Source organism: Rugosimonospora acidiphila (assembly GCF_039543385.1).
GTDB classification, from domain to species: Bacteria; Actinomycetota; Actinomycetes; order Mycobacteriales; family Micromonosporaceae; genus Rugosimonospora; species Rugosimonospora acidiphila.
This window is the reverse complement of sequence record NZ_BAABJQ010000024.1, coordinates 1-55881: the sequence shown is the minus strand read 5'-3', so window position 1 is coordinate 55881 and position 55881 is coordinate 1. Positions and strand designations below refer to the sequence as shown.

Annotated in this window: 52 protein-coding genes, 1 pseudogene and 2 riboswitches (1 of these 55 only partly in view); of the genes and pseudogenes, 35 read left to right on the top strand and 18 right to left on the bottom strand. The window is 73.1% G+C overall.

The window, feature by feature from the left end:
• From ABEA87_RS31115 to ABEA87_RS31105, 3 genes are all read right to left on the bottom strand, one after another.
• Window positions 1-513: the 5' portion of an acetamidase/formamidase family protein gene (locus ABEA87_RS31115; protein ID WP_345635674.1), read on the bottom strand. 507 nt of this gene lie to the left of the window's left edge; 513 of the gene's 1020 nt are visible here — the first part of the coding sequence; its start codon is at window positions 511-513; its stop codon lies beyond the left edge, outside the window.
• The gene (locus ABEA87_RS31110) at window positions 510-2009 is read right to left on the bottom strand and encodes an APC family permease (RefSeq protein ID WP_345635672.1); all 1500 of its coding nucleotides are present in this window, start codon (window positions 2007-2009) and stop codon (window positions 510-512) included. Before ABEA87_RS31110 ends, ABEA87_RS31115 begins: the two co-directional genes overlap by 4 nt.
• An 82-nt stretch (window positions 2010-2091) precedes the next feature.
• Window positions 2092-2514 carry an amidase family protein gene (locus ABEA87_RS31105; RefSeq protein ID WP_345635671.1) on the bottom strand — a complete coding sequence of 141 codons (423 nt, stop codon included), beginning with the start codon at window positions 2512-2514 and terminating at the stop codon, window positions 2092-2094.
• A gap of 59 nt (window positions 2515-2573) precedes the next feature.
• On the opposite strand from ABEA87_RS31105, the gene ABEA87_RS31100 reads away from it, so the two are divergent.
• The 3 genes from ABEA87_RS31100 to ABEA87_RS31090 are packed head-to-tail and all read left to right on the top strand — an operon-like array spanning window position 2574 to window position 5193.
• Window positions 2574-4205: a glycoside hydrolase family 3 protein gene (locus tag ABEA87_RS31100; RefSeq protein ID WP_345635669.1), complete on the top strand. Its 1632-nt coding sequence runs from the start codon at window positions 2574-2576 to the stop codon at window positions 4203-4205.
• A 54-nt stretch (window positions 4206-4259) separates the two neighbouring features.
• Window positions 4260-4760 (top strand): hypothetical protein, encoded by a 501-nt coding sequence (locus ABEA87_RS31095; protein ID WP_345635668.1) that lies wholly within the window; start codon window positions 4260-4262, stop codon window positions 4758-4760.
• Between the two features lie 49 nt (window positions 4761-4809).
• Window positions 4810-5193: a DnaJ family domain-containing protein gene (locus tag ABEA87_RS31090; RefSeq protein WP_345635666.1), complete on the top strand. Its 384-nt coding sequence runs from the start codon at window positions 4810-4812 to the stop codon at window positions 5191-5193.
• A 156-nt stretch (window positions 5194-5349) separates the two neighbouring features.
• Here the strand turns inward: ABEA87_RS31090 and ABEA87_RS31085 are convergent, their stop codons facing one another.
• Entirely contained in the window at window positions 5350-6789 is a 1440-nt protein-coding gene (locus tag ABEA87_RS31085) for a C40 family peptidase (RefSeq protein WP_345635664.1), read from the bottom strand.
• A gap of 487 nt (window positions 6790-7276) precedes the next feature.
• On the opposite strand from ABEA87_RS31085, the gene ABEA87_RS31080 reads away from it, so the two are divergent.
• A complete protein-coding gene (locus ABEA87_RS31080) occupies window positions 7277-8476 on the top strand; it encodes an ROK family transcriptional regulator (protein ID WP_345635662.1) in 1200 nt (399 codons plus the stop codon).
• A 4-nt stretch (window positions 8477-8480) separates the two neighbouring features.
• Here ABEA87_RS31080 and ABEA87_RS31075 read toward each other — a convergent pair whose 3' ends face one another.
• Window positions 8481-9671, bottom strand: a complete 1191-nt coding sequence (locus ABEA87_RS31075; RefSeq protein WP_345635660.1) for an FAD-dependent monooxygenase — start codon at window positions 9669-9671, stop codon at window positions 8481-8483.
• A 130-nt stretch (window positions 9672-9801) separates the two neighbouring features.
• Between ABEA87_RS31075 and ABEA87_RS31070 the strand changes: the two genes are divergently transcribed.
• Together ABEA87_RS31070 and ABEA87_RS31065 are read left to right on the top strand one after the other, a co-directional pair.
• Window positions 9802-10407 carry a TetR/AcrR family transcriptional regulator gene (locus ABEA87_RS31070; RefSeq protein ID WP_345635659.1) on the top strand — a complete coding sequence of 202 codons (606 nt, stop codon included), beginning with the start codon at window positions 9802-9804 and terminating at the stop codon, window positions 10405-10407.
• A gap of 132 nt (window positions 10408-10539) precedes the next feature.
• Window positions 10540-11754, top strand: coding sequence for a cysteine desulfurase-like protein (locus ABEA87_RS31065; protein WP_345635657.1), 1215 nt, complete (start codon window positions 10540-10542; stop codon window positions 11752-11754).
• Here the strand turns inward: ABEA87_RS31065 and ABEA87_RS31060 are convergent.
• Window positions 11751-12356: a TetR/AcrR family transcriptional regulator gene (locus tag ABEA87_RS31060; protein WP_345635656.1), complete on the bottom strand. Its 606-nt coding sequence runs from the start codon at window positions 12354-12356 to the stop codon at window positions 11751-11753. The two genes, ABEA87_RS31065 and ABEA87_RS31060, sit on opposite strands and share 4 nt — an antisense overlap.
• 52 nt (window positions 12357-12408) lie before the next feature.
• Between ABEA87_RS31060 and ABEA87_RS31055 the strand changes: the two genes are divergently transcribed.
• The 5 genes from ABEA87_RS31055 to ABEA87_RS31035 all read left to right on the top strand — a co-directional run bounded on the left by ABEA87_RS31055 (window position 12409) and on the right by ABEA87_RS31035 (window position 16672).
• Window positions 12409-13722, top strand: a complete 1314-nt coding sequence (locus ABEA87_RS31055) for an MFS transporter (RefSeq protein WP_345635655.1) — start codon at window positions 12409-12411, stop codon at window positions 13720-13722.
• A 59-nt stretch (window positions 13723-13781) separates the two neighbouring features.
• The gene (locus ABEA87_RS31050) at window positions 13782-14234 is read left to right on the top strand and encodes a MarR family winged helix-turn-helix transcriptional regulator (protein ID WP_345635653.1); all 453 of its coding nucleotides are present in this window, start codon (window positions 13782-13784) and stop codon (window positions 14232-14234) included.
• A gap of 157 nt (window positions 14235-14391) precedes the next feature.
• Entirely contained in the window at window positions 14392-15384 is a 993-nt protein-coding gene (locus ABEA87_RS31045) for an ATP-binding cassette domain-containing protein (protein WP_345635651.1), read from the top strand.
• Window positions 15381-16154, top strand: a complete 774-nt coding sequence (locus ABEA87_RS31040; RefSeq protein WP_345635649.1) for an ABC transporter permease — start codon at window positions 15381-15383, stop codon at window positions 16152-16154. The genes ABEA87_RS31045 and ABEA87_RS31040 overlap by 4 nt, the downstream gene beginning before the upstream one ends.
• Before the next feature lie 89 nt (window positions 16155-16243).
• Window positions 16244-16672 (top strand): DUF2267 domain-containing protein, encoded by a 429-nt coding sequence (locus ABEA87_RS31035; RefSeq protein ID WP_345635648.1) that lies wholly within the window; start codon window positions 16244-16246, stop codon window positions 16670-16672.
• 188 nt (window positions 16673-16860) lie between these two features.
• Here the strand turns inward: ABEA87_RS31035 and ABEA87_RS31030 are convergent, their stop codons facing one another.
• A complete protein-coding gene (locus ABEA87_RS31030) occupies window positions 16861-17985 on the bottom strand; it encodes a serine hydrolase domain-containing protein (protein ID WP_345635647.1) in 1125 nt (374 codons plus the stop codon).
• A 130-nt stretch (window positions 17986-18115) separates the two neighbouring features.
• On the opposite strand from ABEA87_RS31030, the gene ABEA87_RS31025 reads away from it, so the two are divergent.
• Window positions 18116-18901 (top strand): RNA ligase family protein, encoded by a 786-nt coding sequence (locus tag ABEA87_RS31025; protein WP_345635646.1) that lies wholly within the window; start codon window positions 18116-18118, stop codon window positions 18899-18901.
• Window positions 18888-20027, top strand: coding sequence for an AAA family ATPase (locus ABEA87_RS31020; RefSeq protein WP_345635644.1), 1140 nt, complete (start codon window positions 18888-18890; stop codon window positions 20025-20027). The genes ABEA87_RS31025 and ABEA87_RS31020 overlap by 14 nt, the downstream gene beginning before the upstream one ends.
• 43 nt (window positions 20028-20070) lie before the next feature.
• Here the strand turns inward: ABEA87_RS31020 and ABEA87_RS31015 are convergent, their stop codons facing one another.
• Together ABEA87_RS31015 and ABEA87_RS31010 are read right to left on the bottom strand one after the other, a co-directional pair.
• The gene (locus ABEA87_RS31015) at window positions 20071-20883 is read right to left on the bottom strand and encodes an aminoglycoside 3'-phosphotransferase (protein ID WP_345635642.1); all 813 of its coding nucleotides are present in this window, start codon (window positions 20881-20883) and stop codon (window positions 20071-20073) included.
• The gene (locus ABEA87_RS31010; protein ID WP_345635823.1) at window positions 20880-23300 is read right to left on the bottom strand and encodes a HelD family protein; all 2421 of its coding nucleotides are present in this window, start codon (window positions 23298-23300) and stop codon (window positions 20880-20882) included. Before ABEA87_RS31010 ends, ABEA87_RS31015 begins: the two co-directional genes overlap by 4 nt.
• A gap of 386 nt (window positions 23301-23686) precedes the next feature.
• Window positions 23687-23809, top strand: a riboswitch (cobalamin riboswitch).
• 77 nt (window positions 23810-23886) lie between these two features.
• Between ABEA87_RS31010 and cobN the strand changes: the two genes are divergently transcribed.
• Both cobN and ABEA87_RS31000 read left to right on the top strand, forming a co-directional pair.
• Entirely contained in the window at window positions 23887-27519 is a 3633-nt protein-coding gene (gene cobN, locus ABEA87_RS31005; protein ID WP_345635640.1) for a cobaltochelatase subunit CobN, read from the top strand.
• A gap of 50 nt (window positions 27520-27569) precedes the next feature.
• Window positions 27570-28412, top strand: coding sequence for an alpha/beta fold hydrolase (locus ABEA87_RS31000; protein ID WP_345635638.1), 843 nt, complete (start codon window positions 27570-27572; stop codon window positions 28410-28412).
• Window positions 28413-28485: 73 nt separating this feature from the next.
• Here the strand turns inward: ABEA87_RS31000 and ABEA87_RS30995 are convergent, their stop codons facing one another.
• Window positions 28486-29121 (bottom strand): class I SAM-dependent methyltransferase, encoded by a 636-nt coding sequence (locus ABEA87_RS30995; RefSeq protein WP_345635636.1) that lies wholly within the window; start codon window positions 29119-29121, stop codon window positions 28486-28488.
• Between the two features lie 83 nt (window positions 29122-29204).
• Between ABEA87_RS30995 and ABEA87_RS30990 the strand changes: the two genes are divergently transcribed.
• Window positions 29205-29663 (top strand): SRPBCC family protein, encoded by a 459-nt coding sequence (locus ABEA87_RS30990; RefSeq protein ID WP_345635634.1) that lies wholly within the window; start codon window positions 29205-29207, stop codon window positions 29661-29663.
• A 79-nt stretch (window positions 29664-29742) separates the two neighbouring features.
• Here ABEA87_RS30990 and ABEA87_RS30985 read toward each other — a convergent pair whose 3' ends face one another.
• On the bottom strand, window positions 29743-30396 hold the full coding sequence (locus tag ABEA87_RS30985) for a TetR/AcrR family transcriptional regulator (protein ID WP_345635632.1): 654 nt from the start codon (window positions 30394-30396) through the stop codon (window positions 29743-29745).
• A gap of 159 nt (window positions 30397-30555) precedes the next feature.
• Between ABEA87_RS30985 and ABEA87_RS30980 the strand changes: the two genes are divergently transcribed.
• From ABEA87_RS30980 to ABEA87_RS30935, 10 genes and pseudogenes are all read left to right on the top strand, one after another.
• Window positions 30556-31389, top strand: coding sequence for an alpha/beta fold hydrolase (locus ABEA87_RS30980; protein WP_345635631.1), 834 nt, complete (start codon window positions 30556-30558; stop codon window positions 31387-31389).
• Between the two features lie 288 nt (window positions 31390-31677).
• A riboswitch (cobalamin riboswitch) is annotated at window positions 31678-31852 on the top strand.
• A 61-nt stretch (window positions 31853-31913) separates the two neighbouring features.
• Window positions 31914-33950, top strand: a complete 2037-nt coding sequence (locus ABEA87_RS30975) for a putative cobaltochelatase (RefSeq protein ID WP_345635629.1) — start codon at window positions 31914-31916, stop codon at window positions 33948-33950.
• Window positions 33950-34564, top strand: coding sequence for a cob(I)yrinic acid a,c-diamide adenosyltransferase (gene cobO, locus ABEA87_RS30970; protein ID WP_345635627.1), 615 nt, complete (start codon window positions 33950-33952; stop codon window positions 34562-34564). Before ABEA87_RS30975 ends, cobO begins: the two co-directional genes overlap by 1 nt.
• Window positions 34558-35955, top strand: a complete 1398-nt coding sequence (locus tag ABEA87_RS30965) for a cobyrinate a,c-diamide synthase (RefSeq protein WP_345635625.1) — start codon at window positions 34558-34560, stop codon at window positions 35953-35955. The genes cobO and ABEA87_RS30965 overlap by 7 nt, the downstream gene beginning before the upstream one ends.
• On the top strand, window positions 35946-36707 hold the full coding sequence (gene cobI, locus ABEA87_RS30960) for a precorrin-2 C(20)-methyltransferase (protein ID WP_345635623.1): 762 nt from the start codon (window positions 35946-35948) through the stop codon (window positions 36705-36707). The genes ABEA87_RS30965 and cobI overlap by 10 nt, the downstream gene beginning before the upstream one ends.
• Entirely contained in the window at window positions 36707-37501 is a 795-nt protein-coding gene (cobM, locus tag ABEA87_RS30955; RefSeq protein ID WP_345635622.1) for a precorrin-4 C(11)-methyltransferase, read from the top strand. Before cobI ends, cobM begins: the two co-directional genes overlap by 1 nt.
• Before the next feature lie 48 nt (window positions 37502-37549).
• Window positions 37550-38734 (top strand): precorrin-6y C5,15-methyltransferase (decarboxylating) subunit CbiE, encoded by a 1185-nt coding sequence (gene cbiE / locus ABEA87_RS30950; protein ID WP_345635620.1) that lies wholly within the window; start codon window positions 37550-37552, stop codon window positions 38732-38734.
• 35 nt (window positions 38735-38769) lie between these two features.
• Complete coding sequence (cobJ, locus tag ABEA87_RS30945) at window positions 38770-40431, top strand: precorrin-3B C(17)-methyltransferase (RefSeq protein WP_345635821.1); 1662 nt, start codon at window positions 38770-38772, stop codon at window positions 40429-40431.
• Window positions 40428-41027 carry a precorrin-8X methylmutase gene (locus tag ABEA87_RS30940; protein WP_425570990.1) on the top strand — a complete coding sequence of 200 codons (600 nt, stop codon included), beginning with the start codon at window positions 40428-40430 and terminating at the stop codon, window positions 41025-41027. The genes cobJ and ABEA87_RS30940 overlap by 4 nt, the downstream gene beginning before the upstream one ends.
• Window positions 41024-41869 (top strand): annotated as a pseudogene (locus tag ABEA87_RS30935) (sirohydrochlorin chelatase); the annotation flags it as partial. The gene ABEA87_RS30940 and the pseudogene ABEA87_RS30935, both read left to right, overlap by 4 nt.
• 155 nt (window positions 41870-42024) lie before the next feature.
• Here the strand turns inward: ABEA87_RS30935 and ABEA87_RS30930 are convergent.
• The gene (locus tag ABEA87_RS30930) at window positions 42025-42609 is read right to left on the bottom strand and encodes a TetR/AcrR family transcriptional regulator (protein ID WP_345635617.1); all 585 of its coding nucleotides are present in this window, start codon (window positions 42607-42609) and stop codon (window positions 42025-42027) included.
• Window positions 42610-42678: 69 nt separating this feature from the next.
• Here ABEA87_RS30930 and ABEA87_RS30925 point away from each other — a divergent pair, with 69 nt between their 5' ends.
• The 7 genes from ABEA87_RS30925 to ABEA87_RS30895 all read left to right on the top strand — a co-directional run bounded on the left by ABEA87_RS30925 (window position 42679) and on the right by ABEA87_RS30895 (window position 48136).
• On the top strand, window positions 42679-43215 hold the full coding sequence (locus ABEA87_RS30925) for a VOC family protein (RefSeq protein WP_345635616.1): 537 nt from the start codon (window positions 42679-42681) through the stop codon (window positions 43213-43215).
• On the top strand, window positions 43212-43640 hold the full coding sequence (locus tag ABEA87_RS30920) for an NADPH-dependent F420 reductase (RefSeq protein ID WP_345635614.1): 429 nt from the start codon (window positions 43212-43214) through the stop codon (window positions 43638-43640). The genes ABEA87_RS30925 and ABEA87_RS30920 overlap by 4 nt, the downstream gene beginning before the upstream one ends.
• Before the next feature lie 126 nt (window positions 43641-43766).
• Window positions 43767-44120, top strand: a complete 354-nt coding sequence (locus ABEA87_RS30915; protein ID WP_345635612.1) for a YciI family protein — start codon at window positions 43767-43769, stop codon at window positions 44118-44120.
• Entirely contained in the window at window positions 44117-45373 is a 1257-nt protein-coding gene (locus tag ABEA87_RS30910) for an RNA polymerase sigma factor (RefSeq protein ID WP_345635610.1), read from the top strand. The genes ABEA87_RS30915 and ABEA87_RS30910 overlap by 4 nt, the downstream gene beginning before the upstream one ends.
• 117 nt (window positions 45374-45490) lie before the next feature.
• Window positions 45491-46375 (top strand): DUF3152 domain-containing protein, encoded by an 885-nt coding sequence (locus ABEA87_RS30905; RefSeq protein WP_345635608.1) that lies wholly within the window; start codon window positions 45491-45493, stop codon window positions 46373-46375.
• Window positions 46376-46443: 68 nt separating this feature from the next.
• Entirely contained in the window at window positions 46444-46947 is a 504-nt protein-coding gene (locus ABEA87_RS30900) for a SigE family RNA polymerase sigma factor (protein ID WP_345635606.1), read from the top strand.
• Entirely contained in the window at window positions 46934-48136 is a 1203-nt protein-coding gene (locus ABEA87_RS30895; RefSeq protein ID WP_345635605.1) for a hypothetical protein, read from the top strand. The genes ABEA87_RS30900 and ABEA87_RS30895 overlap by 14 nt, the downstream gene beginning before the upstream one ends.
• Window positions 48137-48226: 90 nt before the next feature.
• On the opposite strand, the gene ABEA87_RS30890 is transcribed toward ABEA87_RS30895, so the two are convergent.
• The 3 genes from ABEA87_RS30890 to ABEA87_RS30880 form a co-directional block, all read right to left on the bottom strand.
• Window positions 48227-50725 (bottom strand): DEAD/DEAH box helicase, encoded by a 2499-nt coding sequence (locus ABEA87_RS30890; RefSeq protein ID WP_425570987.1) that lies wholly within the window; start codon window positions 50723-50725, stop codon window positions 48227-48229.
• A 225-nt stretch (window positions 50726-50950) separates the two neighbouring features.
• Window positions 50951-51169 carry a hypothetical protein gene (locus ABEA87_RS30885; RefSeq protein WP_345635602.1) on the bottom strand — a complete coding sequence of 73 codons (219 nt, stop codon included), beginning with the start codon at window positions 51167-51169 and terminating at the stop codon, window positions 50951-50953.
• Window positions 51170-51315: 146 nt separating this feature from the next.
• On the bottom strand, window positions 51316-51609 hold the full coding sequence (locus ABEA87_RS30880; RefSeq protein ID WP_345635600.1) for a hypothetical protein: 294 nt from the start codon (window positions 51607-51609) through the stop codon (window positions 51316-51318).
• 528 nt (window positions 51610-52137) lie between these two features.
• Between ABEA87_RS30880 and ABEA87_RS30875 the strand changes: the two genes are divergently transcribed.
• Entirely contained in the window at window positions 52138-52344 is a 207-nt protein-coding gene (locus ABEA87_RS30875; protein WP_345635599.1) for a DUF397 domain-containing protein, read from the top strand.
• A gap of 93 nt (window positions 52345-52437) precedes the next feature.
• On the opposite strand, the gene ABEA87_RS30870 is transcribed toward ABEA87_RS30875, so the two are convergent.
• The 3 genes from ABEA87_RS30870 to ABEA87_RS30860 form a co-directional block, all read right to left on the bottom strand.
• A complete protein-coding gene (locus tag ABEA87_RS30870) occupies window positions 52438-53253 on the bottom strand; it encodes an SAM-dependent methyltransferase (RefSeq protein WP_425570989.1) in 816 nt (271 codons plus the stop codon).
• Window positions 53254-53417: 164 nt separating this feature from the next.
• On the bottom strand, window positions 53418-54248 hold the full coding sequence (locus tag ABEA87_RS30865; RefSeq protein WP_345635594.1) for a helix-turn-helix domain-containing protein: 831 nt from the start codon (window positions 54246-54248) through the stop codon (window positions 53418-53420).
• Window positions 54249-54409: 161 nt separating this feature from the next.
• Window positions 54410-55441, bottom strand: a complete 1032-nt coding sequence (locus tag ABEA87_RS30860) for a LacI family DNA-binding transcriptional regulator (protein ID WP_345635592.1) — start codon at window positions 55439-55441, stop codon at window positions 54410-54412.
• 245 nt (window positions 55442-55686) lie between these two features.
• On the opposite strand from ABEA87_RS30860, the gene ABEA87_RS30855 reads away from it, so the two are divergent.
• Window positions 55687-55881 (top strand): hypothetical protein (locus tag ABEA87_RS30855; RefSeq protein ID WP_345635591.1); only part of this gene is annotated, 195 nt, incomplete at its 3' end.

Genomic DNA, 55881 nt, shown 5'->3' with positions numbered 1-55881 from the left:
CACCAGGGAGGAGCGCGCCTCCAGGTTCGCCGGCGCGACACCGACCGTGCCGTGCATGGGATCCATCGGCAGGTCCACTGTGTACTGTCCGAACCGGGACTCGAACCGGCACAGCCGGCGCGCCCGGTCGAGCTGCCAGATCCAGACCACCTCGGGCAGCGCTTCCTGCAGGGCCGCCGTGGCGTGGGTCGGGGTCAGCGCGCCGAACAGCGGCACGGTGGTGGAGGCGGCCCAGTCCCGGGCAGGCTCGATGGAGACGAAGTGCACGGCGAGCGTGTCGCCGGGCTGCGCACCCTCCACATAGAACGGTCCGGTCTGCGGGTTGACGAACGGGAATTCCACCACCCGCGACACGAGGTCGTCGACCCCGCGAACCCGGCCGGCGAAACAATCCTCGGTGAACAGCTCCAGTACCGTGCCGGGGGCCACCCGAGCGACCGGGGCGGCACCCCCGAACGTCCACGCGTAGTCCCCGACGCTCGGCCGGAACGTCAGCAGCCCTGCCTGTGTCACACCGCCTCCAGCGGGCTCGCCGGGACGGCCGGTTGCTCGCCCGGCTGCTCGTCGAGGTGCACCCGGGCCACGTCGGCCACCCGGTCCGGGTGCCTGCGGTACAGCCACGTCAGGTACCCGACGCCCAGCAGCATCCACACCGCCACGGCCGGCCCCGCGTACGAGATCGGGGGTGCCAGCGTGGAGACGAACGAGAACACCGGTAGCCCGGCCGCGGTGAGCCAGGCCGGCACGAACGCCAGCACGCCGAGGATCGGAATCACCACGTGCAGGACCACGTTCAGCTCCTCGCGACGGTGCCGCAGGAAGTACGCCACGCACGTGATGTTGGTGACGATGTAGATGGCCACCAGCAGGATCACGATGCCGGTGCCGACCACCGAGAATGCCGTCACCGGGTCGTACGCGAAGCCCAGGCCCAGCGACACCGCGATGGTCGCGGCGCTCACCGCGAGGATCGCCACGTACGGCGACCGGTGCCGCAGGGCGATGCGGGCCAGGCGGTAGGGGAACGCACCGATGCGGCCCATCGCGTACGCGGTGCGGCTGGACACGTTCACGCCCGCGTTGGCGTTGGCGATCGTGGAGTTCACGATGGCCAGGAAGACGAAGAACCAGAACAGCCCGTAGAACTGGCGGGCCAGCCCCTCCCAGGAGGAGGCGCCCGAACTGGTGAAGGTGGCGAACTTGTCCGGCCCGAACGCGACGTCCACGGCGTACGTGGTGATGATGTAGAGGATGCCGATGGTCAGGGTCGCGCCGAGCACCGCGCGGCGGATGGTGCGCCGTGGGTCGCGCGCCTCCTCGGCCAGCGGCGTCGCGCCCTCGAACCCGCCGAAGGCGAGGATCGTGAAGATGGATCCGGCGATCACCCCGGAGATGCCGTGGTGTTCGGCGGGCGTGTGCCCGGTGCCGAAGACCGACAGGGTGTTGGCATGCCCGGCATGAATGATCAGCAGCACGGCGAGCACAAGGAACACGCCGATCTCGAATATCCCGAGGATGGTGCCCAGCCCCGCCGAGGCGCGCACGCCGTAGAGCCCGGCCGCCATCACGATCAGCGCGCCGAGGATCGTCCACGGCCACCACAGGTTCGCCGGGTAGCCGGAGAATTCGGAGTTGATGGTCGAGGCGGTGGTGAATCCCAGCTGGAGCAGGACGAGCGGCGAAATCAACACACCGACCAGCACGTACGCCCAGGCGACCAGGAAGCCCACGGTCTTGTGCAGGCCGTTGGCCGCGTAGGTCGCGAGCGAGCCGGCGGCGGGCAGGTGCTTGGCCAGCTCCGCCACGCTGACCGCGGAGAACAGGCAGGCGATGAGCGCGAACAGCACCGCCAGGGGCAGCGAGCCGCCCGCGAAGGCGGCTCCGGCCGGGATCGAGGCGGCGACGGCGGCCCCCGGCGCCATGTCCGTGATGCTCTGGAAAAGGACCTCGCGCAGACCTATCGCGTTCGCGCGCAGTGCCGGTGGGTTTGGAACGGTCTGGTCGGCCATGGGTGCCCCCAACCGAAGTGACCTTGAAAGTTAGACGTGACCGTACCGGCATCGACATGAATTGAAAAGGGTCATCGGCCGTTCAGGGGAGGAGGGTCGGGCAGTGGTAGGGCGGCCGCCTGGCCCACCCGGAGGACTTCGGCCACCCGCCCGACGAGCCGGCGGGGATCCGGTCCGGCGCGTACGGGGTGCGGGTGGCCCCGAAGTGCGGGTTGTTGGTGGTGCCGCCCCGGGCGAACTCGTGCGTGGCGTGCTTGCCCAGCAGCACGGCGCCCGCCTGCCGCAGGCGGGCCGCCACCGCCGAGTCGGCCGCCGGCACGTGATGGCGGCGCAGCGCGGATCCGGCGGTGGTGGGCACCCCGGCGGTGTCGCACAGGTCCTTGAGGCCGATGGGCAGCCCGTGCAGCGGCCCACGACCCGGCGCCGGCCCCGGTCCGCCCGCGTCCGGGCCGCGACGCGCGGGTCGGGAAATTGCAAGGTTTCTTGACTGTTTCCGTGATCTCACCGAGAATTTGACTCGCGAAACAGGATCGCCTCGACGGCGGGGACACCCGAGGAGCGCATATGGCAAGCGGCTACGTCCGGAGCCCGGAACTTCAACGGCTCGCGGACGCGGTGCTGCAGCCCGGCTTCGAGGGGAAGAGTCCGCCGCCCTGGCTGCTGCGCCGCCTGGAGGCGGGACTCGGCGGCGTCGCGCTGTTCAGCCGCAACGTCGAGAGCCGGGAGCAGGTCGCCGCGCTCACCGCGGTGCTGCGCTCGACCAACCCGGACGTCATCGTCGGCATCGACGAGGAGGCCGGCGATGTCACCCGGCTGGAGGCGCGCACCGGAAGCTCCCGGCCCGGCAACTGGGCGCTCGGCGTCGTGGACGACCCCGACCTCACCTCCGCCGTGGCTCGGGACGTCGGGCGCGACCTGGCCGAGGCCGGCGTCACCCTGAACTACGCCCCGGACGCCGACGTCAACTCCAACCCCGACAACCCCGTCATCGGGGTGCGCTCGTTCGGCGCGGACCCCGATCTGGTGGCGCGGCACACCGCCGCCTGGATCACCGGCCAGCAGTCGGCGGGCGTGGCGGCCTGCGCCAAGCACTTCCCGGGACACGGCGACACCAGCGCCGACTCGCACCACCTGATCCCGCTGATCACCGCCGGGCGGGAGGAGTTGGAGCGGTGCGAGCTGGTCCCGTTCCGGGCCGCCATCGCGGCGGGCGCGCGTGCCGTGATGACCGGACACCTGCTGGTGCCGGCGATCGACGAGGACCTGCCCGCGACGCTCAGCCGGCGGGTGATGACCGACCTGCTGCGCGGTGAGCTGGGCTTCACCGGACTGGTGGTGACCGACGGGATCGAGATGCGGGCGCTGACCGGCCCGTACGGGCTGGCCGGCGCGGCCGTCCGGGCGCTGGCCGCCGGGGTGGACGCGGTGTGCGTGGGCGGCGACCACGCCGACGAGCGGACGGCCACCGCGCTGCGCGACGCGATAGTCGACGCCGTCGTCGACGGGCGGCTGCCGGAGCAGCGGCTGGTCGAGGCCGCCGGCCGGGTCGCCGAACTCGCCGCGTGGACCGCGCGGCAGCGCGCCGACCTCGACGGGCACCGGCCGCCGCGCGATGCCGGGCTGGGGCTCGCGGCCGCCCGGCGGGCCATCCGGCTCACCGCCGCGACCGGAGGGCAGCCGTTGCCCCTGTCGGCCCCGCCGCACGTGGTGGAGCTCTCCCCGGCCAGCAACATCGCGGTCGGCGACGACGTTCCCTGGGGCCTGCGCGACCTGCTCGCCGACGCCATGCCGGACACCACGGGGGTCCGGCTGGGGGAGGCGGATTTCCTCGACGGGGTCGACCTGCACCAGGTCGCGCTGGCACCGGCGGGGGGCCGGCCGCTGGTCGTCGTGGTGCGCGACGCGCACCGGTACGAGTGGGTGGTCCAGGCGCTCAAGGTGCTGGTGGGCGCCCGCGACGACTGCGTGGTGGTGGAGACCGGGTTGGCCGGCTCCGCGTGGGGCGCGGTGCACGTGGCCACCTGGGGCGGCAGCCTGGCCTGCCGGCAGGCGGCGGCGGAGCTCCTGGTGCCGCCCGGCGCGGGGCCGGCCGCCGGCGAGACGGCGGCGTCGGCGGCCGGCGTCACCGCCGGCTCCGCGGCCAGCACCACTGCCGGCTCCGCGGCCAGCACCACCGGGGCCGGCATGCCGCGTTGACGGCGCCCGCGCGGGCGGCACACAATCGCTCATCGAGGCGATTGGTGGTTTTCGATGCGACGAGGGACCGGGCGTGGGGCGCTGCTCGCCGGCCTGGCGCTGGCCGGGTGCGTCGCCGCCGGGTGCGGTGCCGGCGCGCCGCAGCCGGGCGCCGCGCCCACGCCGATGCCGCAGACCCCCGCCGGAAGCGCACCGGCGACCGACCCGTCCGGCGACGGCGTGCTGATCCGGTTCGATCGCCAGGGCGGCCTGGCCGGGCTGACCGACCGACTGGTGATCCGCGAGGACGGCGGCTTCACGCTCCAGCGGCGGCGCCCGCCATTGAGCCGGTCGGGCCGGTTGACCGAGGCCGAGCGCGCGGAGCTGGTCCGGATGCTGGCCGGCTCGGGCTTCGGGACGCTGCCCGCCACCCAGAGCGCCCGGGGCAGCGACCTGTTCACGTACCACCTGACCTACGCGGACCGGCAGATCCTCGCCCAGGACGGCGGGATCGCCGCGCCGCTGCGCCCGGTGATCGCCGCGCTCACCACGATCGTGCAGAAGTACGGATCATGAGGGGCGGGTACCGTTGGGCCGGCGTACCCCGTCGGAGGAGGTGCACCCGATGACCGCCCAGTACGAATCGCCCCTCGACCGCCAGATCCGGGAGGCCCAGGAGCGCGGGGAGTTCGACAACCTGCCCGGCTCCGGCAAGCCGCTGCCCGGGCGCGGGGAGCCCTACGACGAGAACTGGTGGGTCAAGGACTGGGTCCGGCGGGAGAACATCACCGGCGTGCTGCCCACCTCGCTGCGCCTGCGCAGGCAGGCCGAGGACCTGATGCACGAGGTCGCGAAGAAGCCGACCGAGGCGGCGGTCCGGCGGTACGTGACCGAACTCAACGAGCGGATCCGCCAGGCGCAGCGCGGACTGGTCGACGGCCCGCCGGTGGTGCTGCCCCTGTTCGACGTCGACGACGTGGTGCGGGTCTGGCGCGAGCGCCGCGACTGACCCGCCCCAGGCCGCCGCGGGCACCGGGACTGGGCGGCGCGGGCAGGTCGGACGCGGGGCGACGTGGCGGCGCTGAGGGGTCCGGGTCCGGTGCGGCGAACGGGCCCCGCCGTGGCCGGGTTGGCCGGGCGGGGCCCGCTGGTACTGATCGGGCTGTTACATCGCCGGTATGTCGCCGGACAGCCCCCAGCCGAGGGTCGACACGTCCAGGTTCGAGCTGAACCGGGTGTACCAGGTGCCGGTCGGCGGCCGGAACAACGCCTGGTCGGTGGTGCCGTCCCCGTCGTAGTCGCCGGGGACCGGCAGGTCGGCCCCGGTGCCCCAGGGGAGCATCGAGGCGGTGCCGTTGCCGCTGTAACGGGTGTACCAGGTGCCGGTCGACGGGCGGTACAGCGCCTGGTCGGTCTTGCCGTCCCCGTCGTAGTCCCCCTGGATGGGGATGTCTCCGGCGACGCCCCAGACCTCCGGGTGGATGCTGCCCGGGTTCGAGCTGCGGCGCACGGACCAGGCGTTGGTCGAGGGCCGGTACAGCGCCTCGTCCATGCGCTTGTCCCCGTCGTAGTCGCCGGGCACCGGGATGTCCCCGGGCTTGCCCCAGGCCACCGTCTGCACGCTGGCGTTGATGCTGCGGCGCACGTACCAGGTGCCGGTGGATGGCCGGAACAGCGACAGGTCCGCCTTGCCGTCCCCGTCGTAGTCGCCGGGCACCGGGATGTCGCCGCCCGTGCCCCAGGGCACCACGGTGACGCTGCCGTTGCCGCTGTTGAGGATGTACCACGTGCCGTTGCGGTACAGCGCGTGGTCGGTCTTGCCGTCCCCGTCGTAGTCGGCGGGCACCGGGATGTCACCCTTCTGGCCCCAACGCAGCACGTCGACCGCGAAGTTGGAGCTCAACCGGGTGTACCAGACGCCGTCGGACGGCCGGAACAGCGACTGGTCGGTCTTGCCGTCGCCGTCGTAGTCGCCGTTCGGGTGGGTGACCGGGCCGATGATCATGCGGTTGTACCGGTACGGCGACATCTCGTACCCGTCGAAGTACGGGTACGGGATCTGCCGGTAGTGGGTGCCGCCGTCGCCGCTCTGCTCGTACCCGAAGTAGCTGGTGTGCGCCGCGTCGGCCCAGTGGTCGAAGATCACCACGTGGCCGGCGGGGCCGATCCCCGGATTGATGAGCAGGTCGGCCTGGACCAACTGGTCCTTGCTGATCGGCGTCGTCATGGACGGCGAGGCCATCTCCGAGGTGACGTACCCGGGTTTCGCCCAGCCGAAGGCCATGGACACGAAGCCGGAGCAGTCGGTCCGGTACCCCTGGAAGGTTCTCGACACCGAGTACGGCAGCGGGCCGCCGTCGCGCGCGTGCAGCCAGCTCTGCGCCCGGGTGATGACCTCCGCCTGAGTGACGGCGGGCAGCGAGTCGGTCGAGACACTGGGCATCGTCTGGGCCTCGGTCGGCTGACCGGGAGTGGCCCAGAACGGGAGCTTTGCCACCGGTACGGCGGCGGCGGTCGCTACCCCCGCGGTCGACGCCAGCGCGGACGGGACCCCAACGGCGAGCAGCACGCCCAGGCCGACGAGGTGCAATGCGGGTCTTCGCAATGGACTCTCCTTCGTTCGAATAACAAGATCCGGTTCACGCGGGCCTCGTGGGCCGGCCGTGACGGGGTCGCCGGGGGAGCGCCGGTGGCCGCCGTGGCGACGGTCGGGGACGGCGGCGGGAGAATCGGGATGGGTGCGCGGGCCCCAGGGAGCGCGGCGAGCGGGGTTCCGGGCGCCGGCGAGCACTCCCCGGACGCCAGCTGGTTCGTGTCTGTCTCTCGCATCCTCTCCGCTCACAACCCGAAAGTCCGTCTAATTCCTGGTTGTCGCCCATTCGGCGTGGTTGTCGGATTTCCAGGGCGTGATCGGGCGGCGCGGGCGCCAGCCGGCGGCGGGGCAGCATGCGGCGCTTTTCACCATCGTCCGGTAACTTTTGACCGGTCGGGCGAAACTGTCGGCAGGCCCGACGGTATTTTGTCTAGCGTCCGTCCCGCCAGTCAGTCCGCCGGCACCGAAGGGTCCGCCCGTACCAACCGTGGAGCGTCCGATGGCTGCATCCGAACCGCCGCCCGCGTCCGGTCCGCTCCCGTACCACCTGCTCTGCCTGCTGCGGGACCGCGGCGCGATGTCCCGGGCCGAGCTCGCCGCCCAGTTCGCCGACCCCCGCGCGCGGGTTCTCGGCGAGATCGACGCGCTGATCGCGGCGGGCCTGGTCCGCGAGGCCGGGCCGGCCGCCTCCCGCGGCGGCCGGCGATCGACCCTGGTCGAGCTGTCACCCGACCTGCGGTTCGCGGCCGTCGACCTGGGCGCCTCCTCGATCGACGTCGAGATCACCGACGGGCGGCTGGAGCCGGTGGCCAGCCACAGCGAGCCGGTCGACATCCGGTCCGGCCCCAAGACCGTGCTGCACCGGCTGGGCGAGATCCTGGCCAAACTGCGGGCCGACGGCGCTTACCAGCAGCTGCACGCGATAGGCATCGGGGTACCCGGTCCGGTCTCCTTCCGCGACGGGGTGCCGGTATCCCCGCCGATCATGCCTGGCTGGGACCGGTACCCGGTGCGCGACGTGCTCGCCCGCGAGCACTCCTGCCCCGTGGTGGTGGACAACGACGTGAACATCATGGCCATCGGCGAGCGCCACGGCGGCGTCGCGCACTCGGTGGACAACCTGCTGTTCCTCAAGGTCGGCACCGGCATCGGATGCGGCATCTATCTCGGCGGTGAGGTGTACCGGGGCACCGACGGCTGCGCCGGCGACATCGGCCACATCCAGCTCGACGGGCACGGCCAGCCGTGCGCCTGCGGCAACGTGGGCTGCCTGGAGGCGGTGTTCAGCGGTGCCGCCCTGGCCCGCGACGCGCTCGCCGCCGCGCGGGCGGGCCAGTCGCCCGCCCTGGCCGAGCGACTGGCCGCGAATGGTGCGGTGAGCGCGCGGGATGTGGCCGACGGCGCGGCCGAGGGGGACGTGACCTGCGTACGGCTGATCCGCGACGGCGGCCACCAGGTCGGCACGGTCCTGGCCGGCCTGGTCAGCTTCATCAACCCGTCGATGATCGTGATCGGTGGCGGGCTGGCCGGGCTGGGCCACGTCCTGCTCGCCGAGATCCGCAGCGTGGTGTACCGGCGCTCGCTGCCCCTGGCCACCGGGAACCTGCCGATCGTGATGTCGGAGTTGGGCTCCCGGGCCGGCGTGGTGGGCGCCGCCGTGTTGGCCAGCGAGCTGGCCTACGGCAGCCAGGAGCGCTGAGCCCCTAGCTGTACGCCTCGACGGGGTAGTCCTTGAGCGTCATCGCGTTCGCGGCCTTCTCGGTCATCCGGGCGAACAGGCTGGCGAGCGGCCGCTTGGACAGCCACTTGTAGCCGCGGTTGCGCTGCGCGATCTTCTTGTCGGTCAGCGGGGCGAGGAACGGGGCCGCCCCCTTGGCCTGCTTGTGCCCGGCCGCGACGCCGGCACGCAGGTGCTGCTCGTAGCGGGCGAACGCGACGCGGTGGTCGCCCCGCGCCGTGGCCAGCTCGCCGGCCAGCGTGTACGCGCCGCCCATGGCCAGGCCGGTGCCGCCACCGCCGGGGCCGGCCGACCAGGCCGCGTCGCCGAGCAGCACCACCCGGCCCCGCGAGTACCGGTCCAGGGCGATCTGGCTGATCGAGTCGAAGAACAGGTCGTCGGCGTCGCGCATCAGTTCGAGCAGCTCTGGCGTGCGCCAGCGGGCGGCGGAGAACGCGCCGGACACGATCTGCTTCTGCCGTGCCACGTCGCGGTAGTCATAGGTCAGCGGCGGTGAGGTCCACACGAATTGCAGGTCCAGCGTGGTGTGGTCGCGCGAGCCGACCAGCACGCCCAGGCCGGGCTCGTTGTAGAGCACGCCGCCGCTTTCGAGGCCGAGGATGTTCGGCACGAGGCAGCCGGCGACGCACAGGCCGGTGTCCTCGCGGAACCGGCGCTCGTCGCCGAAGACCAGCCTCCGCACCACCGAGTGCGAGCCGTCGGCGCCGACCACGAGGTCGAAGGTGCGCGGGGCGCCGCGCCGGAAGGCGACGTCCACGCCCGCGTCGGTCTCGGTCAGCGAGGCGATGCTGTCGCCGAAGACGTACTCGACGTCGTCCCTGGTCCGGTCGTGCAGCAGGCGGGTCAGCTCGCCGCGGGCGATCTCGATCTCCCCGCTGAACACGTGCGCCGGCAGGGTGACGATCGGCCGGCCGTCGGCGTCCACGACGGTCTGCCCGCCCATGCCGGTCTGCCGGGCGCGCACGTCGGCCAGGATGCCCATCCGCTCCAGCACCCGCACCTGCGCGCCGCGGAAGTCGACCGCGCTGCCGCCCTCCCGCGGGCCGTCCGCCTGCTCCACCACGGTCACCGCGTAGCCCGCGCGCCGCAGCCAGTAGGCCAGCGACGGGCCGGCGATGCCCGCGCCGGAGATCAAAGCCCTGGTGTTCCCGCTCATCGGTGACTCCTTGTGTCGGCGTTCCGGTGCCTGTGCCGACCACCGTAGGGGTTTTTATCCAAGTGGTCAATCCGCTTGGATGAACCGATCGGATGAACCGTATGGTCAAGCCGGCGCTACGATGCACGCCATGGGAAATCGCGAGGATCTGCTGGCCGGGGCGCTGCGCTGCCTGAAGGAGAAGGGCTGGTCGCGCACCACCGTGCGGGACATCGCCGCGGCCGCCGGCGTCAACCACGCCGCCATCGGGTACCACTTCGGTTCCCGGGAGGCGCTGCTGATGGCGGCGTTCACGCAGGCCATGGAGGAGTGGGGCGCGGAGGTCGGCCGCGCGCTGTACGCCTCGATGGATCCGGCGGCACCGGCCGGCCAGCAGTACGAGGCGATGTGGCGCGAGATGATCGGTTCGTTCACCGCGAACCGGCAGTTGTGGCTGGCGTCCATCGAGGCGTTCGTGCAGGCCGAACACAACCCGAAGCTGCGCGAGCTGCTGGCCGCCTCGCAGCGGGAGGGTCGGCGCGGCCTGGCCGCCTCGATCGCCGGGGTCGATGAGGACACGGTCGACGACGCGATGGAACGCCGGATCGGCGGGGTGCAGTCCGCGCTGTTGATCGGCGTGCTGCTGCAGTGGCTGCTCGACCCGCAGCACGCGCCGACCGCCAGCGACGTGGTCGATGGCGTGCGCGCCCTGGCCGCGCGCGCCGAGGCCGCGTCGCCGGGGGTGGCCGAGGGCTGAGGCGGATCGCCCGGCAGGCGTCGGGGGTGTTCGCCCGTGCCCCGGCGACGCGGCCTCGGCCTCGCGGGTGTGAGCCGCACGCCGTAGCCTCGACCGGAAACGGGATCAGCGCGGGAAGGGCGGACCGGGACGATGGACGGGATCGAGCGCGGGTACGACGTCGACGTGGTGCGGGCGCACTTTCCGGCGCTGGCCGAGGGCGCGGCGCACTTCGACTCGCCGGGCGGCTCCCAGGTGCCGCACGACGTCGCCACCGTGATGGCCGAGACGCTCATCGCGGCCGTGGCCAACCGGGGCCGGGTGACCACCGCGGAGTGCCGGGCGGAGGGCATCGTGACCGATGCCCGCCAGGCCATGGCCGACCTGCTCGGCGCCGAGGTCGCCGGGGTGGTGTTCGGGCGCAGCATGACCCAGCTGACCTTCGACTTCTCCCGTACGCTGGCCAAGCGCTGGGGGCCGGGCGACGAGGTGGTGGTCAGCCGCCTCGACCACGACGCGAACATCCGGCCGTGGGTGCGGGCCGCCGAGGCCGTTGGCGCCACGGTGCGGTGGGTCGGCTTCGACCGCCAGACCGGCGAACTGCCCGTCGAGGCGGTGGCCGAGCAGCTGTCCGGGCGCACCCGGCTGGTCGCCGTGACCGGCGCGTCCAACCTGCTAGGCACCCGTCCGGACATTCCGGCCATCGCGGCGGCGGCGCACCAGGCCGGCGCGCTGTGCTACGTGGACGGCGTGCACCTCACCCCGCACGCGTCGGTGGACCTGCGCGCGTTGGGCGCCGACTTCTACGCGTGCTCGCCGTACAAGTTCTGCGGGCCGCACCTGGGCGTGCTGGCCGCCTCCCCGGCGCTGCTCGAGGAACTGCACCCGGACAAGCTGCTGCCCTCGAGCGACGCGGTACCGGAGCGTTTCGAGCTGGGCACCCTGCCGTACGAGTCGCTGGCCGGCACCGCCGCCGCCGTGGACTTCCTGGCCGGCCTGGCGCCCTCGGCCGGCAACCGGGCGGCCCGGCTGCGGGTCAGCATGGCGGCGGTGCGCCGGCACGAGGAGGGGCTGCTGGACCGGCTGGAGGCCGGGCTCGACGGCATCCCGGCGGTCACCCGGTACGGGCGGGCCGCCGCGCGTACGCCGTTGGTGCTGTTCGCGGTCGACGGGCACCGGCCGGCCGAGGTGTACCGGCGGCTGGCCGCGTCGAAGGTCAACGCCCCGGCGGGCACCTTCTACGCGATCGAGTGCGCGCGCTGGCTGGGGCTGGGCGACGAGGGCGGCGTCCGGGCCGGTATCGCGCCCTACACCAGCCCCGGGGACGTGGACCGGCTGGTGCAGGCGGTCGCCGACCTGGTCGGCTAACCCTCGGCGGGGACCTCGACCGCGGCCATCACCTGGGCGACCAGCCGCTGGCAGAAGTCCTCGGTCAGCGGCTCGTGCCCGAAGATCATCCGGTAGTACAGCGGCGCGAAGAGCTGGTCGATGGTGAGCGGCAGGTCGATGTCGGGCCGGACCCGGCCGGCGGCGATGGCCTCGCGCAGGATCCGCTCGGTGACCTCGCGGCGCGGGGCCAGCCACCGGTCGCGCAGCGCGTCACGAATGTCCGGATCGGACTGCGCCTGGCCGACCAGCGAGCGCATCAGCGGGCCGCAGGCATCCTCGGCGAACAGCTCCCGCACGGCGTTCACCTGGAACAGCAGGGCCTGCTCGGTGGGCAGCGACTCGGCGATGGCGACCGTCTCCTGCACCCGGGCGAAGAAGCCGTCGATGGCAACCGCGCTGCGTGACGGCCACCACTTGTACAGGGTCGCCTTGCTCACCCGGGCGCGCGTCGCGACGGCCTCCATCGTGAAGGACGTCATCCCGCCCTCCATGAGGATGTCGGCGGCCGCGTCCAGGACGGCCTGGCGGGATCGGGCGCTGCGGGGGCGCCCGCGGCGCCCGGGCACGGTGTTCTCGGTCACGACAGGTCCTCCATTCACGGAGACGTAATTTCTAAACGGTACCGTTTCCAATATGAGCGGTGGGGTTACCAGGACAGTTGATTCCGGCCGGGGAGCGGAGCCCGGGCAGGTCGCGGCCGGCTCCGGGGTCCAGACACCCGGAGCGGACGGACCCGGGACGCCGGACGCACCCGGGACGAACGCGTCCGGGGTCGAGCCATCCGGGCGCAGCCTGCGCCTGATCACTGTCGTGCTGGCGTTCGCCTGCGGGCTGACCGTGGCGAACCTCTACTACGCCCAGCCGCTGCTCGCGCCGATCGCCCACAGCCTGCACGCCAGCCAGGGCACCGCGGCGCTGATCGTCACCATGACGCAGCTCGGCTACGCCCTCGGGCTGGTGTTGCTGCTGCCGCTCGGTGACCTGCTGGAGAACCGGTCGCTGGCCTCGCGCACGCTGCTGGGTACCGCCGCGGCGCTGGCCATCGCGGCCCTGGCTCCGAACATCGGGGTGCTGCTGGCGGTGTCGGTGCTCATCGGCCTCACCTCGGTGGTCGCGCAGATCCTGGTCCCGCTGGCCGCGCACCTCGCCCCGGCGGACCAGCGGGGGCGCGTGGTCGGCCGGGTGATGAGCGGCCTGCTGCTGGGCATCCTGCTGGCCCGGACCGTGGCCAGCCTGGTGGCGGCGCAGTGGGGGTGGCGCAGCATCTACGTGATCTCCGCCGTGCTGATGCTCGTGGTCTTGGTGATCCTGGTCCGGGTGCTGCCGCGCCGGCGCCCGGCGTCGAGCGTGCGGTACCCGCAGCTGCTGGCCTCGGTGGGGCAGCTGATCCGCACCGAGCCGATCCTGCGCCGCCGGGCGGCCTGCCAGGCGCTGATGTTCGCGGCGTTCAGCAGCTTCTGGACCTCGATCTCGTACGAATTGATCGACGCGCATCACCTGTCGCAGACCGGCATCGGGATCTTCGCGCTGGTCGGCGCGGCCGGTGCCGCCGCGGCGCCGCTGGCCGGTGGGCTCGGCGACCGCGGCCACGGCGGCCGGTTCAGCGGCGTGGCGCTGGCGCTGGGTGTGGTGGCGATGGCGGTGGCCGGTTTCGGGCGGGGCAGCCTGCTGCTGCTCGCCGCCGGTGCCGTGCTGCTGGACCTGGCCGTGCAGGGGCACCAGGTGTTCAGCCAGCAGGAGATCTACCAGCTGCGGCCGGAAGCCCGGGCCCGGATCAACTCCGTGTTCATGGGTTCGATCTTCGTGGCGGGCGCCATCGCCTCCGCCGTGTCGGGCGTGCTCTACCAGCGCTCCGGGTGGCTGTCGGTCACCGTCTTCGGCGGCGTGCTGCCGGTGATCGCGTTGGTGATCTGGGCGACCGGCCGGGTGCGCACCGCCCGCCGCTGATCGGCCGCTTCGGCCCGGCGGGTATTGAAAATCTGGCCGTCGTAGACCAGATTTCACCCATGACGGCTGACCCCGATCCCGATCCGGTAGTCCGCGCGCAGCAGCTGCGCGTGGCCGTCGGGCGCGTCTCCCGGCGGTTGCGCCAGATCTACACGAGCACCCCGGGCGCCGGCCCGAGCTTCACCGAGGTCGCCGTGCTGGTCCGGCTGGAGCGGGAGGGTCCGGCGGCGCCCAGCGAACTGGCCGCCCGGGAGCGGGTCACCTCGCAGGCGATCGCCGCGGTCATCCGGGAGTTGGAGGGGCGCGGGCTGATCAGCCGCTCGCCGGACCCGGTGGACGGGCGCAAGACCGTCATCGCGATCACCGAGGCGGGGCGCGCGCTGCTGCGCGACCGGGAGCAGGTGGTGATGGGTGGGCTCATCCGGGCGCTCGGCGACTCGTACAGCCAGGCCGAGCTGCGCCGCCTGGACGCGGCCATCCCGCTGCTCAACCGGCTCGCCGACCTGATCTGACCCGAGCCCGACCCGCCCACCGGTCCGCCCACCCGGCCCACCCACCCGGTTCGCCCGACGCGCCGGCCTGACGCGGGGCGGCCCGGTTCGCGGCCGGTGTCAGGACGCGTCAGCGGCGGCTCAGCGCGCCGTCACCGCCGGCCGCCACCGTGGAGCCATGGATTACGCGATCGAGGCCGAGGGGCTGGCCAAGCGGTACGGGGACACCGCCGCGCTGGCCGGGGTGGACCTTGTGGCCGGTACCGGTACGGTGCTGGGCCTGCTCGGGCCGAACGGGGCCGGCAAGACCACCGCCGTACGGATCCTGGCCACCCTGGTGCATCCCGACGCCGGCACCGCCCGGGTCGGCGGGCACGACGTGGTGCGCGCACCGGACGAGGTGCGCAAGCTGATAGGGCTGACCGGGCAGTACGCGTCGGTGGACGAGAACCTGACCGGGGCGCAGAACCTGTTCATGATCGGTCGGCTGCTCGGCATGTCCCGGGCCAGCGCCCGGGAACGGGCCGCCCGTCTGCTGGACCGGTTCGGCCTGAGCGGCGCGGCCGGGCGCGGCGCCAAGGGGTACTCCGGCGGCATGCGTCGGCGGCTGGACCTGGCGGCCAGCCTGGTCGGCGACCCGCGCATCATCTACCTCGACGAGCCGACCACCGGCCTGGACCCGCACGCCCGCGCCGAGCTGTGGGACGTGGTGCGCGGCCTGGCCAGCGACGGGGTGACCGTCCTGCTGACCACCCAGTACATGGACGAGGCCGACCAACTCGCCGACGCGATCACCGTGCTGGACCGGGGTGCCGTGGTGGCGTCGGGTACCGCCGACGCGCTCAAGGCCCAGATCGGCGGGCAGCGGTTGGAGATCCGGCCGGCCCGGCCCGATCAGTGCGACGCGGCCGCTGCCATCATCGCCGGGATCGCCGGCCGCCCGCCGGGGCGGGACCGGGGCCTGCTGTCGGTACCGGTGAACGACCTGAGCCTGCCGCCGGAGGTGTTCCGCCGGCTCGACGCGGCCGGCATTCTCGTGGCCGAGCTGGCCCTGCGCCGGCCCAGCCTGGACGAGGTTTTCCTGACCCTGACCGGGCGACCGGCGCAGGCCACGCCCGACACCGCGCGGCCGGAGGACCGTCCCGCGCACCTGGAGAGGACTCCGGCATGATGCCGTTCGTACAGCAGGGCTTCACGCTGGCCTGGCGCAGCCTGGTACCGCTGAAAAACAGCCCCGGCCAACTGCTCGGCTACGCGTTGCAGCCGGTCCTGATGATCATCGTGTTCGTGTACCTGTTCGGCGGCGCGGCGGCCGGCGGCGACCGGCACCAGGCGGTGTTCTACTCGTTGCCCGGCGTGCTGGCCCAGTCGGCCCTGATGGCCACCGTCGCCACCGGGGTCAGCCTCAACACCGACCTGCACAACGGCGTGTTCGACCGGTTCCGCAGCCTGCCCATCGCGCGCTCCGCGCCGCTGCTCGGCCGCGTCGTGGCGGACCTGTCGCTGCTGTGCGTCTCGGTCGGCATCGCGCTGCTGGCCGGCGTGGCGGTCGGGTTCCGGATCGGCACCGGGCCGGTGCGGCTGGCCGTGGCGCTCGGCCTCATCCTGGCCATCGCCGTGGCGGTGAGCTGGGGGAGTGCGCTGCTCGGCCTGGTATCCAAGACGCCGGCGGCGATGCAGATGACGGCGACGGCGGTGATCATGCCGCTCACCCTGGGCTCCAGCGCCTTCCTGCCGGTCGGCGCGATGCCCGGCTGGCTGCAGGCGTGGATGAAGGTGAATCCGGCCTCGCACCTGGCCGGCGCGGTACGCGGCCTGCTCGTCGGCCGGCCGTACGACGCCCACCTGGGTAGCGACGTGCTGTACACGCTGGGCTGGGCCGCCCTGATGCTGGCGGTGTTCGTGCCGCTGGCCGGCCGCGCCTACCGCCGGCGGATCTGAGTCCGGCCAGACGCGGCGCCGTGACCATGTGACCCTCGTCCCGGCCTGGGTATAGGCCCTGGTGGGCACACGAGGCGAGGAGATGAACCATGGCTGAGACCGGGTACGCCGCGTTCTCCACCACGGTGGAGAAGGCCAACCACATCCTGCACGACATCGAACAGTCCTACGGCTGGCCCAAGGAGCGCCGGAACCAGTCATACGCCGCACTGCGCACCGTACTTCACGTGCTGCGCGACCGCCTGCCGGTCGGCGAGTCGGTCCAGTTCGCCGGGCAGCTTCCCATGCTGGTGCGGGGCATCTACTACGAGGGCTGGGACCCCAGCGACGTACCGATGAAGATGGACAAGGAGGAGTTCCTGGCACGGATCCGCCAGGAGTTCACCTTCGACGTCGACGGCGGGGCACAGCGGCTGGTGGAGACCGTCATGGACGCGCTGCGCCGGCACGTCTCCCAGGGGCAGTTGGAGGACGTCAAGTCCCTACTGCCCAAGGACCTCGCGATGTCCATCGGGTAGGCACAGGCCGGTGGCCGCCCGGGCCCGAGCACCCGGGCGGCTCCGCCGGTCGCGAATCCGGCCCGCCCGAATCCCGGCCCGGTCGTCACGAATTCCGGCCCGCCCGGATCGCGACCCGGCCCGCCCGGATCGCGACCCGGCCCGCCCGGATCGCGACCCGGCCCGCCCGGATCGCGACCCGGACCGGGTCAGCCGGCGTAGGCGGCGGCGACGAAGTCGCGCACCACCGGTGGCGGCTGCGGCGAGTCCCACATGCGCTGGGTCAGCAGGATGGCCACCAGGTCCGCGGCCGGGTCGTTGAACCAGCAGGTGCCGGTGCCACCGCTCCAGCCGTACTCCCCGGCGTGCTCGCCCGAGCGCATGACCGACATGCCGAACCCCCAGCCGGTGCCGGGATCGAACGTCGACTGCCCCGGGGCGAGCTGATCTGTGATCATCTGGCTGACCGAGGCCGGGGACAGGATCTCGCCGCCGCCCGAGGCGAGCATCCGCGCGAAGGCCAGATAGTCGTCCACTGTGGACAGCAGATCCGCGCCGCCGTCGGGCGAGGGTGGCACCTGCGCCCATTTCGAATCGTCGCCGGGGCCGTCGAAGACCACGAGCTTCCCGCTGTCCGGGTCCACCCCGTACTGCGTCGCGAACCGGTCCCGTTTGCCGGCCGGCACCGCGAAGCCGCTGTCGCGCATCTCCAGCGGAGCGAAGACGCGCTCGCGCAGGTAATCGTCGAGCTTCCGGCCGGCCGCGCGGGAGATGAGGATCCCGAGGACCGTCGCGCTCGTGTGGTATGCCCACTGCTCGCCGGGCTGGAACATCAGCGGCAACTCCCCGAAGCGGGCCAGCCACTCCCGCGCGGTCAGCTCGGGCAGGGTCTTCGGTGGCGCGACGTTCACCTGGCGCTCCGAGGCGCTCACCATGATCGGAGCGTCGAGGGGCACGGCGGGCGACATGCCGAAGCCCATCCGGAAGGTCAGCAGGTCGCGCAGCGTGATTGGTCGGGCAGCGGGCACCGTGTCGTCGAGCGGCCCGTCGGGCCGGCGCAGCACGCGGCGGTCGGCGAGTTCGGGGAGGTGGTCGTCGACGGCGTCGTCGAGGCCGAGCACACCGTCCTCGACCAGGGTCATCGCCGCGACAGCCACGACCGGCTTCGTCATCGAGGCGACCCGGAAGATCGTGTCGCTACGCATCGCGTCGGATCCGCCGAGGCTGGTCGTGCCCAACTCGTTGATCTCCACCTCGCCACCGCGCACCGTCGCGGTGACGATGCCGGGGATCTCGCCCCGCTCGACATAGGCGTCCATCGCCTCGCGCATCATGGTGACCCCCTGAGCTCCGCGACATCCATTCGCCGGCCGATTCTGACAGGTGGGTCCGACAATCCCGGTGCGCCCTGCCGGGCCGTAATGCGTTGGCGGTGATCGGGGCGCATGCCTTACAACGGTGAGCATGCTTCTCAAGTACCCGCGCACCCCGCACCTGCAGGGCTCGCGGCTCCAGCCGGGCGACCAGGACCTGGCCGCCGTGCCGTTCGCGCAGCTCGCCGGGCGGTTTCTGGTGGTGGAGGAGAAGCTGGACGGTGCGAACGCGGCCATCAGCTTCACCGCCGACGGCGAGCTGCGCCTGCAGTCGCGCGGGCACTACCTGTCCGGCGGGCCGCGGGAGCGGCAGTTCGCCCCCTTCAAGGCGTGGGCCGCGACGGTCGCGCACGCGCTGTGGCCGAGGCTGTCCGACCGGTACGTGCTGTACGGCGAATGGCTGTACGCCAAGCACACCGTGTTCTACGACGCGCTGCCGCACTACTTCTGCGAGTTCGACGTGTTCGACCGGCGGACCGCCGAGTTCCTGTCCACGCAGCGGCGCCGGGAACTGCTGGCCGGCGCGCCGGTGCGCTCCGTGCCGGTGCTGCGCACGGGCGCGTTCACCGACCTGGGGCAGCTCGTCGCGCTGGTCGGCCCGTCGACCTGCCGCACGCAGGGCTGGCGGGCCGCGCTGGTCGAGGCGGCCGGTGCCAGCGGGGCCGATCCGGACCGGGTGGTGGCCGAGACCGACCGCTCCGACGACATGGAGGGGCTGTACCTCAAGCTGGAGGAGGACGGCCGGGTGGTCGGCCGGTACAAGTGGGTGCGGTCCGGGTTCCTGACCACCGTTCTGGACTCGGGCAGCCACTGGCTGGACCGGACCATCGTGCCCAACCAGCTCGCCGAGCCGGCGGTGATGTATGGAGCCGTTTGACCGGCTGTGCCCGGCGCCACCGCACTGGACGGTGCCCTGGGCGGACATCGTGGCGGCATTCGGGTGGGTGCGCCGGCTGTCCGGAGTGCCGCAGGACCCGATCCACCACGCCGAGGGCGACGTCGCCACGCACACCCGGATGGCCTGCGAGGCGCTGGCCTCGCTGCCCGGGTGGCGGGCTCGCGACGAGGCGGACCGGGTGCGGCTGTTCGCCGCGGTGCTGCTGCACGACGTGGCGAAGCCGGACTGCACGCAGGTCTCCGACCAGTCGCCGGAAGCGCGGATCACCGCACACGGGCACTCCCGGCGGGGTGACCTGATGGCCCGCCGGGTGTTGTGGGAGCTGGGCGCACCGGTGGCCTGGCGCGAGCACGTGGCCGCGTTGGTGCGCCACCACCAGGTGCCGTTCTGGGCACTGGAGCGGCCCGACCTGGACCAGATCGTGTTCCGGGTCAGTCTGGTGGCCCGCAACGACGACCTGGCGCTGCTAGCCACGGCCGACATCCTCGGCCGCGAGTGCGGTGACGCCGATGAGGTGCGCGAGAACATCGAGCTGTTCGCCGAGTACTGCGCGCAGCGGGGCTGCCTCGACCGGCCGCGACGGTTCGCCTCCGACCACGCCCGGTTCTGGTACTTCCGCACGCCCGGGCGCGACCCCGACTACGCCGCCTACGACGACAGCCGGCTGACCGTGACGGTGCTGTCCGGGCTGCCCGCCGCCGGCAAGGACCACTGGATCGCCCGCCACCGGGGGGACCGGCCGGTGGTGAGCCTGGACGCGCTGCGCGCCACGTTCGGCGTCCGACCGACCGAGGACCAGCGCCCGGTCGTCGCGCAGGCGCACCGGCTCGCCCGGGAGCACCTGCGGGCCGGGCGGTCGTTCGTGTGGAACGCCACCAACGTGTCGCGGCAGCTGCGCGACCAGTGCGTCGGCCTGGCGGCCGGGTACCGGGCACGGATCGAGCTGGTGGCGCTGGAGGCACCCGCCGGGGTGCTGCGGGAGCGCAACCGGGCCCGGGCCCACCCGGTACCCGACGCCGTCCTCGAGCGGCTCGTCGGGCGCTGGGAGGCGCCGGACCTCACCGAGGCGCACACCGTCCGGTGGATCGACACCGGCACCGAGTGACTCCCTGGCGCAACCCGCCGCCGGGCTCGTCCCGGGCCGGCCGTCAGGGGCCGAGGTCCCACAGCAGCCGGTAGTAGGCGGTCCGCTCCAGGTCGGGCTCGACGCCGTACGCGTCCAGCAGCCGGCGATCCCAGCCGGGCCCGTAGTTCCACGTCAGGCTCCAGGTCGCCACGGCCAGGTCGGCCCACCGGTCGGCGCGGCCGAGCGAGCCGAGGTCGACGTGCCCGAGCCAGGTACCGTCCCGGCCGATCAGGGTGTTCGGGGCGCACGGGTCGCCGTGGCAGACGACCAGCCGGTCGACCGGCGGCGGCGCGCTGACCCGGGCCAGCGCCTCCCGCCTGCCCAGTACGGAGTGGTCGGAGTGCCACCGGGCCGGGTCGAGCCGGCCCGTCGCGTCCAGCCGGGCGACCACCGCGAGGCGGTCCTCGGCGCTCCACGAGAACGGGCAGTCGTCGACCGGCAGGGCGTCGTGCAGCCGGCGCAGCCCGGTGGCTATCGCGTCGACCGCGCGGCCCGGGTCGGCCCGCCAACGCTCCACCACCGCGCTGTCGCCCGGCAGCGCCTCGGTGACCAGCCACCCGCCGTGCTCGTCGGCCCCCTCGTCCACGACCCGGGGCACCGGTGTGAAAGGCCGCGCCCAGCGCAGCCGGGTCGCCTCCCGCCCCAGGTCCAGGCCCGACCCGGCCGGCGCCCACTTGACGAACCGGTCGCCGGTGCCGCCGCCCGGGATCTCGAAGGTGAGCCCGCCCAGCTGGTTGCGCCACACCGGGCGTACCGGCCGGCTTGCGGCCAGCCGCGCCACGGCGGCCGGGACCTCGGTACCGGCCGGGGGCGGCCCGGACAGCAGGCCGCTCACGCGGCCGTGGTCTCGGGCGCCGCGAGGATCGCGGGCAGCTCGCCGGGGTAGAGCACCAGCAGGCGCTGGGTCGGCCGGGTCAGCGCCACGTACAGGTCGCTGCGCCCGCGCGGCGAACCGGCGACGATGCGCTCCGGGTCGACCACCACCACCGAGTCGAACTCCAGCCCCTTGGCCTGCCGCACGGTCAGCACGACCGCGCGGCACTCCAGGTCCGCCCCGTCGCCGACGGCGACCTCCGGCATGGCGGCGCTGATCGCGGCGCCCAAGGACTCCAGGCTGCCCTCCGGCACGAGGATGCCCAGCCGCGCGTCGCCGGTCTGGGCAGCCTCCCGCCGCGCGGCCTCGACGAGGTCGGTGGCGAGCCGGTCCGGGTCGATGCGCACCAGCGACGGCGGGACGCCGGTCTCCCGTACCGAGCGGGGCATCGGCAGGTCCGGGTCGATGTCCGCCAGTACCCGGGCGGCCAGCTCCATGATCTCCGCGGGGGTACGGTAGTTGACCGCCAGCTCGGTCAGCCGCCAGCGGTCACCCACGAACGGCTCCAGCACCTGCCCCCAGGAGGTCGTGCCGGCCAGGTCGCCGGTCTGCGCCACGTCGCCGACCAGCGTCATCGAGCGACTCGGGCAGCGGCGCATGAGCAGCCGCCAGGCCATCGGGGACAACTCCTGCGCCTCGTCGACGATCACGTGCCCGAACGCCCAGGTGCGGTCGGCCGCCGCCCGCTCCGCCGTGGTCAGGTACTCCCGCTCCTCGTGCCGCTCGCCGAGCAGGCCGGCGTCGAGCAGGTCGGCGGCGGTGAGGATCTCCGGGTCGATCTCGTCCTCCAGATCGATCGGGCGCGAGCCGTGCAGGATCTCCAGCGCCCCCTCGGCGTACGCGTTGCGCTGGCGGCGGCGCTGCTCGGCGAGCTGGGTCACGTCCCGGTCGTCCACGCCGAGCTGCTCGACCGCCTCGTCCAGCAGCGGCACGTCGGCCGGGGTCCACTGGCCGGACCGGTCCCGGTACAGCAGCGCCCGCTGCGCGATGGACAGCATCGGGGCGGCGGAGGCGATCCGGTCGGCGGAGCAGTAGAGGTCGGTGAGCAGCTGCTGCGGCGTGAGGATCGGCCACAGCCAGTCCAGCGCGGTGGCCACCGCCGGGTCGGCCCGCAGCTCGCGGCGGATCTCGGCGAGGTCGGCCTCCTCGAGCAGCTGCCCGTCGCCCGGCGCGTCGTCGCCGCCCAGCGGGTCGTCCGCGTACGGGTCGGTGCCGATACGCGCCGCCACCTGCAGGGAAAGCGCGTGGATGATCTCGGTGTCGAAGATCGGCCGCGACAGGTTGTGCGGCCGGCCCAGCCGCCGGGTCCGCTCGCGCGCCTCCTCGCAGGTGGCGCGGTCCAGCCGCAGAGTGTCCTGCCACAGCGAGCCCCGGTCGGTGAGGATCTCCAGGGCGTCGTCGGGTACCCGCTGGCGGTCCCGGATCGCGCCGGCGATCACGTCGGTCATCACCGTGCGGCCCTTGAACTCGGCCGTCGCCGCGCTCTCCCGCCCCCGGGCGGAGACGCCGGGGAACAGGTCGCCGGGGGAGCGCAGCAGTACGCCGGTCTCGGCCAGTGACGGCAGCACCTGTGAGATGTAGCTCAGGAAGGTCTCGTTGGGCCCGACCACCAGCACGCCGCGGCTCGACAGCTCCCGCCGGTACGTGTAGAGCAGGTACGCCGCCCGGTGTAGCGCGACGGCGGTCTTGCCGGTACCGGGTCCGCCCTGCACGACCAGCACGCCGCCCAGGTCGGCGCGGATGATGCGGTCCTGCTCGGCCTGGATGGTCTCGACGATGTCGCGCATCCGGCCGGTGCGCCCGGCGTTGAGGGCGGCGAGCAGGGTCGCCTCCCCGGTCAGCCCCTCGTACGGGGAGTGCCGGTCGGCGGTGGCGGCGATGGAAAGGTCGAGCACCTCGTTGTCCACCGCGACGACCGTGCGGCCGACGCTGCGGATGTGCGCCCGGCGGCGTACGCCCTCCGGCGCCGCGGCGGTGGCCAGGTAGAACGGGCGGGACGCGGGGGCGCGCCAGTCCACCAGCAGCGGCTCGTAGTCGGCGTCCTCGTCGAAGATGCCGATCCGCCCGATGTAACGGTGCTCCTCCGCGGGCTGGCCGTCGCCGCCGGCACCATCCTGGCCGGCACCGCCGTTCTGGCTGGCACCGCCGTTTCGGCTGGCACCACCGTTCTGGCTGGCACCGTTTTCGCCGGCCAGGTCGAGCCGGCCGAAGCACAGGCCGCTGTCCACGGCGTCCAGCGCCGCCACCTGGTCGGCGTACATCTGCACCGTGTGGTCGCGCTGTGAGCGCTCCTGGTGGGTGCTGGAGGTCGCGCCCAACGCCTTGGTCAGCAGCTCCCTGGCGCGTCCGCGCATGGCGTCGAGCCGGTCGTAGAGCATCGAGACATAGGCCTGCTCCCGGCCGACATCGTCGGTCTGGCTCTGTTCTGAGGTCGCTTCGGCAGCGGCGGAGCTTGACAAACCCGTCTCCCTGGTGTCTAATCTAAAAACGGCGGCGTTTTTATCGCGCCGCTTTTTCGTGCCCGAACTCACCAAGATACCGCACGACTCGGGCTTCCGCGACCGTCGTTGTCCGCCGGCCGCGCCCCCTATTCTCCCCGACCGGCGCCGGGCGGGTGCCGGCCCGGTGCCCGCACGCCGACGCGACCGGTGCGCTAAGGCTCGGGTCGCCGGCGCGACCGACGCACTCGGGTCGCCGGCGCGACCGACCCGCGATATGTCGCGCGGGCGTCGGGCACGCGTAGGATCCGCGTCGGGCGGCGTGGAGGAACCCGGTGCGAATCCGGGGCGGTCCCGCCACTGTGACCGGGGAGGGCTCCCCAACAACGGCCACTGCCGAGCGCGGTGGGAAGGCCGGGGGAGCGCGTCGATCCGGGAGCCAGGAGACTCCGTCCGCCCCGGGGACGCCGCGCGGCGCCGCCGACCACTGCGACCCGGGGCGTGGACCCCGCCGGGAGGTACCGTCATGCCGTCGTCGGTCTTTATGCTGCTGTCCACCGCGGACACCGATCTGCTGGCGGCGCGGGCCGCCGGCGGGTTCTGGCGGGTGGCCAACCCCACCCGGGTGGGTGCCGGAGAAATACCCGCGCTGCTCGACGGCGCGCGACTGGTGGTGGTGCGGCTGCTCGGCGGCCGGCGGACCTGGCCCGAGGGGCTGGCCGCGGTACTGGAGGCCGGCGTGCCGGTGGTGGCCCTGGGCGGGGAGGCGTCGCCCGACGCGGAGCTCGCGGCCTGCTCGACGGTACCGGCGGGGGTCGCCCACGACGCGCTGCGGTACCTGGTCGAGGGTGGCCCGGACAACCTGCGCGAGCTGTACCGGTTCCTGTCCGACACGGTCCTGCTGACCGGCGAGGGTTTCGCCGCACCGGTATCCACGCCCGCCTACGGTGTGTACGGCGGGTACCAGCCCGCCGGCGACCGGCCCACGGTCGGCGTGGTCTTCTACCGGGCACACACGCTGGCCGGCAACACCGGCTTCGTGGACGCCCTGTGTGCGGAGATCGAGCGGGCCGGCGCCGCGCCGTTGCCGGTGTACGCCGCGTCGCTGCGCTCGATCGACGCCGGGCTGCGCGAGCTGCTCGGCCGCTGCGACGCGCTGATCATCACCGTGCTGGCCGCCGGGGGTACCCGGCCGTCGGACGCGTCGGCCGGCGGCGACGAGGACGCGTGGACCGTCGAGGGCCTGGCCGACCTGGACGTGCCGCTGGTGCAGGGGCTGTGCCTGACCACCACCCGGGCCGTGTGGCAGGAGTCCTCGGCGGCGCTGACCCCGATGGACGCCGCCATGCAGGTGGCCGTGCCGGAGTTCGACGGGCGGCTGATCACGGTGCCGTTCTCGTTCAAGGAGACCGGCCCGGACGGCGTGCCGGTGTACGTCGCCGATCCCGAGCGGGCCCGGCGGGTGGTCGGCATCGCGCTGGGCTACGCCCGGCTGCGCCGCATCCCCAACGCCGACAAGCGGTTGGCCATCGTGCTGTCGTCGTACCCGACCAAGCACTCCCGGGTGGGTAACGCGGTCGGGCTGGACACGCCCGCCTCGGCCGTGGTGCTGCTGCGCGCCCTGCGCGAGGCCGGTTACGCGGTGGGCGACTTTTCTCCCGGGGGAGCGCAGCCGGAGCCGGGCTTTGGCGGAGGCGAGCACCCCCAGAGTTTTATCGAGGATGGTGACACGCTGATCCACCAGCTGATCGCGGCCGGCGGGCACGATGTGGAGTGGCTGACCGAACAGCAGCTCGCGGCGGCCCCGATCCGGGTGCCGGCGCGGCAGTACCGGGCCTGGTTCGACGCGCTGCCGGATTCGCTGCGCGAGTCCATGACGGCGCACTGGGGCACACCGCCCGGCGAGCTGTACGTGGACGGCGACGAGATAGTGCTCGCCGGGCTGCGGCTGGGCAACCTCACCCTGCTGATCCAGCCGCCCCGGGGCTTCGGGGAGAATCCGGTGGCCATCTACCACGACCCCGACCTGCCGCCCTCGCACCATTACCTGGCCGCCTACCGGTGGTTGGCGGACAACGTCGACGCGGTGGTGCACCTGGGCAAGCACGGGACGCTGGAGTGGCTGCCCGGTAAGGGGCTGGGGCTGTCGGCGCAGTGCGCTCCCGACGCCGTACTGGGCGATCTGCCGCTGGTGTATCCGTTCATCGTCAACGACCCGGGGGAGGGTACCCAGGCCAAGCGGCGTGGCCACGCCACGATCGTGGACCACCTGGTGCCGCCGATGGCGCGCGCCGACAGCTACGGGGATCTGGCCCGGCTGGAGCAGTTGCTCGACGAGTACGCGACGGTCGCCGCGCTGGACCCGGCGAAGCTGCCGGCGGTGCGGGCCCAGATCTGGACGCTGATCCAGGCCGCCCAGCTGCACCGGGACCTGCATGTGGACGCCCAGCCGGACTCCGACGAGTTCGACGACTTCGTGCTGCACGTCGACGGGTACCTGTGCGAGGTGAAGGATTCGCTGATCCGCGACGGGCTGCACGTGCTGGGCGGGGCGCCGCAGGGGCAGGCCCGGGTCAACCTGGTGCTGGCGGTGCTGCGCGCCAACCAGGTGTGGGGAGGGCGGGTCGGGGCGCTGCCGGGCTTGCGCGCGGCCCTATCGGTCCACAGTGGACTTTCCGAGGAGTCCGGGCGCTCGGGGGTCGACGCGCTGGAGGAGCTGGCCGTGCGGCTGGTGTCCGGCTGCGACGCGCGGGGCTGGGCGCCGGACGCGGTGCCGGACGTGGTCACCGAGGTGCTCGGGTCGGCGGTGCCGTCCATTGTGGAGGTGCTGCGGTTCGCCGCGACCGAGGTGGTGCCGCGGCTGGCGGCCACCACCGGGGAGATCGACGCCGTCCTGCACGCGCTGGACGGCGGGTACGTGCCGGCCGGGCCATCCGGCTCGCCGACCCGGGGCCTGGTCAACGTGCTGCCCACCGGCCGCAACTTCTACTCGGTCGATCCCAAGGCGATCCCGTCGCGCAACGCGTGGGACGTCGGTCAGGCGCTGGCCGACTCGCTGCTGAGCCGCTACCGGGACGACAACGGCGACTGGCCGCAGACCGTGGGGCTGACCATGTGGGGCACCTCGGCGATGCGCACCCAGGGCGACGACATCGCCGAGGCGCTGGCGCTGCTGGGCTGCCAGCCGGTGTGGGACGAGGCGTCCCGGCGGGTCACCGGCGTGGCGACGGTGCCGCGCGAGCAGCTTGGCCGCCCGCGCATCGACGTGACGGTCCGCATCTCCGGCTTCTTCCGCGACGCGTTCCCGCACGTGGTAGCGCTGCTGGACGACGCGGTGACCCAGGTCGCCGAGCTGGACGAGCCGGACGAGGTGAACTTCGTGCGCGCGCACGCACGTGCCGACACGCGGGCGCACGGCGACTGGCGCCGGGCCACCACCCGCATCTTCGGCTCGAAGCCGGGCGCCTACGGCGCCGGACTGCTGCCGCTGATCGACGCCCGGAACTGGCGCGACGACCGGGACCTGGCCGAGGTGTACGCGGTCTGGGGCGGGTACGCCTACGGCCGGGGGCTGGACGGCCGAGCGGCGCGCGACGACCTCGAGCGGGTGTACCGGCGGATGGCGGTGGCCGCCAAGAACGTGGACACCCGGGAGCACGACATCGCCGACTCCGACGACTACTTCCAGTACCACGGCGGGATGGTCGCCATGGTGCGCTCGCTGACCGGCCACGACCCGGCCGCCTACATCGGCGACTCGCACCGGCCCGACGAGGTGCGCACGCGCAGCCTGGCCGAGGAGACCCGGCGGGTTTTCCGGGCCCGGGTGGTCAACCCGCGCTGGATCGAGGCGATGCGCCGGCACGGGTACAAGGGCGCCTTCGAGCTGGCCGCCACGGTGGACTACCTGTTCGGGTACGACGCCACCGCGGGTGTGGTGGACGACTGGATGTACCAGCAACTGGCCGAGTCGTACGTGTTCGACCAGCAGGTCCGCGACTTCATGGAGAAGTCCAACCCGTGGGCGCTGCGGGGGATCACCGAGCGGCTGTTGGAGGCCGCCGACCGGGGCCTGTGGGAGCGGCCCGACGCCGAGACGCTCAACCGGCTCCGGGAGGCGTACCTGTCCAGCGAGTCCGACCTGGAGGGCCGCTCCTGAGCGCGGGCGGCCGTCGGCGACGGATGGACAGCCGCGGATATGATCAGTCGATGGCCACCTTCCCCGCGCTCGACGGAACCCTGCTGGCGTACGACCGGGTCGGCGAGGACGGCGACCCGCTGATCTGCCTGCCCGGCGGCCCCTTGCTGCCCCCGGAGTACCTCGGTGACCTGGGTGGGCTGGCGGCCTACCGGTCGTTGGTGCTGCCGCACCTAAGGGGGACCGGGAAGTCCGCGGTGCCGGCCGACCCGACCAGTTGCCGGTGTGATCGGCTGGTCGACGATGTCGAGGCGCTGCGCGCGCACCTGGGGCTGGGCCGGGTCGACCTGCTCGGGCACTCGGCCGGCGGCAGCCTGGCGGCGCTGTACACCCTGCGCTACCCGGATCGCGTCGGCCGGCTCGTGCTGGCCTGTTCCAGCCCGAGGGTGGTCGGGCTGCCGATCTCCGACGACGACCGCCGGCAGGTCATCGAGCCGCGCCGGGGCGAGCCCTGGTTCCCGGACGCCTACGCCGCGTTCGGCCGGGTCTGGTCGGGCGACCCCACGGACGCCGACTGGCAGGCGCTCACGCCGTTCACCTATGGCCGGTGGGACGCCGCGGCGCGGGCCCACGCGGCCGGGATGGATGCCGCGAGGAACGACGCGGTCGCGGCCCAGTACTACTCGGAGGGCGCGCTGGACCCGCCGGCCACCCGGGCCGCCCTGGCCGGTCTCGCGGTGCCGGTCCTGCTGGTCGCGGGCGAGTACGACCCGTCGCTGCCCCCGCATCGCGCGGCCGAGTACGTGGGAATGTTCGGTCGGGCGGAGTTGGCCGTGCTGCCGGGCGGCGGCCACTATCCCTGGCTCGACGACGCGCAGTGGTGGGTGCGGACCCTGACGGGGTTCCTGGACTGAGCGATCGCGCGGTGCCCGCCGAGCGATCGCGCGGGTGGCCCCCCAGCCGCACGTCCCGGGCCGCGCGGGCTCGCTAGTGCGAATCCGGGCGGCGCAGCGTCAGTGACTGGAACCAGTGGCCGCCGACGTCGACGGGGTGGAAGTCCAGGACGTCGAACCGCGCGCCGGTGGCAAAGCCGAGCAACTGCTCGTTGGTGCGCCAGGAGAAGAACCGCGGCGGCACGTGCTCGTCCCCGTCGATCGGGCCTTCGGCGCTCTCGTCCCCGCCGTACACCCCGATGAAGAACAGCCCACCGGGGCGCACGATCGCCCGGACCGCCGCCAGGACCGCGGGCAGGTCGTGATTGGGCACGTGTAGCAGGCAGTTCATCGCGTAGACCGCGTCAAACGAGCCGGCCGGGAAGTCCAGCCGCAAGAAGTCCATGACGTGGGCCTTGAGGCCCTTGGCTCGGCAGCGCTCGACCATCGCCGCCGAGAGGTCGGCCGCGACGACGGCGAGGCCCGCCTCGTGGAAGTAGACGCTGTCCTGCCCGGTACCGGCGCCGATCTCCAGCAACCGGCTGCCCGGCGCGAGTCGCTGCCCGAACGCCTGCCGTTCCGCCAGCTTCCACGGCTGCTTGTCGAGGCTGTCACGCCGGGCCGCACCCGCGTCGTACGCCTCGCGCAACGGGCCGAGGACCTCGTCGTACCGGGGAGTCATGCCCGTCATTATCGACAGACGTGGGCGAGCACGCACCCCACGGCCGCGCGTCCCGATGCGGTGGAAACCGGCCCGCGGTCCCCGTCTCGCCAGTGCCCGCCGCGGTGTTCGCGGTGCTGGCGGACCCGACGACCCATCCCGCGATCGACGGCACCGGCCGGGTTCAGGAATCCGTCGACCGGGCGCCGCTGATCGAGGTGGGGCAGATCTTCCGGATGAGCATGTATCACGCTGGCCCTCCAGGCGGTCACTACCAGGTGGTCAACAAGGTCCAGGTGTTCGACCCGCCGCGCGCCGTCGGCTGGCTGACGGGGCAGGAGAAGGGCGACGGCGACCTGGAGTTCGGCGGCTGGATCTGGCGCTACGACCTGGCGCCGCTCGGCCCGCCCGAGACCGAGGTCACGCTCACCTACGACTGGTCGGCGGTGCCGCAGTTCATCCGGGCGCGGGGCATCCGGTTTCCGCCGTTCGGCCCCGGGCATCTCAGAAACTCGCTGCGCCACCTGGCCAAGCTCACCGCACCGGCGGTCCCCGACCCGGACACCCGGTGATCGAGCGAGTCGTAGCTGTCGGTGATCCGGGCCCCGGATCGCCGCGCGCCGATGCCGCCCGTACCGGCGGCCCCGGACACTACGAGGCGGTACCCGTGGGGGCGGTGCTTGCGGGGGCGGTGCTTGCGGGGGCGGTGCGCGCGGATTCGGCGTCGGGGTCCCGCAGCGCCGCGTCGATCAGCACCTCGGCCGCCGCCCGTGCCTGCCGGGCCGCGTCGCTGGTTCCGGCGATCGCGGCCGTGGTCTGCGCTCCCTCGGCGAGGATCGCCAACTGCGCGGCGAGCGACGAGGACGCGCCGGCCTCGACCACGAGTTCGGTCAGCCGGGCCTGGAACTGCGCCTTGTGCGCGCGCACGATCTCGGCGATCCGGGGCGAGGTGGCGCCCAGTTCGCCGAACGAGTTGATGAACATGCAGCCCCGGAAGTCGTCCTGGTCGAACCAGCGGGCCAGCATGTCGTAGATGGCCACCAGGCGTTGCCGGGCGCCGCCCGCCCGGACCGCGTCCTCGACCAGGTCGTTCCACAGCCGGTGCCGGCCGTGCAGGACCTCCTCGACGATGGACTCCTTGGACGGGAACAGGCTGTAGAGCCGCTTGAGCGAGACGCCCGTCTCCGCGCGCAGCGCGTCCATGCCGACCGCCTGGATGCCCAGGGCGTAGTACAGCCGGTCCGCGGCCGCGAGGACCGCCGCGCGCACTGCCTCGTCGCCCGGTCTCCGATTCGCCTCGCTCACGGTTCGTCTCGCCTCGCTCACGTTCCGTCCCCGATTCGCGGTTGGTGACGCCTCTCACCCGACTGGTCCCGCTCCCGCCAGTGCGCCAAGAACGACCGTTCTCTACACTACCTCAAGGAGCGGAGAACGAGCGTTCTCTAGCGTTCAACGGAGGTTCAGATGCCTTTCATCACCGTCGGCTCGGAGAACAGCGCGAGCATCGACCTGTACTACGAGGACCACGGCCAGGGGCAGCCCGTCGTCCTTATCCACGGCTACCCGCTGGACGGGCACTCGTGGGAGAAGCAGAGCGCGGCGCTGCTGAAGGCCGGCTACCGGGTCATCACCTACGACCGCCGGGGCTTCGGCCGCTCCAGCCAACCCACCATCGGTTACGACTACGACACCTTCGCCGCCGACCTGAAGGTCGTGCTGGACACCCTCGACGTCACCGACGCCGTGCTGGTCGGCTTCTCCATGGGTACCGGCGAGGTCGGCCGCTACCTGGGCACCTACGGCTCGGGGCGGGTCGCCAAGGCGGCGTTCCTGGCCTCCCTGGAGCCGTTCCTGCTCAAGACCGGCGACAACCCGACCGGCGTGCCGCAGGAGGTCTTCGACGGCATCATCGCCGCCGCCACGGCCGACCGGTACGCCTGGTTCACCCAGTTCTACAAGAACTTCTACAACACCGACGAGAACCTCGGCACCCGGCTGTCCGAGGAGGCGCTGCGCAACAGCTGGAACGTGGCGGCCGGGGCGTCCTGGTACGCGTCGTCCGAGGTGGTGCCGACCTGGCTGGAGGACTTCCGGGCGGACATCAAGAAGATCGACGTACCGGCGCTGATCCTGCACGGCACGGCGGACAACATCCTGCCGATCGACGCGACCGCGCGCCCGTTCCACCAGGCGCTGCCGCAGGCGGAGTACGTCGAGATCGACGGCGCCCCGCACGGCCTGCTCTGGACGCACGCCGACGAGGTCAACAAGGCCCTGCTCGCCTTCCTCGCCAAGTAACCGAGCCTCGCGAAGTAACCGAGCCTCGCGAAGTAACCGAGCCTCGCCAAGTAACCGAGCCGGGTAAGCGACTGGTCTGGTCGCCGGACGCGCCGGCCAGGCCGGTCCCGAACGCTCACGTCCCGGCACCGGGCGGCCAAGCCGCCCGGTGCCGTCGCACCGGCACCGCGACGGGCCTCAACCGCGAGATTTCACGGCAGCGGGATCGGCGTGGAGGGGACCGGCGGGCCGGGCGCCGCCGAGGTGGCCTGAGACGTGCGCCGCGTTGACGCGCGGCCCGCGATCGGGCAGCATGCCTGATGGAGCGGCAGTGGAGGAACTCGGTGAGATTCCGAGGCGGTCCCGCCACTGTCACCGGGAAGCGACTCTCCACTCGTGGTCACGACGGCGCAAGCGGTTGGAAGGCCGGGGAGAAGCGACGATCCGGGAGCCAGGACACTCCGGCCGCTCGTGTCGTTTCACCGTATCGCGGGCGTGGACACCCGCGGAGGGAGCTTGAGCGTGACCGTGCGCGTGAGCGGGTTTTGATCCCGCCGTACCCGTTCTCCGCCGTCGTCGGGATGTCCGATCTGAGCCTCGCGCTGCTGCTCAACGCCGTCTCGCCGGCGATCGGCGGGGTGCTGGTGCGCGGCGAGAAGGGCACCGCCAAGTCCACCATGGTCCGGGCGCTGGCCGGCCTGCTGCCCGAGGTGGACACCGTGGCCGGCTGCCGGTTCGGCTGTGACCCGGCCCGTCCGGAGGCGCAGTGCCCGGACGGCCCGCACGATCCGGCCACCCCGTCGGCGCGCCGTCGCGCCGCCCTCGTCGAGCTGCCGGTCGGTGCCACCGAGGACCGCCTGGTCGGCGCACTGGACCTGCAGCGCGCGCTGACCGAGGGCGTCAAGGCGTACGAGCCGGGCCTGCTCGCCGCCGCGCACCGGGGGGTGCTCTACGTCGACGAGGTCAACCTGCTCCCCGATCACCTGGTGGACCTGCTGCTGGACGCCGCCGCCATGGGCCGCGCGTACGTGGAGCGGGACGGCGTCTCGGTGCGCCACCCGGCCCGCTTCCTGCTGGTCGGCACCATGAACCCGGAGGAGGGCGAGCTGCGCCCGCAGCTGCTGGACCGCTTCGGTCTGGCCGTGGACGTGGCCGCGCCCCGGGATCCGGGACAGCGCGCCGAGGTGGTGCGCCGCCGGCTGGCCTACGACGCGGACCCGCAGGGCTTCGGCGAGCGCTGGGGCCAGTCCGAGGCGGAGCTGGCCGCCCGGATCGAGGCGGCCCGCGAACGGCTGTCCATTGTGGAGCTGCCCGACGCCGAGCTGCGCCGCATCGCGCATGTATGCGCGGCGTTCGAGGTGGACGGGATGCGCGCCGACATCGTCGTGGCCCGCACCGCCACGGCGCTGGCCGCCTGGGCCGGCCGGCCGGCGGTCAACGAGCAGGACGTACGGGACGCGGTGCGGCTGGCGCTGCCGCATCGCCGCCGCCGCGACCCGTTCGACGAGCCGGGGCTGTCCGAACAGGCGCTGGACGACGCCATGCGCGACGCGGCCGACGCGGCCGATGGGCCGGATGGACCGCAGCCGCCCGACGACGACCCGGGCGGCCCGGGCTCCGGCGGCGGCCCCGACAACGGCCCGGACGACAACGGCCCGCGGGGCAGCGGCCCGCAGGATGGTGGCCGACAGGACAGCGGCCCGCAGGATGGCGGCCCGGACGGTTCGGGGGGTGCCCCGGAGGGCGACGGCCCGGCGCCGAAGAGCGCCGCCGGTGCCGGCACTCAGGTGTCCTCGGCCGACCAGCCGTACCGGGCCCGGCTGCTGGCCGTGCCCGGCACCGGGGCGGGCTCGCCGCAGGGTCGGCGCTCCACCGCGTACACCCGATCCGGCCGGGTCGTCTCCGCCCGCCCGCCCGGCCCGCACACCACCGGCCTGCACCTGGCCGCGACCCTGCTCGCGGCGGCACCGCACCAGGCCGCCCGCGGCCGCACCGGCCCGCTCGTGCTGCGCGCCGAAGACCTGCGGGCCAGCGTGCGCAAGGGCCGGGAGGCCAACCTCGTGCTGTTCGTGGTCGACGCGTCCGGGTCGATGGCGGCCCGGCAGCGCATGCGCGCGGTCAAGGGCGCGGTGCTGTCCCTGCTGCGCGACGCCTACCAGCGCCGGGACAAGGTGGGTCTGGTCACCTTCCGGGGCGAGGCGGCCGAGGTCGCCCTGCCGCCCACCGGTAGCCACGACATCGGCGCGGCACGGCTGCGCGAGCTGCCCACCGGCGGGCGTACCCCGTTGGCCGCCGGGCTGACCACCGCGGCCCGGGTGCTCGCCTCGGCGCGCCGGCGCGACCCGCACCGCCGCCCGCTGCTGATCCTGGTCACCGACGGCCGGGCCACGGCCGGCCCGGATCCGGTGTCGGTGACCCCGGCCCTGTCGGGTACGGCCTGCGTCGTGGTGGACTGCGAGTCCGGCCCGGTACGCCTGGGCCTGGCCGCCCGGCTGGCCGGCGCGCTGTCGGCCCGGTACCTGCGCCTGGACCAGCTGTCCGCCGACGGCCTGCGCGCCGTCGCCACGGGAAGCGCGGCCTGATGCCGCAGGGGAAGGTCGAGCGGGTACCCGACGACGGGCTCACCACCCGGCAGCGACGGCGAGCGCCGGTGCTGGCCGTGCACACCGGTGCCGGTAAGGGCAAGTCCACCGCCGCGTTCGGGATGGCGCTGCGCGCCTGGAGCGCCGGCTGGCCGATCGTGGTGTTCCAGTTCGTAAAGAGTCCTAAGTGGAGGGTCGGTGAGGAGTCCGCGCTGCGCGCGCTCGGCGAGCGCCACGCCGCGACCGGGCAGGGCGCGCCGGTCACCTGGCACAAGATGGGCGAGGGTTGGTCCTGGCTGGCGCGCCCCGGCGACGAGCGCGACCACGCCGCGGAGGCGGCCGAGGGCTGGGCGCAGGTCAAGCGGGACCTCGCCGCGCAGCGGTACCGGTTCTACGTGCTCGACGAGTTCACCTACCCGATGAAATGGGGCTGGGTGGACGTCGCCGACGTGGTCACGACCCTGGCCGACCGGCCGGGCAGCCAGCACGTGGTGGTCACCGGCCGGTACGCCGCGCCGGAACTGGTCGAGGCGGCCGACCTGGTCACCGAGATGAGCAAGGTGAAGCACCCGATGGACGCCGGGCGCAAAGGGCAGCAGGGCATCGAATGGTGACCCTGCCGCGCATCGTGGTGGCCGCGCCCGCGTCCGGACACGGCAAGACCACGGTCGCCACCGGCCTGCTGGCCGCGTTCGCGGCGCGCGGGCTTTCGGTGGCCGGCTTCAAGGTGGGCCCGGACTACATCGACCCCGGCTACCACGCGCTGGCCAGCCACCGGCCCGCCCGCAACCTGGACCCGACCCTGGTCGGCGAGGACCTGATCGGGCCGCTGTTCGCGCACGGCGCGGACGGCGCCGAACTGGCCGTCATCGAGGGCGTGATGGGCCTGTACGACGGGCGCGCGTTCGGGCCGCTGGGCGTTCCCGGTGCCCTCGCCGGCGACGGCCAGCTGCCCACCGGACTGGGCGGCGGGGATCCCGGCTCCACGGCGGAGGTCGCGGCGCTGCTGTCCGCGCCGGTGCTGCTGGTGGTGGACGCCTCGGCGCAGGGCCGCTCGATCGCCGCGCTGGTGCACGGCTTCCGCGCCTACTCGCCGGCGATCCGGCTGGCCGGCGTGCTGCTCAACCGGGTCGGCTCCGACCGGCACGAGGCCATCCTGCGCGCCGCGCTGGAGGAGGTCGGCACGCCGGTGCTCGGCGTGCTGCGCCGCCACGACGCGATCGCCACCCCGTCGCGGCATCTGGGGCTGGTGCCGGCGGTCGAGCGCCGGCCCGAGGCCATGGCGTCGATCGACGCGCTGGCCGACCTGATCGCCGCGTCGGTGGACCTGGACGCGGTCCTGTCGGTGGCGCGCGCCGCCCCGCCGCTCGCCGTGCGGCCGTGGTCGCCCGCCGCGCCGCGGCCGGTGCCGGGCCATCCGGTGGTCGCCGTCGCGGGCGGGCCGGCGTTCAGCTTCGGGTACACCGAGACGGTGGAGCTGCTCGCCGGTGCGGGCGCCGAGGTGTCCATTGTGGACCCGCTGCGGGACGAGAAGCTGCCCGACGGCACCGAGGCGCTGGTGGTGGGCGGCGGCTTCCCCGAGGTGTACGCGGCCGAGCTGGCCGCGAACGTTCCACTGCGCGGCGAGGTGGCCGAGCTGGCGCGGCGGGGCGCCCCGATCGCGGCCGAGTGCGCCGGGCTGCTCTGGCTGTCCCGCAGCCTCGACGGCGTCCCGATGTGCGGGGTGCTGCCGGCCGATGCCGCGATGAGCGACCGGCTGACCCTCGGGTACCGCGACGCCGTGGCCCGCACCGGAAGCTGGCTCGGGCCGGCCGGCACCCGGGTGACCGGGCACGAGTTCCACCGCACCGTGCTGTCGCCGGCCGCCGGCCCGGCACCGGCGTGGGTCTGGTCCGGCACGGCCGGCGAGGGCTGGGTCGCGGGCGGGGTGCACGCCTCGTACCTGCACCTGCACTGGGCCGGTCGGCCGGAGATAGCGCGAGGACTGGTGGCGGCATGCGGCTGATCGGTGTGGGAGTGGGCCCGGGCGATCCGGAGCTCGTGACGCTCAAGGCGGCCCGGGTGCTGAGCACCGCAGACCGGGTGTTCGTACCGGTGCTGGGGACCGACCGGCCTGGCCCGGCGCGCGAGGACCCGGACCAGTCGGCGGCCGAGCCCGGCCGCGCGGAGACGACCGTCGCCGCGCACACCGCGCCGGAGCGGGTCGAGCGGCTGGTGTTCGTCCTCGACCGGGCCCAGCGGGACGGCTACTGGGCGGCGGCGGGGCGGCGGGTCGCCCAGTGGCTGCGGGAGACCGGCGGCGTCGCCGCCTTCGCGACCATCGGCGATCCAAACCTGTACTCCACCTTCGGCTACCTGGCCCGGCAGGTCCGGGCGCTGGTGCCGGACGTGGTGATCGAGACGGTACCGGGGATCACCGCCATGCAGGCGCTGGCGTCGGTCTCGGGCACCGTGCTGGCCGAGGGGCGCGAGCCGCTGGTGCTGCTGCCGCAGCCCGACGGCGCGGACGGCATCTCCGCCGCCCTGTCGGAGGGCGCCACGTCGGCCGCGCTGCCGCGCAACGCGACGGTGGTGGTGTACAAGGGTGGCCGGCACCTGCCCGCGATCGCCTCGGCGGTGGCGGCGGCCGGTCGGGAAGCGGTGCTCGGCAGCCATCTGGGGCTGCCCGATGAGCGGATCGCGGCTTTGTCCACTGTGGATGGCGCGGTGCCGTACCTGTCCACGGTGCTGATTCCGGCCAAGCGGGAGGGCGAGTGATGTCGGGCAGGGTGACGTTCGTGGGTGCCGGGCCCGGCGCGGCCGACCTGATCACCGTGCGGGGGGCCGACGCGCTGTCCGCGGCCGACATCATCGTGTGGGCGGCCAGCCTGGTGCATCCCGACATGCTGCGCTACGCGAAGCCGGGCGCCGAGATCGTCGACTCCACCACGCTGACGCTGGAGTCCACGGTGGACATCTACCGGCGGGCTATCGCCGAGCGGCTGCACGTGGTGCGGCTGCACTCCGGCGACCCGGCGCTGTGGGGTGCGATGCAGGAGCAGTTGGACGCGTGCGCCACGCTGGGGCTGGCCACCGAGGTGGTACCCGGGGTGTCCGCGTTCTCCGCGGCGGCGGCCGCGGCCGGCCGGGAGCTGACCGTGCCCGAGGTGGCCCAATCGGTGGTGCTGACCCGGCTCGGCGGCGGCAAGACCCCGATGCCGGCGGGGGAGAGCGTCGCCTCCTTCGCCCGGCACGGCACCACCATGGCGGTGTTCCTGTCCGCCGCCCGGACCCGGCAACTCGCCGACGAACTGCTCGCCGGCGGGTACCCGCCCGACACGCCGGTGGTCGTCGCGTACCGGGTGAGCTGGCCGGAGGAGCTGATCTTCTCCTGCACGCTGGAGACGCTGGCCGACAGCGTGCGCGTGCACAAACTGTGGAAGCACACGCTGTTCCTGGTCGGGCCGGCACTGGCCGCCGGTGGCACCCGCAGCCACCTTTACCACCCCGGCCACTTCCACGGCTACCGGCGCGCCGACCCGGTGGCCCGGCAGGCGCTGCGCGATGGCTGACGTCCCCGGCCCTACCGTACTGGCGGGCATCGCGACGGAGTGGGTCCGATGAGGACGGTGACGGTCGTCGGGTGCCCGGGTGTGGTCCCGGGCACGGCGGCCGAACCCGTGGCCGCCGCCACCCTGATCGCCGGGCCGGAGCGCATCCTGTCCACCGTGGACAACGCCGCCGCCGAACGGGTGGTGATGGGCGACGTGCCCGCCGCCCTCGACCGTATCGCCGGGCACGACGGGCCGGTCGTCGTGCTGGCCAGCGGGGACCCGGGCTTCTTCGGCATCGTCCGGGCGCTGCGCCGCCGGGGCCTGGACGTGGACGTGCGGCCCGCGCCGTCCTCGGTGGCGGTCGCGTTCGCCCGGATCGGCATGCCCTGGGACGACGCGCTGGTGGTGTCCGCGCACGGCCGCGCGCTTCGGCCGGCGGTTAACGCGTGCCGCGCGTACCCGAAGGTGGCGGTGCTCACCGGCCCCGGTACCGGCCCGGCCGAGCTGGGCGCCGCGCTGTCCGGCCTGCCCCGCCGGTTCGTCGTGGCCGAGCGGCTCGGCGCGCCGGGGGAGCGGATCACCGAGACCGACCCGGTCGGGGCGGCGGCGGCGACCTGGCGCGACCCGAACGTGGTGCTGGTGCTCGCCGAGGCGGCGGCCGACGCGCCGCGGCCATGGCTTTCCGGCGCGCCGCCCGCACCGGACGGCTGGGCGCTGCCCGACGACTCCTTCGACCACCGCGACAGCATGATCACCAAGGCCGAGGTGCGCGCGCTGGCGTTGGCCCGGCTCGGGCCGCGCCTCGGCGACCTGGTCTGGGACGTGGGCGCTGGCAGCGGCTCGGTGGCCGTGGAGTGTGCCCGGTTCGGCGCCGCCGTGCTGGCCGTGGAGCGCGATCCGGCCGCCCGCGCCACGATCCACGCCAACGCCGGGCGGCTGGGCGTCGAGGTGGCCGTCGTGGCGGGCGAGGCGCCCGGGTGCCTGGCGGACCTGCCCGACCCCGACGCGGTGTTCGTCGGCGGCGGCGGGATCGAGGTGCTGGGCGCCTGCCTCGCCCGAGCGCCGGGTCGGGTGGTCGCCGCGTACGCCGCCGTGGAGCGGGTCGGTCCGGCGCTCACCGCGCTGTCGGCCGGGGGGTACCGGGCGCAGGGGGTACAGGTGCAGGCGAACCGGCTGTCCGCGCTGCCCGGCGGCGCGCACCGGCTGGCCGCCACCAACCCGGTCTATCTGGTGAGCGGAGTGCTGTCGTGATCGGGGTAGTAGCGGTGACCTCCGCCGGCCGGACCATGGCGCGGCGCCTCGCCGAGGCGTGGCCGGGCGAGGTGAAGCTCCACAGTGGACCGGCCGCCGACCAGGTGCGGGCGGCCTGGGACGCCTGCGACACGCTGGTATGCTTCCTGGCCACCGGCGCGACCGTGCGGCTGCTGGCCCCGCTGCTGTCCGGCAAGCACAGCGACCCCGGTGTGGTCTGCGTGGACGAGGCCGGCCGGCACGCCATCGCCATGCTGGGCGGGCACGCCGGCGGCGCCAACGCGCTGGCCGGTCGGGTCGCCGAGGCGCTGGGCGCCCGGCCGGTGGTCAGCACGGCCACCGACGCCACCGGCGGCACCCCGCTGGACTCCTTCGGGGCGGACCTGGGTTTCCGGCTCGCCGACCCGGCGAACCTGGCCCGTGTCGGCCGGGCCGTGCTCGACGGCGAGCCGGTCCGGGTGGTCGCCGATGCGACCTGGCCGCTGCCGCCACTGTCCACGGTGGACGGCGAAGGGGCGACGGTCATCGCGGTCAGCGACCGCGCCGCGGTCGCCGCCGACCTGGTGTACCGGCCCCCGTCGCTGGTGGTCGGCGTGGGCGCCAGCAGGACGGCGCCGGCCGAGCAGATCGAGGCCCTGATCGAGGCCGGGCTGGCCGAGGCGGGGCTGGCGGCGGAATCGGTCCGGGCGCTGGGCACCATCGACCTCAAGGCCGGCGAGCCCGGCATCGTCGAGGTCGCCCGGCGACACGGCTGGCCGCTGGTGACGTTCACCGCCGGGGAGTTGTCCGCCGTACCGGTGCCGAACCCGTCCGAGGTGGTGCGCGAAGCGGTCGGCACGCCGAGCGTGGCCGAGGCCGCGGCGCTGCTGGGCGCCCGGGCCGCCGGCCGGGACGCCGGACTCGTGCTGCCCAAGCGGGCCGGCACGATGGCCACCGTGGCGCTGGCCCGGCTGGTCCCGCGCGGCCGGCTGGTCATCGTGGGGCTCGGCCCGGGCGCCGAGGACCTGCGCACCCCGCGAGCCACCGAGGCGCTGCGCCGCGCGGCCGTGGTGGTCGGGCTCGACCAGTACGTGGAGCAGATCCGGCACGTGCTGCGCCCCGGTACCCGCGTCCTTTCCAGCGGGCTGGGCGCCGAGGAGGAGCGCGCCCGCACCGCCGTCGAACTGGCCACCGCCGGCCACAGCGTGGCCCTGATCGGCTCCGGCGACGCGGGGGTGTACGCGATGGCCTCGCCCGCGCTGCAGCTGGCCGGCGCTGACGTGGACATCGAGGCGGTGCCGGGGGTGACGGCCGCCCTGGCCGCCGCCGCGCTGCTCGGCGCGCCGCTGGGTCACGACCACGCGTACCTGTCCCTGTCCGACCTGCACACCCCGTGGCCGGTCATCGCCGGGCGGCTGGACGCCTGCGCCGGCGCCGACCTCGTACTGTGCCTCTACAACCCGCGCAGCGCCCGGCGCACCGCCCAGTTCGACGAGGCGCTGGGCATCATCGGCAAGCACCGGGCGCCAGACACGCCGGTCGGGGTGGTCCGTGACGCGTCGCGCCCCGGCCAGCGCTGCCTGCGCGTGAGCCTGGCCGAGCTGGCCGCCGATCCGTCCATCGTGGACATGCGCTCGATGGTGGTGGTGGGCTCCGGACGCACCACCACCATCGCCGGCCGGATGGTGACCCCGAGGGAGTACCGGTGGCTGTCCTGAGGACCGTGCACCCCATCGAGGCCGAGTCGTACCGGCTGCTGCGCGAGGCGGTGGACACCGCACGCCTGCCGGCCCGTACCCGCGACGTGGTCGAGCGTGTCGTGCACACCACCGCCGACCCCACCTGGCTTCCCGACCTCGTCGTGGACGAGGCGGCGCTCGCCGCCGGGGCCGACGCGCTGGCCGCCGGCGCGCCCCTGGTGGTCGACGTGGCGATGGTAGCCGCCGGCATCACCCGGTACCCGTCGACCTGCCTGGTGGCCGCGCCCGAGGCCGCGCGGCTCGCCGCCGAGCACGGGCTGACCCGGTCCGCGGCCGCCATCCGGCTGGCCGCGCGGCAGCACGCCGACGGTGCGGTGTGGGCCATCGGCAACGCGCCGACCGCCCTGTTCGAGCTGGTACGCCTGGCCGAGGCCGGACAGGTGCGCCCGGCCCTGGTGGTCGGTGTGCCGGTCGGCTACGTCGGTGCGGCGGAGTCCAAGGCCGCACTGCGCGCGGCCGGGCTGCCTCAGCTGTCCAACCGCAGCGCGCGGGGTGGTTCGGCCATCGCCGCCGCGGCGGTCAACGCCCTGCTCTACGGAGATCCGCTGCCATGACCCCGTTACTGATCGCCGGCCACGGCACCGCCGACACCGAAGGCGCCGCCCAGTTCCGCCAGTTCGTCAAGCGGGTCGCGGGCCGCGTCGAGACCCCGGTGGGCGGCGGCTTCATCGAGCTGTCCCCGCCGCCGCTGCGCGACGCCGTGGCCGAACTGGTGACGCGCGGAGCCAGCCGGCTGGCCGCGGTGCCGCTGATGCTGGTCGCCGCCGGCCACGCCAAGGGCGACATCCCGGCCGCGCTGGCCCGGGAGCGCGACCGCCATCCCGGACTGTCCATAGTGTACGGACGGCCGCTCGGCCCGCACCCGACCGTGCTGGCGCTGCTGCGCCAGCGGCTGGGCGAGGCCGGCGCGGGCCCGGACAGCACGGTGCTGCTGGTCGGCCGTGGCTCCACCGACCCCGACGCCAACGCCGAGGTCGCCAAGGTGGCCCGACTGCTCGCGGAGACCACCGAGGTCGCGGGCGTCGAGTACGCGTTCGTCTCGCTCGCTGCGCCGGACACCGCGGCCGGCCTGGAGCGCTGCCGCCGGCTCGGCGCCGGGCACCTGGTGGTGCTGCCGTACTTCCTGTTCACCGGGGTGCTGCCGCGGCGGGTGGAGCGGCAGGCCCGGGACTGGGCGGCCGGGCAGGCGAGCGTGCGGGTGGACGTGGCCGAGGTGCTCGGCGACTGCGATCCGCTCGCGGACCTGGTCATCGAGCGGTACCGGGAGGCACTGGCCGGCGACATCCGGATGAACTGCGACACCTGCGTGTACCGCGTGGCCATGCCGCACCACGCCCACCGGGTCGGCGCGGCACAGACCCCGCACGAGCACCCGCACGACCACGCCCACCCGCACTCTTAGTTCACGGCGAGCCGCCGGCCATCCACTGCGGGGCGACCGGTTCTACCAGGGCGGCGAGGCGTGCAGAGCCCGCCGTGGACGGGTGATAGGCATCGCCCGCGTCGATCTCCCGGTTCCAGACCGGGTCTGGTGCGACCGGTCGCGTCCGGTCAGGGCCGGAGGCCCTTGAGCACGATGTCCAGGTACAGCTCGATCGTCGTGCCGCGCTCCGGGTCCTTCGGCAGGGCGGAGATCATAGTGAGTACCTGGAGCGCGCTGATGTCGGATCGAACGACCCCCGCGTCGCGCGCGCGGTCGAAGAGCGCGCCGAAGCCGGCCTTCATTGGCGCGCAGGCGGCGGCGACCGGCGACGCGTCGTCCGCGAGGCCCTCCGCGACGCGCGTGCTCATGCCCCGGTACTCCGTCGCGCTCTGGTCGTAGAGCCGCAGCCAACCGACGAGCGACTGCCACGGGTCCGGCGCTTCGAGCAGTTCCCGGGCGGTGCGGTCGAGCAGGTCGACGCGTTCCCCCAGGAGCGCCACGAAGACGTGCTCACGGGTCGGGAAGTGGCGGTAGAGGGTGCCCTGTCCCACGCCCGCCCGCCGGGCCACCTCCTCCATCGGTGCGTCGACGCCGGAGCGCGCGAACACCACCTTGGCGGCGGCGAGCAGCGCCTCATAGTTGCGCCGGGCGTCCGCCCGGGGCGCTCTCGCGCTGGTCGGTGCCGGGCTCGCGGCGGGAGTCGTCGACTTCACACCCCCAGTCTAACGAGAAGCGGACAGTGTGTCCGTATCGTGGTGAAGGTAAGTGGACACACTGTCCGGATGGAGGGGCAGCCGATGGGGAAGATCTGGCATGTCGGCCTGGCGGTACCTGATCTTGAACGAGGCAAGGCGGAGATCGGCGAACTCTTCGGGCTCACCTGGCGCCCGGTGGTCGTCAGGTCAATGACGATCAAGGACGCGGAAGGGCGGGCCCGAGGCGTCGACGTGCGCGTGACGTTCTCCCTCGGCAGTCCGTTCGCCGTCGAGCTCTGGCAGGAGATTCCCGGCACGCCGCTGGCGACTCCCGAGGCGGGTTGGTTCCACCACCTCGGCTACTGGGCCGACGACTACGCCGCCGAGAGGCAGCGCCTGAGCGACCTCGGCCACCCGCCGTTCCTGAGCTCCGACCCGACCCTGTTGATCAGCCGGGGACCCGGGAACCTCCTGGTCGAGCCCTGCGACCTGGGGCGCGACCAGCCCTACCTGCGGGACCTCTACCCGGCGGACTCGGCGTACTTCGGCCCGCCGGTGCTGCCCACGGAGAACGGCCCGCCGGTGCTGCCGGCGAGGACGCCAGCCGCGGAGGAGCGACAGTGAAGATCGCCGTCGTGGGCGCCGGCAGCATCGGTGGCACCCTGGTCCGGTACCTCGCCGCGGCCGGACACCAGGTCAGCGTCGCCAACCGCCGTGGCCCGCACACGCTGGCCGACCTGGCCGCCCAGACTGGCGCCGTACCCACGGTCCTCGCCGAGGTCACCCGGGGCGCGCGGGTCGTGATCGTGTCGGTACCGCTGGAGAGCGTCCCCGACCTGCGCACGGCCGGTCTCGTCCTGCCCGGCGAGGCGGTGGTCGTCGACACGGGCAACTACGTCCCGTACCGCGGGGACGGGCGGATCGAGGAGTTGGACAACGGTGCGGTGGAGAGCCGGTGGACCGAGCGGCACCTCGGCCACCCGGTCGTCAAGAGCCCGGCGCAGACCGACGCGTGGCGGGCACGCTGGGCCGCGGCGGCGTCGGCCTGAGGTGGGGCGGCGGGTCGTTCCTGGACCCGGCGCGGCGCCGCACGGAAGATTCTTCCGGCCGTGATGTCGATTTCGCTGACGTCGTTCGTCATCCATACGCGATTTCACCGGACAGAGGAGCCAACCGTGAAGTACCTGTTGCTGCTGAACACCCCGTCGCCCGACTCGGTCGAGGACCAGTCAGCCGAAGCCCCGACCGTGGAAGAGTTCGTGACCTTCACGAAGGCCATTTCCGACGCCGGGGTCATGCTGGACAGCCAGGCCTTGGACATCTCGCACGCGACGACCGTGCGGGTTCGGGCGGACGGCGAGCGCGTCGTGACCGACGGGCCGTTCGCCGAGACCCGGGAGATCGTCGGGGGCTACTACCTGATCGATGTGCCGGACCTGGACGCCGCGCTGGACTGGGCGGCCCGTTGCCCCGGCGCCCGACGCGGCGGCGTTGAGGTGCGTACGGTCTGGGAGTGGCGCGAGGGATGAGCACCGGGCGAGCGGTCGGCTCCGTCGAGTCCGTGTTCCGTGAGGACCGGGCCCGGCTGCTCGCGCTGCTCGCCGCCCGGTTGGGCGACCTCGACCTGGCCGAGGAGGTGGTCTCCGAGGCGATCGAGGCCGCCCTGCGGCGGTGGCCGGTCGACGGCGTACCCGACAAGCCCCTGGCGTGGTTGTTGACCACGGCACGGCGCAAGGCCGTCGACCAGATCCGCCGCGACCGGAGCTATGCGGCTCGCTTGGCCGTACTCCAGGTGGAGGCCGAGCGAGCCGCCCCGGCCATTCCGGTACCCGATCTCGACGACATCCCCGACGAGCGGTTGCAGTTGTTCTTCACCTGCTGCCACCCGGCGCTGCCCGCGGAGGCTCACACCGCGCTCACGCTGCGCTTTCTCGCCGGCCTGACCACGCCCGAGGTCGCCCGGGCGTTTCTGGTACCGACCGCGACGATGGCTCAACGGCTGGTGCGGGCCAAGCGCAAGATCCGCGATGCGAGGATCCCGTTCCGGGTCCCGGCCTCCCACGAGTTGCCGGCGAGGCTGCCCGGTGTGCTCCGCACCATCTACCTGATCTTCACGGAGGGGTACGCCGCCAGTTCCGGTCCCCAACTCGTCCGCGCGGACCTGGCCGACGAGGCCATCCGGCTGGCCCGGATCCTGCACGGGTTGCTGCCCGGCGAGCGCGAGGTCGCCGGGCTGCTGGCCCTGCTGCTGCTCGTCGACGCGCGGCGCCCCGCCCGGGTCGACGCGGCGGGCGACCAGGTGCTGCTGGCGGACCAGGACCGCGGTCTCTGGGACCGTGACCTCATCGCCGAGGGACTGCGGCTCGTGCGACCGGCCGTGACCGGCCCCGGGGTGGGTCCCTACGCGGTGCAGGCGGCCATCGCGGCCCTGCACGACGAGGCGGCCGACCTCGCCACCACCGACTGGGCGCAGATCGTCGCGCTCTACGACGTGCTGCAACGGATCGCACCGTCGCCGGTCGTCGCGCTCAACCGGGCAATGGCCGTCGCCATGCGCGACGGACCGCAGGCCGGGCTCGCGCTGCTGGAGGACCTGGCCGGTGCCGAAGCACTGGGCGGCTACCACCTGCTGCCCGCCGCGCGCGCTGACCTGTTACACCGGCTCGGCCGGACCGGGGAGGCCGCCAGCGCCTACCGGGACGCCATCGAGCTCGCCGCCAATCAAGCCGAACGCGCTACCCTCGCCCGCAGGCTCGCCGCACTCACCGGCACCGACCCTTAGCGAGGGGCACGCCTTCGAACGGGATGAGGTTATCCGTCGCGGGCGTAAACGACCGGTGGCCCCCGTCGTGTCTGAGCAGTGGACGGTTCGGACGGATGAGGGGATGGTGGGGCGGGCATGGTCTGCCGAGAGAGCCGCGCGGCCTGGGGAAGCGCGGCCGAGCCGGGTCGTAGCGCGGGGCAGCGTCCAGCACGTCGCCCCTGGGGGCTGCGCCTGGCCGGGGGGCTGTTGGCCGTGACCGCGGGTGCGACGCTGTTCGGCTGCGGAACGGTCGGTGGCTCGCCGGCCTCCGCCGGCGGCACGCACGCGCTCGCCACGGCCGCGAGCGCGACCGCCTCCCCGTCTGCGTCTCCGTCGCCCTCACCCTCGCCGAGCCCGGCCGCGCCTGACATCAGCTACCCGGTCTCCGGCGCCAAGACCTACCAACTGGCCACGATCGGCGGCCCGGTCGCCGGTACCGCCGGTGAGCTGCTGCGGTACCGGGTGGCGGTGGAGAACGGCATCCGGGGCATTTCGGCCAACGACTTCGCCACCCAGGTCTCGACCGTGCTGTCCGATCCGAGGAGCTGGACCGGCACCGGGAAGTGGCGCCTCCAGCAGGTCGGCGCCGGCGGCCGCTACGACTTCACCATCTACCTGGCCACCCCGGCGACCCGGGACGTACTGTGCGGCGACGGCTACGACCGGTACACGTCGTGCCGCAACGGCAACAAGGTGGTGCTCAACGTCGCGCGGTGGGTGCACGGGGTACCCACTTTCTCGGACGTCACCGCTTACCGCGAGTACATGGTCAATCACGAGACCGGGCACCGCCTGTACCACGGCCACGAGCTGTGCCCGGGTCCCGGCCAGCCGGCCCCGGTCATGCAACAGCAGACGCTGGGCCTGCACGGCTGCGTCACCAACAGCTGGCCGATCGTCAACGGGCACGTTTACGATGGGCGTTCCGGCCAGTACGCCGACCCCATCCCGAGCGACCCGGCGCAATTCGCGTCGCAGTGAGTAAACGCCGGTCCGGGTCGGCCGCGTCGGAGCAGTGGACGGGGGAGTAGGCGAAAGGGCGGGCGCGGGTGGATTTTGGCGAGTTCGTCATGGCCCGCACCCCGGCACTACTCCGGTTCGCGTACCTGCTCACCGGCGACAGCCACCTGGCCGAGGACCTCATCCAGGAGGCGCTCGTGCGGGTGCACCGGCGGTGGTCGAGCATCGAGTATCAGGGAGGCCCGGAGCCCTACGTGCGCAAGGCCATCCTGAACCAGTACCTGTCCTGGCGCCGGCGGCGCTCCAGCGCCGAGCTGGTGCTGGCCGAGCTGCCCGAGCGGCGGGACCCGGCGCTGGGCGCGGAGCAGATCGTCGAGCGGGACGAGATGTGGTCGCTGCTGGCCACGCTGCCGAGGGCGCAGCGCGCGGTGGTCGTCCTTCGCTACTACGAGGACCTGGCCGACCAGGACATCGCCCTGTTGCTGGACTGCTCGCCGGCCACGGTGCGGGTTCACGCGTTCAAGGCACTGAAGCGGCTGCGCGCCGCGCTGACTCCCACGGCGGTGGCGGGAGCGTCGCATGGACGAGCTTGAACAGGAGCTACGCGACCTGCTGAGCCGGCGCGCGCAGGCCGCCCCGGCCGGCCACCAGGTGCTGTCCGCTGTGCGGCGCAACGTGGTCCGGCGCCGCAGGCGGCGCCGCGCGCTGGCCGGTGGCGTGGCCACCGCCGTGGCGCTGGCCACGCTCGGCACGGCCGTGCTCGCCGACCGGCTCGCTGCCCCGCCGGCGCTGCGGATGGGTGCCGCCCCGGCCACGGCCGGCCGGGGCGATGGCGGGTCGACCGCACCCGCGGTCGTCTTCGTTCCCGGGTCGCCGGTCGATGTCACCTTCCCGTTCACATCAAAACCACCGCTGCTCGGCGACCTGCGGCCAGTGCTGTCGCTCGTGGCGGGCCGGCCGACGCTCGAGTACCTGTCGCCCGACCCGCCGGCGTCCGTGACGCCCAGCCCGCCGGGGTCCGCGTCCACGCCCCCCGCCCCGCCCACCTCGACGCGGGCTCCGCAGGACGCGCCCGCTCAGAATGCGGCCGGGTCGGGGTTGGCCGCGCTGGGTGCGGCCGGTTCCGGTGGGGCGGGTGCGGCCATCGACAAGCTCCTCTCGCCGGACAGCGACCCGGTGACGGTGGTCGCCGCCGACTCGCCCTGGACCGACGGGCCGTTCACGCCGACCACCGCCGCGACCAAGACCGTCGTCGAGGGGCATCTGGCGGTCATGGGCGAACGGCGCACCGCGGGCGGCACCGATCACGTGCTGAGCTGGACGCAGCGGCCGGGCCTGTGGGTCGGCATCAGCATGCCGACCAAGGTGCCGGACAAACTGCTGACCGAGTACGCGGACTCGCTGGTCGAGGCCCCGATCACCGAGCCCGGGCCGTTCGACTTCGATCTCGTTCCGGCCGGCTTCGGCGTCGACAACGTCTCGCGCGCGGCGGTCACCTTCGACCCGCCCGGGGTCGAGGCCAGCCTGGGCTACCCGGGCAAGATCGTGGTCATGGCCGATGCCGGCCCGCAGGGGGCGGGCAGCGGTCAGTCGTTGACCGTCGACGGGCGGCCGGCCTGGCTGCACACCGACGCCGGCGTCACGATGCTGAACGTCGACGAGGGTGCGGGGTGGGGGATAACCATCCAGCTGCCCGCGAATCTGGGGGTCACCGAGCCGGACCTGCTGCGCTTCGCCGCCGGGGTGCACCTCACCGCCGACGCGACGCCCTCCCGGGGCTGACGGACCGGCCGCGGTCCGCGCGCTGGGCCTCGGGCACCGGCCCGGGGCCGCCGCGTGGAATCGGCCGGCGACCCGCGCCCGCCGGCGGTGTCAGAGCTGGCCGACCTGGGTCACCTGGATGACCGCCACGCCCTCCTCGTCGCTGCGCGCCAGGTCGACCTCCGCGCTGATGCCCCAGTCGTGGTCGCCGGCCGGATCGTCGAAGATCTGGCGCAGCGACCACCGATCCGGGCCCGCGTCGATCATCAGCATCTTCGGGCCCCGAGCGTCCGGGCCGGTACCGATCTCGTCGTACTCCGCGAAGTATCCGTCGATCGCGTCGGCCCAGGCGTCCGCGTCCCAGCCCGCCTCGGCGTCCAGCTCGCCCAGCTCCTCGTACCGGCGCAGCGCGGCCAGCTCGACGCGCCGGAACAGCGCGTTGCGCACCAGCACCCGGAACGCCCGCACATTGCTGGTCAGCGCGGTGGGCCGGGCCGACACCACCGCGGCCGGGTCGTCGGTCGGGTTGCGCAGCCGCTCCCACTCGTCGATCAGGCTGGAGTCGACCTGCCGCACCAGCTCGCCCAGCCACTCGATGAGGTCGACCAGCTCCTCGGTTTTGGCCTCCTCGGGCACCGTCTGGCGCAGCGCCTTGTACGCGTCGGCGAGGTACCGCAGCACCAGCCCCTCGGAGCGGGACAGGCCGTAGAAGTTCACGTACTCCACGAACGTCATGGCCCGCTCGTACATATCGCGGACCACCGACTTGGGTGCCAGCTCATGGTCGGCGACCCAGGGGTGGCCGCGCCGGTACATCGCGTAGGCGTCCTCCAGCAGGTCGGCCAGCGGGCGCGGGTGCGTGACGTTTTCGAGCAGGTCCATCCGGGCCTCGTACTCGATGCCGTCGGCCTTCATCTGGGCCACCGCCTCGCCGCGCGCCTTGTACTGCTGCGCGGAGAGCACCTGACGCGGATCGTCCAGAGTGGATTCGATGACGGACAGCACGTCCAGCGGGTACCCGGGGGAGTCCGGGTCGAGCAGTTCGATGGCGGCCAGGGCGAACGGAGACAGCGGCTGGTTGAGCGCGAAGTCGAACTGCAGGTCCACGGTCAGGCGCACCAACCGACCCTCGGCGTCGGGCTCGGGCAGCCGCTCCACCACCCCGCCGGCCAGCAGGGCGCGGTAGATGGCTATCGCGCGGCGGATGTGCCGGCGCTGCGCCGCGCGGTCCTCGTGGTTGTCGGTGAGCAGGTGGCGCATTGCCGTGAACGGGTCGCCGGGCCGGCCGATGACGTTGAGCAGCATCGCGTGGCTCACCGAGAACTGGGACTTCAACGGCTCGGGCTCCGCCGCCACCAGCCGCTCGAAGGTGGGCCGGGCCCACGCCACCATGCCCTCGGGCGGCTTCTTGCGCACCAGCTTGCGCAGCTTCTTCGCGTCACCGGCGGCCTTGGCCACCGCGCGCTCGTTCTCGATGACGTGCTCGGGCGCCTGCACCACCACGGTGCCGACGGTGTCGTACCCGGCCCGGCCGGCCCGCCCCGCGATCTGGTGGAACTCGCGGGCCTGCAGCAGCCGCGTGCGCGTGCCGTCGTACTTCGACAGCGCGGTGAACAGCACCGTGCGGATCGGCACGTTGATGCCCACGCCCAGCGTGTCGGTACCGCAGATCACCTTCAACAGGCCGGCCTGCGCCAGCGTCTCCACGAGCCGCCGGTACTTGGGCAGCATCCCGGCGTGGTGCACGCCGATGCCGTGGCGCACCAGCCGGGACAGCGTCTTGCCGAAGCCGGCGGTGAACCGGAAGTTGCCGATGGCCTCGGCGATGAGGTCCTTCTCGGCGCGGGTGGCCAGGTTGGTGCTCATCAGCGCCTGGGCCCGTTCCAGGGCGGCGGCCTGGGTGAAGTGCACGACGTAGACCGGCGCCTGATGGGTCGACAGCAACTCCTCCAGCGTTTCGTGCAGGGGAGTCATGGCGAACGTGTGGTGCAGCGGGACCGGGCGCTGCGCGGAGCGCACCACCGCGGTCTCGCGGCCGGTGCGCCGGGTCAGGTCCTCGGCCAGCTTGCTGACGTCGCCCAGCGTGGCCGACATGAGCAGGAACTGTGCCTGCGGCAGTTCGATGAGCGGCACCTGCCACGCCCACCCGCGCTCCGGCTCGGCGTAGAAGTGGAACTCGTCCATCACCACCTGGCCGACGTCGGCCCGGGCACCGTCGCGCAGCGCGATGTTGGCCAGGATCTCGGCAGTGCAGCAGATGATCGGGGCCTGCGCGTTGACGCTGGCGTCGCCGGTCAGCATGCCGACCTCGGCCGCACCGAACACGTCGCAGAGGGCGAAGAACTTCTCCGACACCAGCGCCTTGATGGGCGCGGTGTAGAAGGTGCGCCGCCCGTCGGCCAGCGCGGCGGCGTGCGCGCCCGTCGCGACCAGGCTCTTGCCGGAGCCGGTCGGGGTACTCAGGATGACGTTCGACCCCGAGACGACCTCGAGCAGCGCCTCCTCCTGGTGCGGGTAGAGGGTCAGCCCGCGCCCGGTGGCCCACCGCGAGAACGCGTCGAAGACGGCGTCCGGCGACGGGTCCCGGCACACCTCGTCGACGAGCGTCACGGCGCGATCCGCCGAAGCGAAGTGCGGGTGGAAATCCCGGTCCGGCGCCGCGTCGGCTCCACGGTGGTACGGCTCCCGTCGAGAGGCATCAGGAAGCCCGAGGGTACTCGTCCGAAACGCCGGCCGACCACGTGCCTCCCGCATAAGCGGGCGGTATCTGACGTCGCGTACCGATTCGGTCACCCGCGCGCCGATTGTCGCCGCCTGCCCCGGCGGCGTGCGGGCTCAGGTGGTCAGCTCGCGCCACTCCGGGCGACCACCGCGCCACGCGTTGGCGAGGATCTCCGCCGATGACTGGCTGGGGCACTGCTGCACCTTGGACCGCCCCGTGACGCCGCCGGCCTGCGCCTCTACTTCCCAGCGCTGGCCATCGGTGCGGATATACACATCACGGCGTCCACCGAGACTCCGGTTGCCGTTCCACCAATGGCGCTCGACTCTCACTCAGATACCGTATAGAGCATCGGTTCGTAGCGCAAAGCACGGTCGGCCCGGGGCCAGGCATGCAGCTGCCCGGCCCCGGGCCGTACACGTCCCCGGTGTGGGGCACCCGGCCGCTCGCGGGGGTCGAGCCGGCCGGATGGCGCCGGTTAGCCTGGGTTGTGCCGGGATCCGGTCCGATCGGTGCCCAGATGGCGCTCCACCCTCAGGCGCGGGCCGCTGGGCTGGAGGGAGCCGAACACTCCCTCCCACAGGATCATCTGGAGCGCCCGCGCGGTGACCACGTCGAGGGTGGCGCGCGTCTTGTCCGGCAGCTCGTACGTAATCGTCTTGGCGTCGTGGTTCACGGTGCCACGCACCTGTACCTCGTCGGGGTGGCCGGGTTCGCTGGTGGGATTCGGGAAGCGCACCGTGAACTCGTCGGTGGAGTCCGGCGCGCTCATGCGGGCACCCCCCCGCGACCGGTCGGGCATGGCCGGATCGGCGCCCGGTCGGTGCCGGTTCGCGTGCCGGCGTCGATTCCGACGGTGGGGCCGGGGATGTCCATGGCCGTTCCCCCCATAACTGCAGGTCGTGGGCGTGCTTCGCGGGTGGGGAAGGTGCGGCGCTCGGGTTGGCGGCTCCCAGTTGCCACACATCGGTAAGCATGACAGTGTCCTAATGCATCGTGCAAGAATTCGCGACGATAAGTCATCACGTAGAGATCGTTCACAGCGACCAATTTCGGTTACCCTACGTGGGTCAGAATTTCGCCGTGAAAGATGAGACGTGCGGGAGGGGTGAGGAGTGCCACCTACTGGGCAGCGCACGCTTCAACGGGCCCTGACGGCGAGCCCGGCCCGGTTACGTTCCGCAAGGGAGAAAAACTGAGGCGTTGACCGGCCCGTTCGACGGGTTTCCGCGTGACCCGCCGAGATTCGGGGAGCTGTTCAGTTGATCGGTAAGAAGTCTCATACCGCGAAGGAGTACCGATGAACAGTGACACCGCTTGGATCATGTCCAGCAGGTCGACCGGCAACGGCGGCAGCTGCGTCGAGGCTCGTCGCAGCTCCGGCGTGATCGAGGTTCGCAACAGTAAGAGCCCCGACGCCGGCACGGTGCGGTTCACCACGGAGGAGTGGGACTCATTCCTCGACGGCGCCAAGAAGGGCGAGTTCGACAAGCTCCTCATCGGCTGAGCCGCCGGCCCGCAGGTACAGGAGGGGCGCACCGGCCCGCGTTGCTCGACGCGGGCCGGTGCGAACGCCGGGTCGGGCGCCGTCGTTGCCCGGTCAGCCCTTCCGGCCCACGGCGGCCCACTCGCCACCGTCGGTCGGGTTGGCCGGAACCTTGGTCGTGTCGTTCGGATCGGGGCGCCAGTCATGCAGCCAGGCCACGCCCGGCTCCACCAGTTCGAGGCCGGTGAAGAACCGTTCCACCTGCTCGCGATCGCGGGGCTTGCCCGACGTCGCGGTCTGCCGCGTATAGACCTCGACCGCGTTCTTGGTGCGCGTGCTGCTGATCGGAAGGCTCTCCGTGGCGACGTGCGAGACGGTCAGGTAGCTGCCCGGTGCGAGCGCCGCGACCAGTTGCTCGACGCCCCCGTAGGCCTGCTCGTCCTCGGGCACGAAGTGCAGCACCGCGGCCAGCAGCAGCCCGACCGGCCGCTCGAAGTCCAGGATGGCGCGCACGTCGGGATGGTCGAGGATCGCTCGCGGGTCACGCAAATCCGCCCGGATCGCGGTGGCCAGCTTGTTGCCGTCGAGGATTTCGAGGCTCTCGGCCACCGCCACGGAGTCGATGTCCACGTACACCACGCGGGCGTCGGACGCGAACTCATGGGCGATCTCGTGGACGTTGCCCACGGTCGGGATGCCCGAGCCGAGGTCGAGGAACTGTCGTATCCCGTGGCGCAGCAGGTAGCGGACGGCGCGGCGCAGGAATGCCCGGTTGGCCACCGCCCACTGGGGGAACAGCGGGTACTGCTCGATGACGCGTCGGGCCGCGTCCCGGTCGGCCGGAAAATTGTGCACGCCACCGAGGAAGTAGTCGTACATCCGCGCGGCGGTCGCCGGCTTACCGGCGAGGCCCAGCGCCGCGTTGTTCATATGGACCGCCTCTTCACCCGTCGCCATGGAATCTCACCTCGTCACCAAACCACTGTCGTCAGGGATTCGCCGGCGTACCTGCGGGCGTCGCGTTGGTGCGTGCGGGGGACGTTGCGTCGAATTAATGCTGCTCGGCCAGCTCGTCGCCGGATGGATCGGCTGCGCTACCGATAATCGTGGATCGGTATCGCATTGTTATCGATGAGCGTAAAAATCCGTCGGTACTCCTCGACCTCGGCGACCTCTTCCAGGTAGAGGGCGCCGACGTGGGATTCCAGGTAGACGATGTTGGGGTCCTCGGGGTCGTCGAAGTCGAGGATGCGGAACGCGCCGGCCATGGCCGCGTGTGCGCCCACCGACCATGGCAGCACCTTGATGGTGATGTTGTTGTCCCGCGCGGTGTAGCGCAGGTGCTCGATCTGTGCCTTGAGTACGGTCTCACCGCCGACCGGTCGGGTGAGCGCCCCCTCGCCGAGAATGGTGGTCAGTTGCGCGGGGGGTCGGCGGGAGAACAGCGACTTCTGGCGCTGCAGGCGCAGCGTCACCTGGCGCTCGGCCTCCGGCGTGTGATCGGGCCGCTCGGCGGTGAAGATGGCCCGCGCGTACTGCTCGGTCTGCAGCTCGCCGGGGACGACCTCCCCGTCATAGCTCCGGATGCTCTGCGCGCTCGCCTCAAGCCCCACGTACAGCTTGAACCAGTCGGGGATGACCGGGTTGGCGTCCCACCACTCCTCCTGCGAGGTGCCCAGCGCGAGTTCGGCCAGCGCGTCGGTCACGCTCTGGTCGGCCTCGTACAGCCAGCACAGCGCGCGGACGTTCGCGCCGCTGACCGGCACTTTGCCGGTCTCGATGCGATGGAGGGTCGGCTCCGACATGCCGAGCTTCTCCTCGGCGACCTCGCGCCTGGTCTTGCCGCTGGCGATGCGGAGGCGGGTCAGCCGTCGGCCCAGAGCCCGGCGGACGACACGTTGCCCGGTGACGGGCACGCTCCCCACCCCCTCCAGGGCTCCTCTGCAATCTGCAACACCCAGCCTTCACGTTGCGCCTACGGTACCCGGAGCCGACCGGTACCCGCACTACTCCTGCGCTGGATTCTGCCTCGTGCACCTGCACGTGCACCGACCTCTCGCGGCAAAAGCGAGAATTTGTCGCATTGCTATCGTCCGGTAGTCGTCACCCGGGGAGCGACTCCGGTGGACGCGCGTACCACCAGTTCCGGACGGAAGACGTACTCGGAGTGGGGCGCGGGTTGCCCGTTGATCTCATCGACGAGCGCCCGGACGGCCGCGTGCGACATGGCCGTGATCTGCTGGCGCACCGTGGTCAGTGGCGGATCGGTGAACGCCATGAGCGGCGAGTCGTCGTAGCCCACCACCGACACGTCGCCGGGCACCGACAGCCCGCGCGCGTGTATCGCCCGGATCGCGCCCAGCGCCATCAGGTCGGAGCCGCAGGCGACGCCGGTGACACCGCGATCGAGCAGTCGCTGGGTGGCGGCCTGCCCGCCCTCGACCCCGAACAGGCTCAGCTCGACGTGCTCCGCGAGCCCGTGCGCGGCGATCTCGGCACGGTACCCGGCCAACCTGCGGCGTACCGGCTGGAAGCGCTCGGGGCCGTTGACCAGGCCGATCCGGGTGTGGCCCAGCGCCACCAGGTGCGCCACCGCGAGCCGGCCGGCGAGCACCTCGTCGCAGGACACGAATGGCGCGTCGAGGTCCTCGACGTACCCGTTGATCAGCACTATCGGCAGCGGCCGGTCGACCAGCTTGCGGTACCGGTCGTGGTCGGCGGCCGTGTCCGCGTGCAGCCCCGAGACGAAGATGACCCCGGCCACCTGCCGGTCCAGCAGCATCTCCACGTACTCGTCCTCGGTGACGCCGCCCGCGGTCTGGGTGCACAGCACCGGGGTGAAGCCCTGCTGCGCCAGCGCGGACTCGATGGTCTGCGCGAACTTGGGGAACACCGGGTTCTCCAGTTCCGGAACCACCAGGCCGACCAGGCCGGCGCTGCGCTTGCGCAGCCGCTCGGGCCGTTCGTAACCCAGCACGTCCAGCGCCGTGAGCACGGACTGCCGGGTGTCGGCGCGCACCCCCGGCCGGTCGTTGAGCACGCGCGAGACGGTGGCCTCGCTGACACCGGCCTGTCCGGCGATGTCGGCGAGCCGGGCGCGACCTGGCTGCGGCGGCATGCCCCGCAGCATAGGGAGGCCGTCAAGGATTGCGAAAGCCGGCTGAAAATTCCTTCAGATCATGCAAGCCATGCCTGCTTTCAGGACTCATCCGCGCCACGTCGCGGTCCCGACCTGGCTCAGGCTATGAGCCCCGGCCGGAGGCCGCCCCGAAGAAAGCTCTTTCAGGTCTTGCAAATGTCATTCCATCGACATACGTTGCTGTCCAACGCGCCGATGGACACATTCCACCCCCAGGAGTCGACATGCTCCGACACCCGACGCGCCCCACACCCCGGCGCGCCATCCTGTTCGCCACCCTCGCGCTCGCCACCGCGGCACCCGCCGCCATCGCCACCGTCGCCGCCACCGCGGTGCCCGCGGCCACCGGCGGCTCCGCGGCCACCGGCGGCTCCGCGGCCACCGGCGGCTCCGCGGCCACCGGCGGCTCCGCGGCCACC

Bases quoted from the DNA above. Each gene is read 5' to 3' on its own strand.
- ABEA87_RS31000 (WP_345635638.1), top strand. From the start codon at position 27,570: ATGGCCACCTTCCCCGCGCTCGACGGAACCCTGCTGGCGTACGACCGG.
- ABEA87_RS30905 (WP_345635608.1), top strand. From the start codon at position 45,491: ATGGTCTGCCGAGAGAGCCGCGCGGCCTGGGGAAGCGCGGCCGAGCCG.
- cbiE (WP_345635620.1), top strand. From the start codon at position 37,550: ATGAGGACGGTGACGGTCGTCGGGTGCCCGGGTGTGGTCCCGGGCACG.
- ABEA87_RS31050 (WP_345635653.1), top strand. From the start codon at position 13,782: ATGACGGCTGACCCCGATCCCGATCCGGTAGTCCGCGCGCAGCAGCTG.
- ABEA87_RS31100 (WP_345635669.1), top strand. From the start codon at position 2,574: ATGGCAAGCGGCTACGTCCGGAGCCCGGAACTTCAACGGCTCGCGGAC.
- ABEA87_RS31110 (WP_345635672.1), bottom strand. From the start codon at position 2,009: ATGGCCGACCAGACCGTTCCAAACCCACCGGCACTGCGCGCGAACGCG.
- ABEA87_RS30980 (WP_345635631.1), top strand. From the start codon at position 30,556: ATGCCTTTCATCACCGTCGGCTCGGAGAACAGCGCGAGCATCGACCTG.
- cobO (WP_345635627.1), top strand. From the start codon at position 33,950: ATGCCGCAGGGGAAGGTCGAGCGGGTACCCGACGACGGGCTCACCACC.
- ABEA87_RS31095 (WP_345635668.1), top strand. From the start codon at position 4,260: ATGCGACGAGGGACCGGGCGTGGGGCGCTGCTCGCCGGCCTGGCGCTG.
- ABEA87_RS31075 (WP_345635660.1), bottom strand. From the start codon at position 9,671: ATGAGCGGGAACACCAGGGCTTTGATCTCCGGCGCGGGCATCGCCGGC.
- ABEA87_RS31070 (WP_345635659.1), top strand. From the start codon at position 9,802: ATGGGAAATCGCGAGGATCTGCTGGCCGGGGCGCTGCGCTGCCTGAAG.
- cobM (WP_345635622.1), top strand. From the start codon at position 36,707: ATGTCGGGCAGGGTGACGTTCGTGGGTGCCGGGCCCGGCGCGGCCGAC.
- ABEA87_RS31035 (WP_345635648.1), top strand. From the start codon at position 16,244: ATGGCTGAGACCGGGTACGCCGCGTTCTCCACCACGGTGGAGAAGGCC.
- ABEA87_RS31090 (WP_345635666.1), top strand. From the start codon at position 4,810: ATGACCGCCCAGTACGAATCGCCCCTCGACCGCCAGATCCGGGAGGCC.
- ABEA87_RS30965 (WP_345635625.1), top strand. From the start codon at position 34,558: ATGGTGACCCTGCCGCGCATCGTGGTGGCCGCGCCCGCGTCCGGACAC.
- cobN (WP_345635640.1), top strand. From the start codon at position 23,887: ATGCCGTCGTCGGTCTTTATGCTGCTGTCCACCGCGGACACCGATCTG.
- ABEA87_RS31040 (WP_345635649.1), top strand. From the start codon at position 15,381: ATGATGCCGTTCGTACAGCAGGGCTTCACGCTGGCCTGGCGCAGCCTG.
- ABEA87_RS30925 (WP_345635616.1), top strand. From the start codon at position 42,679: ATGGAGGGGCAGCCGATGGGGAAGATCTGGCATGTCGGCCTGGCGGTA.
- ABEA87_RS31010 (WP_345635823.1), bottom strand. From the start codon at position 23,300: ATGCTCTACGACCGGCTCGACGCCATGCGCGGACGCGCCAGGGAGCTG.
- ABEA87_RS30875 (WP_345635599.1), top strand. From the start codon at position 52,138: ATGAACAGTGACACCGCTTGGATCATGTCCAGCAGGTCGACCGGCAAC.
- ABEA87_RS30895 (WP_345635605.1), top strand. From the start codon at position 46,934: ATGGACGAGCTTGAACAGGAGCTACGCGACCTGCTGAGCCGGCGCGCG.
- ABEA87_RS31025 (WP_345635646.1), top strand. From the start codon at position 18,116: ATGCTTCTCAAGTACCCGCGCACCCCGCACCTGCAGGGCTCGCGGCTC.
- ABEA87_RS31080 (WP_345635662.1), top strand. From the start codon at position 7,277: ATGGCTGCATCCGAACCGCCGCCCGCGTCCGGTCCGCTCCCGTACCAC.
- cobI (WP_345635623.1), top strand. From the start codon at position 35,946: ATGCGGCTGATCGGTGTGGGAGTGGGCCCGGGCGATCCGGAGCTCGTG.
- ABEA87_RS31045 (WP_345635651.1), top strand. From the start codon at position 14,392: ATGGATTACGCGATCGAGGCCGAGGGGCTGGCCAAGCGGTACGGGGAC.
- ABEA87_RS31065 (WP_345635657.1), top strand. From the start codon at position 10,540: ATGGACGGGATCGAGCGCGGGTACGACGTCGACGTGGTGCGGGCGCAC.
- ABEA87_RS30880 (WP_345635600.1), bottom strand. From the start codon at position 51,609: ATGAGCGCGCCGGACTCCACCGACGAGTTCACGGTGCGCTTCCCGAAT.
- ABEA87_RS30995 (WP_345635636.1), bottom strand. From the start codon at position 29,121: ATGACGGGCATGACTCCCCGGTACGACGAGGTCCTCGGCCCGTTGCGC.
- ABEA87_RS31030 (WP_345635647.1), bottom strand. From the start codon at position 17,985: ATGATGCGCGAGGCGATGGACGCCTATGTCGAGCGGGGCGAGATCCCC.
- ABEA87_RS31020 (WP_345635644.1), top strand. From the start codon at position 18,888: ATGGAGCCGTTTGACCGGCTGTGCCCGGCGCCACCGCACTGGACGGTG.
- ABEA87_RS30910 (WP_345635610.1), top strand. From the start codon at position 44,117: ATGAGCACCGGGCGAGCGGTCGGCTCCGTCGAGTCCGTGTTCCGTGAG.
- ABEA87_RS30860 (WP_345635592.1), bottom strand. From the start codon at position 55,441: ATGCCGCCGCAGCCAGGTCGCGCCCGGCTCGCCGACATCGCCGGACAG.
- ABEA87_RS30870 (WP_425570989.1), bottom strand. From the start codon at position 53,253: ATGAACAACGCGGCGCTGGGCCTCGCCGGTAAGCCGGCGACCGCCGCG.
- ABEA87_RS31055 (WP_345635655.1), top strand. From the start codon at position 12,409: ATGAGCGGTGGGGTTACCAGGACAGTTGATTCCGGCCGGGGAGCGGAG.
- cobJ (WP_345635821.1), top strand. From the start codon at position 38,770: ATGGCGCGGCGCCTCGCCGAGGCGTGGCCGGGCGAGGTGAAGCTCCAC.